Source organism: Gordonibacter sp. An230 (assembly GCF_002159915.1).
Classification (GTDB): Bacteria; Actinomycetota; Coriobacteriia; order Coriobacteriales; family Eggerthellaceae; genus Rubneribacter.
In genome coordinates, this window is record NZ_NFJP01000025.1 from 1 (window position 1) to 57671 (window position 57671).

47 protein-coding genes and 1 tRNA gene (1 of these 48 running past the window's edge) are annotated in these 57671 nt (G+C 63.3%); 17 read left to right on the plus strand and 31 right to left on the minus strand.

All coding sequences use genetic code 11. The features are described from left to right. The 3 genes from B5F40_RS12125 to B5F40_RS12135 all read right to left on the minus strand — a co-directional run. Positions 1-365 (minus strand): metal-dependent transcriptional regulator (locus tag B5F40_RS12125; RefSeq protein ID WP_140396499.1); only part of this gene is annotated, 365 nt, incomplete at its 3' end. A gap of 8 nt (positions 366-373) precedes the next feature. Further along, the gene (locus B5F40_RS12130) at positions 374-2116 is read right to left on the minus strand and encodes an ABC transporter ATP-binding protein (RefSeq protein ID WP_087194549.1); all 1743 of its coding nucleotides are present in this window, start codon (positions 2114-2116) and stop codon (positions 374-376) included. Beyond that, positions 2117-3916 (minus strand): ABC transporter ATP-binding protein, encoded by a 1800-nt coding sequence (locus B5F40_RS12135; RefSeq protein ID WP_087194550.1) that lies wholly within the window; start codon positions 3914-3916, stop codon positions 2117-2119. Positions 3917-4165: 249 nt separating this feature from the next. Here B5F40_RS12135 and B5F40_RS12140 point away from each other — a divergent pair, with 249 nt between their 5' ends. After that, positions 4166-4741 carry a TetR/AcrR family transcriptional regulator C-terminal domain-containing protein gene (locus tag B5F40_RS12140; RefSeq protein ID WP_238386146.1) on the plus strand — a complete coding sequence of 192 codons (576 nt, stop codon included), beginning with the start codon at positions 4166-4168 and terminating at the stop codon, positions 4739-4741. On the opposite strand, the gene B5F40_RS12145 is transcribed toward B5F40_RS12140, so the two are convergent. From B5F40_RS12145 to B5F40_RS12160, 4 genes are read right to left on the minus strand one after another with little or no spacing between them, the layout of a single operon-like run. Then, positions 4716-6233 (minus strand): ABC transporter ATP-binding protein, encoded by a 1518-nt coding sequence (locus B5F40_RS12145; RefSeq protein WP_087194552.1) that lies wholly within the window; start codon positions 6231-6233, stop codon positions 4716-4718. The genes B5F40_RS12140 and B5F40_RS12145 overlap by 26 nt on opposite strands. Further along, positions 6233-7027, minus strand: coding sequence for an ABC transporter permease (locus B5F40_RS12150; protein WP_087194553.1), 795 nt, complete (start codon positions 7025-7027; stop codon positions 6233-6235). The genes B5F40_RS12145 and B5F40_RS12150 overlap by 1 nt, the downstream gene beginning before the upstream one ends. Next, the gene (locus B5F40_RS12155) at positions 7020-7985 is read right to left on the minus strand and encodes an ABC transporter permease (protein WP_087194554.1); all 966 of its coding nucleotides are present in this window, start codon (positions 7983-7985) and stop codon (positions 7020-7022) included. Before B5F40_RS12155 ends, B5F40_RS12150 begins: the two co-directional genes overlap by 8 nt. Before the next feature lie 2 nt (positions 7986-7987). Then, positions 7988-9562, minus strand: coding sequence for an ABC transporter substrate-binding protein (locus B5F40_RS12160; RefSeq protein ID WP_087194555.1), 1575 nt, complete (start codon positions 9560-9562; stop codon positions 7988-7990). A gap of 158 nt (positions 9563-9720) precedes the next feature. Here B5F40_RS12160 and B5F40_RS16420 point away from each other — a divergent pair, with 158 nt between their 5' ends. The 4 genes from B5F40_RS16420 to B5F40_RS12175 all read left to right on the plus strand — a co-directional run bounded on the left by B5F40_RS16420 (position 9721) and on the right by B5F40_RS12175 (position 13096). Further along, positions 9721-9870, plus strand: coding sequence for a hypothetical protein (locus B5F40_RS16420; RefSeq protein ID WP_166521700.1), 150 nt, complete (start codon positions 9721-9723; stop codon positions 9868-9870). Between the two features lie 127 nt (positions 9871-9997). Next, positions 9998-10450: an RNA polymerase sigma factor gene (locus tag B5F40_RS12165; RefSeq protein ID WP_087194556.1), complete on the plus strand. Its 453-nt coding sequence runs from the start codon at positions 9998-10000 to the stop codon at positions 10448-10450. 237 nt (positions 10451-10687) lie between these two features. Beyond that, positions 10688-11200, plus strand: a complete 513-nt coding sequence (locus B5F40_RS12170; protein ID WP_087194557.1) for a type II toxin-antitoxin system PemK/MazF family toxin — start codon at positions 10688-10690, stop codon at positions 11198-11200. Between the two features lie 279 nt (positions 11201-11479). Next, complete coding sequence (locus B5F40_RS12175; RefSeq protein WP_087194558.1) at positions 11480-13096, plus strand: recombinase family protein; 1617 nt, start codon at positions 11480-11482, stop codon at positions 13094-13096. An 80-nt stretch (positions 13097-13176) separates the two neighbouring features. On the opposite strand, the gene B5F40_RS12180 is transcribed toward B5F40_RS12175, so the two are convergent. The 4 genes from B5F40_RS12180 to B5F40_RS12195 all read right to left on the minus strand — a co-directional run bounded on the left by B5F40_RS12180 (position 13177) and on the right by B5F40_RS12195 (position 15746). Continuing rightward, positions 13177-13252 (minus strand) — tRNA-Ala (locus B5F40_RS12180). Positions 13253-13463: 211 nt separating this feature from the next. Beyond that, positions 13464-13709, minus strand: coding sequence for a helix-turn-helix domain-containing protein (locus B5F40_RS12185; RefSeq protein ID WP_087194559.1), 246 nt, complete (start codon positions 13707-13709; stop codon positions 13464-13466). Positions 13710-13718: 9 nt separating this feature from the next. Then, the gene (locus tag B5F40_RS12190) at positions 13719-14264 is read right to left on the minus strand and encodes a DUF2975 domain-containing protein (RefSeq protein ID WP_087194560.1); all 546 of its coding nucleotides are present in this window, start codon (positions 14262-14264) and stop codon (positions 13719-13721) included. Positions 14265-14453: 189 nt separating this feature from the next. Then, the gene (locus B5F40_RS12195; protein WP_239443040.1) at positions 14454-15746 is read right to left on the minus strand and encodes a radical SAM/SPASM domain-containing protein; all 1293 of its coding nucleotides are present in this window, start codon (positions 15744-15746) and stop codon (positions 14454-14456) included. 232 nt (positions 15747-15978) lie between these two features. On the opposite strand from B5F40_RS12195, the gene B5F40_RS12200 reads away from it, so the two are divergent. The 5 genes from B5F40_RS12200 to B5F40_RS12220 all read left to right on the plus strand — a co-directional run bounded on the left by B5F40_RS12200 (position 15979) and on the right by B5F40_RS12220 (position 22031). Beyond that, a complete protein-coding gene (locus tag B5F40_RS12200; RefSeq protein WP_087194561.1) occupies positions 15979-16893 on the plus strand; it encodes a LysR substrate-binding domain-containing protein in 915 nt (304 codons plus the stop codon). Positions 16894-16954: 61 nt separating this feature from the next. Next, positions 16955-17137, plus strand: coding sequence for a hypothetical protein (locus B5F40_RS12205; RefSeq protein ID WP_087194562.1), 183 nt, complete (start codon positions 16955-16957; stop codon positions 17135-17137). Positions 17138-17350: 213 nt separating this feature from the next. Beyond that, the gene (locus B5F40_RS12210; RefSeq protein ID WP_087194563.1) at positions 17351-18361 is read left to right on the plus strand and encodes an FAD:protein FMN transferase; all 1011 of its coding nucleotides are present in this window, start codon (positions 17351-17353) and stop codon (positions 18359-18361) included. Positions 18362-18759: 398 nt separating this feature from the next. Then, entirely contained in the window at positions 18760-20391 is a 1632-nt protein-coding gene (locus B5F40_RS12215) for an FAD-binding protein (protein ID WP_087194564.1), read from the plus strand. A 236-nt stretch (positions 20392-20627) separates the two neighbouring features. After that, positions 20628-22031, plus strand: coding sequence for a response regulator transcription factor (locus tag B5F40_RS12220; RefSeq protein WP_087194565.1), 1404 nt, complete (start codon positions 20628-20630; stop codon positions 22029-22031). A gap of 541 nt (positions 22032-22572) precedes the next feature. Here B5F40_RS12220 and B5F40_RS12225 read toward each other — a convergent pair. The 7 genes from B5F40_RS12225 to B5F40_RS12260 all read right to left on the minus strand — a co-directional run bounded on the left by B5F40_RS12225 (position 22573) and on the right by B5F40_RS12260 (position 28925). Next, positions 22573-22917, minus strand: a complete 345-nt coding sequence (locus B5F40_RS12225; protein ID WP_087194566.1) for a Veg family protein — start codon at positions 22915-22917, stop codon at positions 22573-22575. A gap of 489 nt (positions 22918-23406) precedes the next feature. Then, positions 23407-24300: a 16S rRNA (adenine(1518)-N(6)/adenine(1519)-N(6))-dimethyltransferase RsmA gene (rsmA, locus tag B5F40_RS12230; RefSeq protein ID WP_087194567.1), complete on the minus strand. Its 894-nt coding sequence runs from the start codon at positions 24298-24300 to the stop codon at positions 23407-23409. Beyond that, a complete protein-coding gene (locus B5F40_RS12235) occupies positions 24300-24929 on the minus strand; it encodes a flavodoxin family protein (protein WP_087194591.1) in 630 nt (209 codons plus the stop codon). Before B5F40_RS12235 ends, rsmA begins: the two co-directional genes overlap by 1 nt. A gap of 5 nt (positions 24930-24934) precedes the next feature. Then, positions 24935-26032 carry a TatD family hydrolase gene (locus B5F40_RS12240; protein ID WP_087194568.1) on the minus strand — a complete coding sequence of 366 codons (1098 nt, stop codon included), beginning with the start codon at positions 26030-26032 and terminating at the stop codon, positions 24935-24937. A gap of 155 nt (positions 26033-26187) precedes the next feature. After that, positions 26188-27777, minus strand: coding sequence for a methionine--tRNA ligase (metG, locus tag B5F40_RS12245; protein ID WP_087194569.1), 1590 nt, complete (start codon positions 27775-27777; stop codon positions 26188-26190). Between the two features lie 573 nt (positions 27778-28350). Continuing rightward, the gene (locus tag B5F40_RS12255; protein WP_087194571.1) at positions 28351-28602 is read right to left on the minus strand and encodes a helix-turn-helix transcriptional regulator; all 252 of its coding nucleotides are present in this window, start codon (positions 28600-28602) and stop codon (positions 28351-28353) included. Between the two features lie 8 nt (positions 28603-28610). Next, positions 28611-28925, minus strand: coding sequence for a DUF6442 family protein (locus B5F40_RS12260; protein ID WP_087194572.1), 315 nt, complete (start codon positions 28923-28925; stop codon positions 28611-28613). Between the two features lie 201 nt (positions 28926-29126). Here B5F40_RS12260 and B5F40_RS12265 point away from each other — a divergent pair, with 201 nt between their 5' ends. Together B5F40_RS12265 and B5F40_RS12270 are read left to right on the plus strand one after the other, a co-directional pair. Next, a complete protein-coding gene (locus B5F40_RS12265; protein ID WP_239443041.1) occupies positions 29127-29993 on the plus strand; it encodes an alpha/beta hydrolase in 867 nt (288 codons plus the stop codon). Between the two features lie 187 nt (positions 29994-30180). Continuing rightward, the gene (locus tag B5F40_RS12270; RefSeq protein ID WP_239443042.1) at positions 30181-31479 is read left to right on the plus strand and encodes a lipase family protein; all 1299 of its coding nucleotides are present in this window, start codon (positions 30181-30183) and stop codon (positions 31477-31479) included. Positions 31480-31691: 212 nt separating this feature from the next. Here B5F40_RS12270 and B5F40_RS12275 read toward each other — a convergent pair whose 3' ends face one another. From B5F40_RS12275 to B5F40_RS16000, 5 genes are all read right to left on the minus strand, one after another. Next, positions 31692-32393, minus strand: coding sequence for a ferric reductase-like transmembrane domain-containing protein (locus B5F40_RS12275; RefSeq protein ID WP_087194573.1), 702 nt, complete (start codon positions 32391-32393; stop codon positions 31692-31694). Positions 32394-32523: 130 nt separating this feature from the next. Then, on the minus strand, positions 32524-33273 hold the full coding sequence (locus tag B5F40_RS12280; protein ID WP_087194574.1) for a TorD/DmsD family molecular chaperone: 750 nt from the start codon (positions 33271-33273) through the stop codon (positions 32524-32526). Positions 33274-33303: 30 nt separating this feature from the next. After that, positions 33304-33966 carry a 4Fe-4S dicluster domain-containing protein gene (locus tag B5F40_RS12285; RefSeq protein ID WP_087194575.1) on the minus strand — a complete coding sequence of 221 codons (663 nt, stop codon included), beginning with the start codon at positions 33964-33966 and terminating at the stop codon, positions 33304-33306. A gap of 13 nt (positions 33967-33979) precedes the next feature. Next, positions 33980-36469 carry a molybdopterin-containing oxidoreductase family protein gene (locus B5F40_RS12290; protein ID WP_162610972.1) on the minus strand — a complete coding sequence of 830 codons (2490 nt, stop codon included), beginning with the start codon at positions 36467-36469 and terminating at the stop codon, positions 33980-33982. Between the two features lie 20 nt (positions 36470-36489). After that, positions 36490-37344 carry a dimethyl sulfoxide reductase anchor subunit gene (locus B5F40_RS16000; RefSeq protein ID WP_140396501.1) on the minus strand — a complete coding sequence of 285 codons (855 nt, stop codon included), beginning with the start codon at positions 37342-37344 and terminating at the stop codon, positions 36490-36492. Positions 37345-37506: 162 nt separating this feature from the next. Here B5F40_RS16000 and nrfD point away from each other — a divergent pair, with 162 nt between their 5' ends. The 3 genes from nrfD to B5F40_RS12305 are packed head-to-tail and all read left to right on the plus strand — an operon-like array spanning position 37507 to position 40064. Beyond that, the gene (nrfD, locus tag B5F40_RS12295) at positions 37507-38625 is read left to right on the plus strand and encodes an NrfD/PsrC family molybdoenzyme membrane anchor subunit (protein WP_087194577.1); all 1119 of its coding nucleotides are present in this window, start codon (positions 37507-37509) and stop codon (positions 38623-38625) included. 19 nt (positions 38626-38644) lie between these two features. Further along, the gene (locus B5F40_RS12300; RefSeq protein ID WP_087194578.1) at positions 38645-39097 is read left to right on the plus strand and encodes a GntR family transcriptional regulator; all 453 of its coding nucleotides are present in this window, start codon (positions 38645-38647) and stop codon (positions 39095-39097) included. A gap of 25 nt (positions 39098-39122) precedes the next feature. Further along, the gene (locus B5F40_RS12305; protein ID WP_239443043.1) at positions 39123-40064 is read left to right on the plus strand and encodes a slipin family protein; all 942 of its coding nucleotides are present in this window, start codon (positions 39123-39125) and stop codon (positions 40062-40064) included. 177 nt (positions 40065-40241) lie between these two features. Here the strand turns inward: B5F40_RS12305 and B5F40_RS12310 are convergent, their stop codons facing one another. The 5 genes from B5F40_RS12310 to B5F40_RS16005 form a co-directional block, all read right to left on the minus strand. Beyond that, positions 40242-41648, minus strand: coding sequence for a DHA2 family efflux MFS transporter permease subunit (locus B5F40_RS12310; RefSeq protein ID WP_239443044.1), 1407 nt, complete (start codon positions 41646-41648; stop codon positions 40242-40244). 1562 nt (positions 41649-43210) lie between these two features. Then, positions 43211-43912 carry a M48 family metallopeptidase gene (locus B5F40_RS12315; RefSeq protein ID WP_087194594.1) on the minus strand — a complete coding sequence of 234 codons (702 nt, stop codon included), beginning with the start codon at positions 43910-43912 and terminating at the stop codon, positions 43211-43213. A 254-nt stretch (positions 43913-44166) separates the two neighbouring features. Then, the gene (gene rsmI / locus B5F40_RS12320; RefSeq protein ID WP_087194595.1) at positions 44167-45021 is read right to left on the minus strand and encodes a 16S rRNA (cytidine(1402)-2'-O)-methyltransferase; all 855 of its coding nucleotides are present in this window, start codon (positions 45019-45021) and stop codon (positions 44167-44169) included. A 225-nt stretch (positions 45022-45246) separates the two neighbouring features. Beyond that, positions 45247-45693, minus strand: coding sequence for a phosphate-starvation-inducible protein PsiE (psiE, locus tag B5F40_RS12325; protein ID WP_087194580.1), 447 nt, complete (start codon positions 45691-45693; stop codon positions 45247-45249). A 492-nt stretch (positions 45694-46185) separates the two neighbouring features. Beyond that, positions 46186-46311, minus strand: a complete 126-nt coding sequence (locus tag B5F40_RS16005) for an LPXTG cell wall anchor domain-containing protein (RefSeq protein WP_140396502.1) — start codon at positions 46309-46311, stop codon at positions 46186-46188. Between the two features lie 821 nt (positions 46312-47132). On the opposite strand from B5F40_RS16005, the gene B5F40_RS12335 reads away from it, so the two are divergent. After that, entirely contained in the window at positions 47133-48656 is a 1524-nt protein-coding gene (locus B5F40_RS12335) for an aldehyde dehydrogenase family protein (protein WP_087194582.1), read from the plus strand. 918 nt (positions 48657-49574) lie between these two features. Here B5F40_RS12335 and B5F40_RS12340 read toward each other — a convergent pair. Both B5F40_RS12340 and B5F40_RS12345 read right to left on the minus strand, forming a co-directional pair. Beyond that, the gene (locus B5F40_RS12340) at positions 49575-49871 is read right to left on the minus strand and encodes a hypothetical protein (RefSeq protein ID WP_087194583.1); all 297 of its coding nucleotides are present in this window, start codon (positions 49869-49871) and stop codon (positions 49575-49577) included. Positions 49872-49988: 117 nt separating this feature from the next. Continuing rightward, positions 49989-54215, minus strand: a complete 4227-nt coding sequence (locus B5F40_RS12345; protein ID WP_162610973.1) for a S8 family serine peptidase — start codon at positions 54213-54215, stop codon at positions 49989-49991. A gap of 1022 nt (positions 54216-55237) precedes the next feature. On the opposite strand from B5F40_RS12345, the gene B5F40_RS12350 reads away from it, so the two are divergent. After that, complete coding sequence (locus B5F40_RS12350) at positions 55238-55966, plus strand: DUF4143 domain-containing protein (RefSeq protein WP_087194585.1); 729 nt, start codon at positions 55238-55240, stop codon at positions 55964-55966. A gap of 624 nt (positions 55967-56590) precedes the next feature. Here the strand turns inward: B5F40_RS12350 and B5F40_RS12355 are convergent. Next, positions 56591-57671, minus strand: partial view of an FAD-dependent oxidoreductase gene (locus tag B5F40_RS12355; protein ID WP_087194586.1) — the 3' portion only. It continues 602 nt past the right edge of the window; only the last 1081 of its 1683 coding nucleotides appear in the window; its start codon lies beyond the right edge, outside the window; it ends in the stop codon at positions 56591-56593.

Below are 57671 nucleotides of genomic sequence, written 5' to 3' on the forward strand. Positions count from 1 at the left end.
CACCGCCCGCGGCCAAGGCGGTCGGCGAGCTTCCTGAACGACTCCTCCGACAGGCAGTGCTCCATGCGGCAGGCCTCCGCCGAGGCGGTCTCGGCGTCCACGCCGGACTCGGCGAGCAGCCGCTCGAAGAAGCGGTGCTTGGCGAGGGTGGCCTCGGCGAGGCGCCCGCCCTCATCGGTCAGCCGCACGTCGCGGCCGACCACCTCGGCGAGGCCCCTGCGCGCCAGGTTGCCGAGCGCCTTGGTCACGCTCGCCTTCGAGACGCCCAGCCGCTCGGCGATGTCCACGTTGCGGCACGACCCGCGCTCGGAACGGATACGCAGGATTGCCTCGAGGTAGTCCTCGGATGATTCGTTTCTGTTCATGCGGTTGCCTAAGAACCTATGGACCAGCGGGAGCTTGCGTTCTGAAGGTCGACCATGCGCCTGAAGAGCCCTCCAGCTTCCAGGAGGTCTTTCGGGCGGCCCTGCTCGAAAACCTTGCCGTCTTTGAGGACCACAACCTTGTCGGCGTTGAGGACCGTCCTCATCCTGTGCGCGATGACGAGCACCGTCTTTCCGGCCAAAAGTCTCGAAAGGGCCTCTTGCACCTGCGTTTCGTTCTCCACGTCGAGTGACGCGGTTGCCTCGTCGAGCAGCACGATGGGCGCGTCCTTGAGAAGCGCGCGGGCGATGCTGACGCGCTGGCGCTCTCCGCCAGACAGGAGGCTGCCGTTCTCGCCGATCGTCGTTTCATAGCCGTTCGGCATGAGCCTCACGAACTCGTCGCAGTTGGCCGCGCGGGCGGCGGCGAGCACCTCTTCGTCGCTTGCGTCCGACTTGCCGAGGCGGATGTTCTCCATCACCGTGTCGTCGAACAGGACCACGTCCTGGAACACCTGGGAATATTTGGAAAGAAGCACCTCTGGGTCGACGGTCGAGATGTCCACCCCACCGACCTCTATCGTGCCGCCGTCCGCATCCCACAGCCTCGCGGCGAGCTTCGCGCACGTTGATTTGCCGCCGCCCGACGGGCCGACGAGTGCTGTGACTTCACCCTCCGCAGCCACAAAGGAGACGTCGGAAAGAACAGGGGCCTCCTCGTCGCCGTAGGAGAACGACACGTTTTTGAAAGACACGTCGTAGCCCTTCGGGGAGAAGTCCTTCGAGCCCTGCTGGGCGGGCTCGTCCATGATCGCACGGATCCTTTCCAGCGACAGGCGGACACCGAGAAGCTCTGCAATCACCTCGAGCACGGCATTGATGGGGTCGTATATCCTCGTAACGACGAGAAGGAAGGCGAAGAACACCATGAAGTCGATCTGGCCTGAGGCGATGAGCACAGAGCCGATGAGGACGGTCGTCGCTATGCCCATCCTCATAACGGTCTGAGCCGATGCGACGAGGGCACCCGTGGTGAGCTCCGCGCCGATCTGTGATCGCTCGAAATCGTCGATTTTGCCGTGGAGCTTCTCAAGGAACGCAGCGGACCGGTTCGACGAGCGGATCTCCCGCGCGCACTCGATGAACTCCTGAACCCCGTCGCCAAGTGCAAGGCGGCATGCTGTTTCCTTCTTAGAGCCGGCCTGCTGCCTCTTCGCCGACCCGAGGACGATGGCCACCGCCACGGGCACTGCCCAAAGTGCGGCGAGCGCCAGCCTCCAGTCGAAAACGAGCAGGGCTGCTGCCACCAGCACGGTCGAGATTCCCGTCCCGAACAGCTGGGGCATGATGTGCTGGAACATGCGCTCCTGGTCGGAGCAGTCTTTCATGATCGAGGCAGTGAGGTCGGAGAGGTTCTTCCTCCCGAAAAACGAGAGCGGGAGCTCCCTGAGCCGTTCGGCGAGCGCGATTCGCTTGCGCGAGGACTCCTGGAACACGGTTCCGTAAGTCGCGCGGTATTCCGCCCATTGGGACAGATACATCGCCGCCAGGACCGCGACAATGGCGGCCAGGTATGGGCCCACGGACGGCAGCGGAGCCGCCGGGTTTTCGAGATGCGTCACGAACTCCCCTGTCACGAGGTAGAACACGCCCACCGGCGCCATGAGGACGAGGTTGGCGAGGGCGCAGAAGAAGACGCCCCTGCGGAAGTCGCGCGCGCCTTCCTCGCTCAAACCAAGCTTCTGTTGCAGCATTTAGACATCGCCCCTTTCGATCTTCCAGGACGTGGATTTCTGGTAGTCGTCCCACATGCGGGAGTAAACGCCGCCCGCATGCACCAGCTCTTCGTGGCGCCCGCGTTCGACGATACGGCCTCGGTCCACGACGCAGATTTCGTCCGCCCCGACAACGGTCGAAAGGCGGTGCGCGATCATGAGAACGGTTTTCCCGCAAGTGAGCTTGGAGAGCGCTTCCTGGATGAGAGACTCGTTCTCCGGGTCGGCGAAGGCGGTCGCCTCGTCGAGAACCACGATGGGGGCGTCCTTGAGGATGGCGCGCGCGAGGGCTATCCTCTGCCGCTCTCCGCCCGAAAGGTACACGCCGTCCGCGCCGACCACGGTCGCAAGGCCGTTGGGCATCTTCGCGACGATGTCCTCGCAGCGGGCGGCCCTGACCGCCTCCTCCACCTCTGCTCGGGTCGCATTCGGGCGGGAGGCCCTCACGTTGTCGAGGAGGCTTTCCTTGAACAGGTGCTCGTTCTGGAACACGAAGGCCACCAGGTCCATGACCGTCGATTGCTTCATGTCCCTCACGTCGATCCCGCCGATTGCCACGCTGCCTTCGTCGGCGTCCCAGAAGCGCGGCACCAGGCTGGCGATCGTCGTCTTGCCTCCCCCCGACGGCCCGACGAGTGCGACCGTCGACCCCTCGGGAACCGAAAGCGTCACGCGGTCGACCGCCCTCCTGTCGCTGTTGGGGTACGAGAACGACACGTCGCGCAGCTCGACGTCGAAGCGCTCGGGGCGCCCGTCGCCCGCCGAGCGCACTTCGGGCACGGAGAGGAGCTCCTCTATCCGCCTGATGGCGTCCGAGCCCATGGTGACCGCCTCGGACGCGTACATGACCTTGTTCATCATCGAGGTGGTCAGCGCCGAGAAGATCACGAAGAACAGGAAGTCCGTCAGGAACATCGGGAAATCGCCCGCAGAGGACGCCAGCAGAATTCCGGCGGGAACCAGCACGGCGAAGGTCGCGTTGATGGCGACGAGCTGGGCAAGACGAGGCTTCTCGCAGAGAAGGACGTATTTCGATGCGAACTCCGTGTAGCCGTCGATCGCCTGCTTGAACGCCCTGAACGAATTGACCGTCTGCTGGAACATCTTCACGACGGGAATGCCGCGCACGTACTCGGTGGCGGCCTTGTTCATCTTGGTCAGGGCATCCTGGTATTTCATCATGAACTGCATGTAGTCGGATTCCCCTCCGCGTCCGCCGCCCATGAGGAGCCACATGCAGATAAACGAGATCGCCACGGGGATCAGGCAGACGGCTCCCAAGGCCCAGTCGACCGCGAACATGACCGCCAGCAGTGCTATCGGCGAGACCAATGAGCCGACGAAATCGGGGAGAGTGTGGGCGAGGACGCCCTCGGTCTGGGCTGCGCAGCCGTCGATCACCCTGCTGATCTCGCCCGACGCGTGCGTGTCGTAGTATCCGAGGGGGACCTTTGCGAGATGGTCCAAGGACCTCCTCCTCATGTTCGCCGCCGCCCTGAACGCAGCAAGATGCGTGCACACCAGCGCGCAGAAGTAGACGACCACGCCCGCCGCCGCGAAGGCGAAGGCGAGCCAGCCCCACTTCGCCACCCCGGAAGCGGCGCCCCAGTCGGGCGCGACCGAGACGAGATCGCGTAGGACGAACCAAATGCACACGAGCGGCGCGATCGCAAGGACCGCGTTCAGAGCCGAGAGCAGGCACCCTGCGACGGCAAGGGCTTTTCTTCTTCCCGCGTAATCGAGCATTCGCGCGACGGGGCCGCGCTGTCTTCTTGACATCGATACCGCCTTTCCTCCGTTGTCCGAATTGTTTGTTAAACAGTGTATAACAAATCAATCGATAATATGTTGGTGCAAGTGAACTTTCTTGGAGAAGCTTCGGGCTGCTATAGTGGGGGCATGCAGTCACAGAGTTCACAAAGCAACAAAGCGCGCCGCAGAAAAGAGGGGCTTCCCGCAATCACGCCGGAAGCGATCTGCGACGCGGCCATCTCCCTTACGAAGGAGAAAGGGCTCGAAGGCTGGAGCATGCGCGACCTGGCAGCCGAGCTCGACGCGTACGTGCGCGTCATCTACTATCATGTCGGCGATCGCGACGCGGTGACCTCCCTCGTCATCGAGCGCGTCCTGTCCGAGGTCGCGATCCCCTCTGCTGCCTCTGGTTGGCGGGCATGGTTCGACGACCTGCTTCGTGGCCTGAGGGACGTGATGAGGAGATACCCGGGCGTCGCCAAGAGGTTCGCGCTGGTGGGTCCGGGCGGCCATGCGGCAAGGGCAATCGCCGAGACGGGCATCTCGCTTCTTCGGGAGGCCGGCTTCGGAGAGCTTTCGGTTCCCGCTTTCAGCCTGCTCCTCGAGCAGACGTGCCAGTTCGTGGCCCAGGAAGACGACCGCGACGCCCTTCCCAGTCTGAGAAAGAGCGCGGCGTCCGAGTATGCCGCTTGCGCCGGCGTCCCGGGAGGGATGGGCGACCTGAGCAAATCGGTCGCCCATGCAACAACTTCGGAAAGCTCGTTGCGGCGGTACTACGACGATTCGTTCGATTTCTTCCTCAGAACCGTCCTCGACGGCCTCGAGGTCAGGCTTTCAAACATGCGGGGCTGACCGCCCGGGTCGCAGCCTGCCCCTGCCCGACGGGGATCACGCTGTCGCACAGCGACGATGCCACGTCCGCCGAATGCGTGACGACGACGAGAGCGACCCCCTTCGACTCCCTGATTGTCGCGAGCAGGCGAAGGACCTCCTTCTGCGTCGCGACGTCCAAGGCCGAGGTCGATTCGTCGCATATGAGAACCGACGGCTCTTGGGCGAGGGCGCGCGCTATGGCGATCCGCTGCACCTGCCCGCCAGACAGCGAGGGGGTTTTCCTTTTCGCGAGGTCGGAGGAAAGGCCGACCGATTCGAGCAGTTCGGCGCACCGCTCCCTCCTCCGCTCCCTTTTCCACTCGGGATGGCGACGGGAGATTGCCCGCGAGAGCTGGAATCCGACGGTCAGCGCGGGATTCATGCTCGTCGAGGGGTCTTGCGGCACCACTTGAACGGAGAGGAGCTCTTCCACGGAGCGCCTCTCGAACCTGCGGTCGAGAGGCGCCAGAACGCCTCCGGCGCGCAAGGAGATCGACCCGGCTTTCGCCGGGGCGGTTCCGCTGATGGCTTTCACGAGGGTCGACTTTCCCGAACCGGACGGGCCCACGACCGCAACGCTGCCGCCTACGGGGAGGTCGAAATCGAGGTCCCTGACGGCGGTCTTTCCGTCCGGGGTCTCGACGGTGAGTCCCCTCAGCGACAGCGCGGCCTCGGCGTCCTTCTCGGTCTGCGGGGCCATCGCTCCGAGGGCAAGCGCCCCGACGAGCCTTTTGGCGCATTCCGATTTCGGGGAGGAAAGGACGTCGCCCATCGCTCCGCTTTCGACCACCGACCCAGCCTGCATGATATGCACGGACCTCGCGATCCTGCTAGCGAACGCGATGTCGTGGGTGATGACGAGAATGCTGGCTCCCGAAAAGGCGGCTCCGTCCCGCACGACCCGCACCACGTCGTCGATCGCCTCGGCGTCGAGTCCGGCAGTCGGCTCGTCGAGGATGACGAGCTCGGGATCCGACGCCATGGCCCTCGCTATCGCCACGCGGCGGCGTTGCCCTCCCGACAGGGCCGAAGGCCTCCTTTCAAGCACCCCTCCGACGCCTTCAAGGCCGACCTCGGCAAGAAGGGACATCTTGCGTTCGTCGTCTCCGTCGAACGCTTCTCCGAGCAGCTCCCTGACGGTCATATGCGGGGTCAGGGAGAGGGCCGGGTCCTGGGAGAGCCATGACACTTTGGAGCTTCTGTATTCGCGCAGCTCCCTTTCGGAGAGGGAGAACGGATCCCTCCCGCACACCGACACCGAGCCGCCCTTTTTCACCAGTCCGTTCCTGACGTGCCCCAAAAGCGCAAGCGCAAGGGTCGTCTTCCCCGATCCGGACTCTCCCACGATGGCGAACGCCTCTCCCTTTTCCAGAGACAGGGAAACCGCTTGCAGAACCGTCGACCCCGCGCGGGTGCAGACGGTCAGATCCCGCACCTGAGCGATGGGCTCGCCCTCCTGTTGCCCGAGCATCACGAACGCCCCTTTCCAATCCTGTCGATGAGCAGATTTCCTGACACGGTTATGCAAGCCAAAGCAATGCACGGCGCGATTGCCGCCCACGGGTTCAGCGAGAGTCCGTCGAGGCCGGACTGGATCATCGTCCCCCAGTCGGATGCGCTGCCGAGCGGATCGAACCCCATGAACGCGGCGCTCGACACGAGATAGACCGCGCTGATGAAGCGAAGGCCCGCATCGGTCGCGATGGGCAGCGCCACGCACGGCAGCACGTCGAACATAACGGTCTTCCAGAGCGGGTCGCCCGACAGCCGGGAGGACTCGACGAACCCCGACCTCAAAACAGGTCCCACCACCGAACGGGTGTAGCGCGCCGTGAAAGGGGCCGAGACGGCAATCGTGACGAGCACCATCGTGGCGACCCCGGACCCCAACCCGAAGACCAGGACCATCATGACGAGCACGGACGGCATCACCACGAACAGGTCGGCCACTGCGGAAAGGGCCGTCTTCGGAATACCCTTTCCGGCGAGCGCTATGCCCCATGCGACGCCGACGACGGTGGACGCGATGGTCGACAGGACCGAGACCCCGAGAAGCTGCGCCCCTCCGTGCAGGAGGCGCGCGAAGACGTCCCTGCCGAGGCTGTCGGTACCGAGAGGGTGGCCTGTCCCTGGCGGAGAGAAGCTCGCCCCGAACGTGGACGACCCGTCTGCCGGGATTAGACAGCCGACCAGTGCGAACAGAACCGAGCCCGCAAACAGCGCTGCCAGGAGGACGGTTCCCGCCCTCCCTCTTCCTCTAGGCATCGTTTTCACCCTCCTTCAGCAACGCGTCCGCCAGCCAGTACGCGACAAGCGAAACGGAAACCATGACGAGCGTGCACGCCATGAGGACGTTGGGCTCCCTGTTCTGGACGGCGCTCACCATAAGCGTCCCGATTCCGGGAAAGTTGAACACGCACTCCACGATCACGGCGCCCCCGATCAGGTACGGGACCACCGAGGCGAGCGCTTGGGCTATGGGCGCCGCGCACGACGGCAGAAGATGCCTGAGCACCACCCTTCGCTCGGGAACGCCTGCGAGGCGCGCCGCCTCGATATACGGCTCGGCGTTCTCCCTGGCGACAACCGCCCGCACGGGCCTGATCACGGAGCTCATGCCGACGAGCGCTATCGATGCCGTCGGCAGCACGAAGATTTCGGGAGCGGAGAACGCGCTGGCTCCGACGGGGGCGAGGGACACGGCCGGGAGAACCTTCAGGCACGTGGCGAATACAAGCACCAAGACAAGCGCCACTACAAACTCGGGCATTGACCGCACGATCAGGGCCCCAGTGCTCACCGCGCGATCAGACGCCCTTCCGGAGCGCAGTCCCGCCAACACGCCCAAGCCGGTTCCCGCGATCGCGACCGCCAGGAACGCGAGGCAGAACATCGCGGCCGTTCTCGAAAGCGGGCCGATGAGGGCATCCGCCACGGGGCGGCCCGTGGCGAACACCTCGCCGAGGTCCCCCGAAGCCGCTCCGGTAAGCCATGAGGCGAACCGTTCGATGAGGGGAAGATCGAGCCCCCACTCGTGCATGAGAGCCTGTATCTGCTCGGTCGTGCCCGTGAACCCCAGCTGCTGTGTCGCGGCGTTTCCCGGAAGCAGGTCGAGGGCGCAAAACACCAGGAAGCACGCGGCCAGAAGATACACCGCGAATTTCAGGATCACCATCGCCGCCCGCGCGGCACGGGCGGCGATTCTTCCTCTTGGCCTCGGCATCCCTACGCCATCGAGGCTTTTGCGAACAAGGGGACGGATTGGGTGATCCCAACCCCGGAGACGCCTTCGATATGCGCCGAGAGCTCGTAGGCGTAGCCCCACATGACCTCGGAGCCCCGCTCCCATAGAATCTGCTGTGCCTGGTCGTAGATCTCCGTGCGCTCAGCTTCGCCACCTGTCTGGGACGCCTGCGTGAGCAGGGCGTTGTACTCCTCGTCGGCCCACTGGCTGAAGTTGTAGGGGCTCGTGGCTCCCGTGTCCATGTAGGCGCGGGCGGCGTACGGGCGGTTGATGAGGTAGGTCGCGAAAACCTGCGTGTCGTAGATCGGCTGCATGTCGGTGAAGATGTTTGCGGGATCGACCTCCGTGACGTTGAGCGCGACGCCTGCTTTCTCCATCTGCTGGGCGAGCATGTCGACGGAGTCCTTGATGCCTGGAACGAGCTCGGATGTGAGGACGTCGAGGGAGGTGATGTCCTTGTCGCGGAACACCTGCGCCGCCGATTCGAAGTCGAGAGAGCGCTGCTCGATGGCGTCGTTGTACCCGGGAAGGCCCTTGCCGATGACATCGTTGCCGACTTCGCCCTCGCCCCGGAATATCGTCTCGACCATCGCCTCGCGGTCGACGATCGCCTTGAACGCGGTGCGAACCTCCTCGTCGTCGAAGGGGGCTTTGGTCGCGTTCAGACAGAACTTGTACACCGACGAATGAGCCACGCCGCCGGACATCACGGCGAGGCCCTCGGCCCCTTCGATGGTCGCCACGTCGGTCGAAGAGATCTGGTGGGCGAAGTCGATCTGCCCGCCGGTGAGCGCGGTGACGCGCGACGAGGACTCCATCATCGGGAAGAGCTCGATTCGGTCGATCTCGGGCGCACCGCCCCAGTAGCCTTCGAACGCCTCTATCACGGTGCCGGAGTCAGGATCGAACGAGACGAGCTTGTAAGGGCCAGACCCCAGGTCCTCCACGTCGAACTGATCGGCGGTGGTGCCGTTCGGGAAAATGGTCGAGATCGGGGCGAGGGCCTCCTCGACGAACGTCGCCTGGGGCTGCGTCAGCCTGATCGTCACCGTGCGGTCGCCGTCGGAGACGGAGCTATCCCAGTCGACGTACATGTACCCCATCATGCCGTTGGGAGAGGTCGACAGGTACTGGAGGCTGTAGAGGACGTCGTCCGCGGTGAGCGGGTCCCCGTTGTGGAACGTGACCCCCTCTTTGATGACGATGGTCCATTCGGTTCCGTCATCGTTGGTGGTTATCTCGTCGGCAAGCTGGTAGGTCATCTCCTCTCCCTCCATGAGCACAAGGGAATCAAAGATGTTGAGGTACACGGCAAAGGGAAGCATGGCGCCGTTCGCCATCGAGGGGTCGATGGTGTCCGTGGAGCCCCCGGCGATGCCGACGCGCAGAACCCTCTCACCGCCTCCTTGCTCTGTGCCGCCTTGCTCGGCTGTTTGCCCCGAGCATGCCGACAGCACGCCGCCCGCACCGAACGCCAGCGCAAGACCTCCCATCAGCTTGACGCAGTCGCGACGAGAAATCGCGACACCTGTTTGACTTCCGTTGGTTTCTGGCATTGTCGCCCCTTTCCTCTATCCAAAAAATTGTTATACATCGTATAACTAGCAATATGATAGCCGTATCTAACTTTTTTGGCAAGATTCAGTCTTACGGAGTCGGGACGTTCGGCTGCCTTGCATGTCACTATTCCCTCGCCGAGAGAGGGGGTGATTCTATGCAGGACGTAAGGAACGCCGTCGGCAAGCTCGTCTGCCGTGCCGACGGGAAGTCGCATCGCGTCGAAATCGTGCGCAAGGGGCAGCTTACTGTTGTCTCGTTCGGACGCAACGGGTCCGTACGCGTGACCAACGCGTCGAAGCAGTAAAAGAGACAGCCAATTAAAACCGAATACCCGCCGATCCGCCAGACGGACAGGAGCCAAGCGCCCTGCCCGTCTTTTTTCGCACTTCGGTCGGCCGCCGCTCCTGCGGGCCGAACCCGAAGGAGCGAACATGACACGGTTCTATGAGAGAGGAAATGTGGACGAGGCGCGGGGAGAGTACCGCATCGTGGTGGGGACGCCCGACGGCAAGCGGGTCGAGATTGACCTGCCGCGCCGCGTGTTCGAGGAGATTGAGGAGCTTCAGCGCGAGTTCTGGCGCACGGAGCGCCGCGAGGCCAGGCACTCCCTGAGTCTGGCCTCAATGGACGAAGCTGCCTTCTCCGAGAGCAATCCCGAGAAGGACCCGGAACGCGTCCTCGTCGAGCGCCTCGAGTCGGAGGCGCTGCTCCGGGCGTTCCAACAGATACCAGCCGTGCAGCGCAGGCGGTTCCTGCTGAGGCACCTGGTCGGAATGCCGACGGCGAGGATAGCCGAGATCGAAGGATGCTCTGACCGCGCGGTGCGCCGCAGCATCGGGCTCGCGCGGGAGAACCTGAGGGAGATTCTCTCGTCCGACATTTAGCCCTGTTTCCCCGGAGGGGGTTCCGAGCCGCGCGCCCGCCTGTCCGTCTTTATGAGGGCGGCACGCCCTTCGCGAACCTTGACATCTCCATACCCGCCCGCCCTGGAAAGGGCAAGAGCGCGCCACGCGATGAGGGTCCTCGCGGGCGGGCGGGAGCCGCGAAGGCGGCGTTTCACGGCTGCGGGTCGGACGAACCCGGCCCGCAGCCGCTTACATAACCGACCCAGGAGGTGCCCTATGAGCGAACATCCTCGCAGGGGCGATGTGTTCCTCGCGTTTCTCGACCCCGTGATCGGATGCGAGCAGGGAGGCACGCGCCCCGTCCTCATCGTCCAGAACGACGCCGGCAATAAACGCAGCAGAACCGTTATAGTCGCCGCGATAACCAGCAAGCCGAAGCGCGCGCTGCCGACGCATGTCCCCGTTCCCGCAGTCGCCGGGCTGAGGGAGGAGTCCGTCGTGCTCCTCGAACAATTGAAGACCATCGACAAGGCGCGCCTGAGGGCGTATATCGGCCATATGGGGCAAAGCCAGATGGAAAAGGTGGACTCTGCGCTTGCAGTGAGCCTCGGAATCAAAGGGGCCGGGGACGGCTTCATGCTGCTGACGCTTTGCCGAAAGTGCCATCAAGCGTTCTGCGATTCCGGCGACTACCTGGTGTACCGTTCCGACTTCCGGCAGGAAGAGCGCGAACCCTGCACCATCTGCAATACAAGAACGGGCTACGACTACAAGGTGGTAAAGAGGTGACGGAGGATCGCGGCTTGAAATCGTTTGATGCGGAGGCACACGGATGTACGGTACATGTGCATTTTCGAGAGAAGCGAAAGAGCGAAACGTGCATCCCTCAAGTCACGGCATTTCTTCTCGACGCGATTGCTCAGCCATCGCAGGCCCGACAGCCGAAATCGCACAATTGCGAGAAGGAAGCACGTGATTTACGATCAGCCGCCGGATAGGGATTCCTTATCCGGCGAAACTTGAAAACAGCAAAGTGGCGTAACGCTGTCCTGAAAGGATGGCTTTTGCATGAAACGCGTATACTGCCTGTATCGGGTGTCCACGAAAGGACAAGTCGAGAAAGATGACATCCCGATGCAAAAGCAGGCGTGCCACGAATTCGTGGCCGAACAGTCGGACTGGCATATCGAAAAGGAGTTTTCCGAAAAAGGAGTGTCAGGCTTCAAAATTGCGGCAAAAGACCGTGATGCCATTCAAGATCTTCAGAAAGCTGCCGTCGAAAAAAAGTTCGACGTGCTGCTTGTTTTCATGTTCGACCGCATCGGTAGAAAAGAGGACGAGACCCCCTTCGTCGTGGAGTGGTTTGTCCGTCAAGGGGTCGAAGTGTGGAGCGTAAAAGAAGGCCAGCAGAGGTTTGACACCCATGTCGATAAGCTGCTCAACTACATTCGGTTTTGGCAGGCATCGGGCGAGAGCATCAAGACCTCCATCAGAACAAGAACCCGGATGGAACAGCTTGTAAAGGAGGGACATTTCAAAGGGGGGACAGCGCCTTATGGCTATCGCCTCGTTCACAAGGGTCGCGTCAACAAACGCGGGCACGAGGTATTTGATCTCGAGATCGACGAGTACGAGTCCACGGTCGTCCGTAGGATTTTCCATCTTCACACCGCCTACGGAATGGGCCCTCAAACCCTCTCTCGACGCCTTACGGAGGACGGCGTTCTCAACCGTGCAGGAAGGAACTTCGTCGCGCCCTCGATACGCAACATCCTAACGAATCCAATTTATAAAGGCGTTCTTCGTTTTGGGGAAACACTTTCCGAGCCTTTCGAGCACCTGAAAATCATCGACGATGAAACGTTCCGCCTCTCGCAAGAGCTGATGGAGCAACGATCGCGAAACAGAGAAGAGCTGAGGCGTGTTCCGAGGCGCCTCGCGAAAAACTGCCTCTTGGTTGGAAACATCTTCTGTGGTCACTGCGGAGGACGGCTTGTCACCTCGACGGCGGGAACAAGATACCAAAGAGCCAACGGAGAGGAAGTCTATCGGCGCTGGTGGCGATACCTGTGCTACAACCGAGTTCGTCACAAGGGAGAATGCTGCGGACAGACTGGCTACTCCGCAGAACGAATCGACGAAGCCGTAAGGGAAAGCATACGAAAGCTGCTCGATGGGCTTAAAAAGATTCCCATGCAGACCGTCGTGGAGAGGCGCTACGGATTGGCGGTGGACGATCTGGAAAAGCGACTCAACGAAGCACGGCGCATCGAGGCAAAAAGCGAACGGGGAATCAAAGCCTTGAAGGCCGAGCTTGCCCCCGCTCTTATGGGGGAAAGCAAATTCGACCCCGATCTCCTTGGGGATGCCATACAAGCCGCCCAAGTCGAACTAGACGAAGCAAGGCGGTTGGTCAACAACCTCGAAAACGAGCTTGCAGATACGGAGACGATAATCCGCACGCTCGAAAGGCAGCATAGTCGTTTGGTAAGCCTCTCTGAGCTATTCGACGGCTGCGATCTCGATGCCCAAAGAATGGTTATCAGCCAACTGGTCGATGGCGTATATGTCTCATCTGGATACCAGATTGAACTAAGGCTCAACGTCACGTTGGAGCAATACGTAGAATGCATGGACGAAGCAAGAGCAGGAGGTGAGAAAACGACAATGGTACTGACCGCATGATTGCCGACAGGCACATTGATCATTCTTGATTCCGAAAATAAAAAACGGTCGTCAGTTATCGCCGACGACCGTATTGAGTTTGGTGGAGCATAGGGGGATCGAACCCCTGACCTCGGCATTGCGAACGCCGCGCTCTCCCAGCTGAGCTAATGCCCCATATTCAAATGTCAAACGCGCTCAGCAATTGTACATTTCCCTGCTTGGGATGGAAAGTGCTTATCGTATAACTACTATTAGCACTCCCAGCTGAGCTACATCCCCACGGGTTATGTGCGCTCTCGCGCGGGGAACTATTTTGCCGGTAATGGAAGCGTTTGTCAAATGGGGATTCGAAATGTTCATAGAACGTGCGGGTTGCTGGCAGATGCTAGACACCTCTGCCCCCTTCCGCAGGATCGAAGTCGTCATCATCGTCGATGTACTTCAAAATGTCGCCCGGCTCGCATTCGAGAACTTTGCAGATTGCATTGAGCGTTGAGAAGCGGATGGCCTTGATCTTGCCTGTCTTTATGCGCGACATGTTCACGTTGGTGATGCCAACTTTATCAGCGAGATCATTGAGCGACATGTTGCGGTCGGCCATGACGCGGTCCAGATGGAGAATGATGGACATCGCCGACGCCTAAAGGGTTTCGTCCGAAAATTCTTGCAGAAGGACGCCATATTTGAATACGAAAGAGAAAGCGTAAACTACAGCTGCAGCTATGAAAGGCGTGAAGTTAACAGTTACTATTGCACTGTTTGTAGAAATATAGCCTGAATTGATTATGTCAATTTGCATAACCGCCACGGCGTTGGTCGCAACCATGTCTAGAATCGCATAAAGTAGAAGCAAAGCTGCTATTATCCTCAAACGCTTTACTTGCGACATGGCGAAAGGAGTCTCTCCTTTCGCCGTATTGGAAAAAATACTTATGAATACGACAAAAAGTGACGCGATGATAAAGCCGTAAGCAAGATAAAGCAGAATGCTGAAGAAACTAATTCTGCCATCCTGGGCAATAACAAGACCGGGATTAAACATCGACAAAAGCATCGCACCTACAACAAGTATCCAATAAATACATATTAACCCGAAGACCACTTTTAAACCCACGCTTATGCAGTTGCAAATTTTCCTAGTTTTTTGAAGAGAGTTATTAGCTTCCTCAAGCTCAACATCAAGCATACGTCCACCTAAAATAGTCCGTTTATCAACTACGACAACTATATATCAGCATAAAAAGCCCCTCTCGTTTGAAAGGGGCTTTCGAAGAACCAAAAAAATGACTAGAGGCCAGGAGCGAAGCATATCCCACCTGCAATACCGATGTATGGGCAAACCCCTCGCGAATCGTCCTCACTGTAGAACAGCATATTACGCACCTCCTCTCTTGTTCTCTATTGCGGCTTTCATGGCCGCTCCTAAACGGTCGTAGAACTCTAGGGTCATCGCGCAGTAGGAGTCGGGCGACTCCAGACTGCCCGATGCGAACAGCGAGCGGGCTCGGCAGCCTCCCCCGCAGATTCGCTCGTAACGGCACGTGGCGCAGCCCTCGAAGTTGGCGGCATCCAGGGCGCGGCACCGTGCGGATACCTCGCTTTCCAGCGCCTCCGCAAGCGTGCCGGCGAAGACGTTGCCCATCGCCAGCTCGGGGCGGTGAAGCATATGGCACGGGTAGACGGTGCCGTCGGCGGCGATGCTCACGCCGCGATAGCCGGCGCCGCAGTTCCTCTTCACCGTGAGGTTCAGGCCCACGGGGGCATCCATGAGGGCGAGCGGCTTGCCGCCGTCCAGCGTGAGGATGCTCGCGCCCAGCTTCCGGAGAGCCTCCTCGTCGGGCAGCAGGGCGGCCAGCTCGTCGTCGGGCGCGCACGTGAGCAGGCTGAAGTTCAAAGTGGCGCCCAGGTCTTTCGACAGGCGGACGTAATCGGCCAAATCGTCGATGTTGCGCTTGTGCACCGTGGGAATGATGTGCGCCTGGATGCCGGCGGCCTGAACGGCCTTGACCGCGGCCACCAGCTCGTCGAAGCGCTGCTCTTCCCGGATATAGGCGGGGGCTGATGCCGAGCTGCCGTCGAACGAGATGGATACGCAGTCGACATTCGGCGCGAGCGCGGCCAGAGCCTCATCGGCAAGGCAGGTGCCGTTCGAGAGCACGGTGACGGACTTGATGCCGCAGGTGCGCTTGGCGTAGGCCACGATGTCGGGCAGGTCGTCGCGCAGGAACGGCTCACCGCCCGAGATGATGAGCGTGGCAAGGCCGGCGGCGGCCAGCTCGTCGAGGGCACGCTCGATGGCTTCCAGCGGGGCATCTGGCAGGCAGTTGCGCTGGTCGTCATACGAGTAGCAGCCCACACAGTTCAAGTTGCAACGCTGCGTGACGTGCAGGTAGGCGGACACCACGGCGTCGGCGGGCTTCTCGTCGCTGAAGAAACCGCCGCGAACCAGATGCTCGAGCAGAGCCGCATCGACGGCGGCTACATCTTCTTCGGGCACGTCTTCCTCAAACAAGCGCGCGCAAACAGCAGCCCCTTCCTGAGTGAGGCCAATCGCGTAACCTGTGTCAAGGGACCCCACCATGGGTATCCCTGCGAAATCGAACGACACCACCTTTTCGGCGAACCTCAACGCAGACTCCTCACCGCGTCCCTCCCGTACAGAGTACATACTATACACCTTCAAACGGACAACCTGAACGCAAGAGGTAAGAAACAAGGAAACAAGATTATCCCCTCCATTAGTGTAATCTTATGGTTACATTCGCAATTACCATTCTCCATCTGGGAAAACAATCTAATTTAAGTCGCCAAGAAAAAGACCTCAATTTAATGTTTTGCGATAAAATACGACAGGCAGGCAGAAGCCGACGAGCACCCTTTCGGCAGGAAAGCTGACCACAGTGAATATCAACCAGTTGGAGTATTTTGTAGCAACCGTGCGGCATGGCAGTTTCTCGTCAGCCGCAAAAGAGCTCTTCGTCGCTCCGCAAACCGTCTCGAAAGCAGTCAACGACCTCGAGCGAGAGCTTCGCGTCAGCCTATATGAGCGAACGAAACGAAGCATCGAGCCAACCCCGTTCGGGCAGATGCTCTCGGCGCGTGCCTCGGAGATACTCTCGCGCTTGGCCGAACTCGAATCCCTCGCAAAGAACCAGGCATCCTCGCAGACCGAGGAAGGGTCGGCCACTTTCGCCATCGCTTGCTCTCCATGCCGGGGAAACGCATTGCTCCCGAGCGATTTCAAACCTTTCGACGAAGCGCATCCGCACATCAGGCTCGAACGAACCTTCCATCCGAGCGGAGTGTGCCTTGCCGCCCTCGAAGAGGGCGTGGTGGATGCGGCCATCGTCACAGGGCGCGTGACGAAGCCCGGAATCGAGTGCGTGCATTTGCTGTCGTCTTCCCTCAGCCTCGTGGTCTCGCAAAACCATCCTCTCGCCGATCGAAGCAGCGTCGCCCTCGACGAACTGCATGGCACACCGATCGCGGAACCCGAGGATTTGCGTTACTGCCGCAGCGTCATCGCCATACGCCTGATGGCAAAGGGAGTCGATCCGGATTTCGTCATCTTGCCGCCTTACGTTGCAAGCCATCGAGCGTTCCTCGAAGACGAGATGGGCGCATTCTTCGCCATGAACGACCCCACCCTCGCCGCACTTTACCCTAAAGCCGTCGTGCTCCCCGTCGCCCCCGAGGACCCCGTGTCCATTCCGCTGTGCCTGGCATACGCGCAAAACAGCGACAACCGCGTACTGGCTACTGTCGAAAGCTACCTGATCAACCTGGCCGCGCGCATGCGCAAGCGGGGCCGATGACCGCCCAAGCCCCGCTACCCCGACATCTCGCGCGCCGCGGACCGAGTAGAAAGGAAACCGTATGGGCACCTTCCCCGATCACGAGCTGAACGCCCGCCTCGCCGAACTGTCGAAGATCGCGAGCAACCTGTTCGAACATGCGAGCATCACCGGAACCGTGCGGATCGAGCGCGAGGAAGTGCTGCGCGTCATCGCCGAGCAGTCCGAACACGCCCGCAAGCGAATCTCGCGACCGAGAAGGTAGCGGAGCGGACACCGGGATAGAAACCGCCAAAAATCGACTCAACGCATGCGTTCTGCGCCGTTCGCCGATGCAGGAGAGAGGACTGTGAGAAACGATCCTCGAGCCCGACGCGAGGAAGGCCCCTCCCACCGGCCACGGTAGGCGCGATGCCCCTCCTCCCTCGCGCGGCGAGCTCGCCGCGCGAGTGGCGGATGCTTGCCTTATACTAGGAGCATGAACGACCAGACGGCATACGACGACCCCATCCCTCTCGAGAGCTCGCACGAGACCCGCGGACCCGACGACGCGGGCATGTCGACGCATCTGTTCTACGCGTTCAATACCGTTGTCACGCTGCAAGCCTATGGCGATCCCGCGCAGTGCTCTGCCGCCTTCGATGCCGCCCGTGCCGCATGCCGCACCTTCGAACGGCGGCTCTCGCGCACACTCCCGCACTCCGACATCGCGCGCCTCAACTCGGCTGCAGGAGAAGCCGTGACCGTGCATCCCGACACTGCGAAGCTGTTGCGGGAGGCGTTGCGCTACTGCGCCGACAGCGAGGGCCGCTTCGACATCACCATGGGCGCAGCTGTGCGGCTGTGGAACTTCCACGAGGGGACCATCCCCGATCGCAAGGACCTCAACGAGGCGCTTGCGCACGTGAACTGGCGCATGGTGGAGGTATGGAACGAGGAAGGCCATGCGAACGCTTCGGCAAAACGGCCCGTTGGGCCTTGCTGGTTCGCACGCATCCGCGATCCGGAAGCCGCCGTCGACGTGGGCGGCATCGCGAAGGGATGGATCGCCGATCAGCTTTCCGCGCTCATGAGCGCGTACGGCCTGGCCTCTTTCGTCGTGAACCTGGGCGGCAACGTGATGGCGCACGGCTCGAAGCCCGACGGCTCGCCGTGGCGCATCGGGCTTCAGGATCCGCGACGCAAAGACGGCATCGTAGGCGCAGTGGCGATCCGCGACGCCTCGGCCGTGACGAGCGGCGTGTACGAACGCTGTTTCGAACGCGACGGACGCTTCTACCACCACATCCTCGATCCGCATGACGGGTTCCCCGTGCGAACAGACGTCGCCGGGGCCACCGCGGTGGCCCGCCGCTCTATCGACGCTGAGGGCTACTCGACCACGCTCGTGGCGCTCGGCATGGAACGCGGTATCGCGTTCGCCCGCTCCCATCCCGCCATCCTGCGCGCCTTTTTCGTGGACGCCGACGGAAAAGTGCACGAAGCGTAACCCCCCCCCCTTTTTTTTTCCATACGGCACCCCGTCCTAGCGGCGCAACGCGGCGCCGAATCCGTTCGCTTCGCAAGCCGGCCCGAAGCTCGGACGCAGAGACATCCTGCCGCCAGCATGCGCCACCCCGCAGAACCGATCCGATCATGCGGACGCGCTTGCCGCATGGCTCCCGCCCCATGCCGTGCGACATCGTTCGGACAGGCGGGCATCCCGGGTTATACCGCGGGTTACGAAAATAACCGCGTTTCCCGCATCGGGCCGATGCGCGCTCTCCCCCCGCTGTCGCATGATGCAGGCCGCGTTGCCGCCGAAGATGCGCCGGCCGTCGCCCAGACGGCGCTCCGAGGCACCTTCGACGCAGCCAGAGCGACCACCGTTTCGAGGAAGGGGACATCATGTCAAGAACGAATGTAACACGCCGCGATCTGATCAAGCTCGGAGGGCTTGCCGCCGCAGGCGCGCTCGGCGCTACGGCACTTGCCAGCTGCGCACCGTCCACACCCGAGGAGGCCGCCAAAGCGGCAGACAAGACGGGAAGCCTAGAGGGTGTGCCCGCATTCTTGCAGGCACCCGAGCCCATCACGGAGTTCGCCGAAACAAAGGAGTACGATGTCGTGGTCGTGGGCGCAGGGGAGTCGGGCCTGTCGGCCGTCCATGCGGCGCTCGAGGCGGGCGCGAAAGTGGCGTGCATGCAGAACATCAGCACCGTGCAGACGGCGGGCAATATGGCCGCGGCGCTCGATCTGGACAAAACGAGCGAAGCCGGCCTGAAAGCATGCCTGTCCTTCGTCAATTACAAAAGCGACTGGCGCTCGAACCCCGACCTCGTTGAAGTGTGGGCCCGCAACTCGCAGGAAGCGCTCGCGTGGTGGGAAGCCGCAGCAGCCGAGGGCGGCGTCGAATCGAAGCCCTACGACTACAGCATCACCTACAACGGCTACGAGTTCTTCCTGCATGCGAACACGTACTTCCATGTGGACGGCGCGCACCAAACAGCGGCCAAGGTCATCGGCGAGGCGCTGATCGCAGAAGGAGCCGACTTCATCTTCAACACACCGTGCGTGCAGCTGCACAAGGAAGGCGATCGCGTAGCCGGCGCCATCGGCCGAAACGCCGACACCGACGAATACATACTCGCGAAAGCCTCGAAGGGCGTCATCTTGGCCACGGGAGATTACGTGGGCAACCGAGAGATGCTCGATTTCTGGGCACCCGACACCAAAGGGCTGCATCAGGCCGTCGAGTTCCGCGACGGCAGCGGCCTGTGCGCCGGCATGTGGGCGGGCGCGCAGATGACCGCCCCCTGCCACACGAAAATGGTCCACGGAGAGGCGGCCTCCGTGCGCTTCGAGATGCCGTTCCTGTTTCTCGACCGCCACGGCGAACGCTTCATGGACGAGGGATGCTGCCGCATGGGCTACCTCAACGAATTCAGCAAAAAGTACCTGGCGGAAGCGGCATTCGAAGACTCCACCGCAACGAAGTTCTTCAGCATCGTGCCCGCAAACTGGCAGGACTACTACGAGCAATGGGACGCGCTCGCACCCTACGACATCGCCACGAACAACGCCTACCGCACGGTCGACCCCGAAAGCTGGATCAAGGCCGACACGCTCGAAGAGCTTGCGCAAGCGATGATCGACTACGCCGACGAGCAGCCATGGAGCCACGAGCTGACCGTAGATGCCATCGTCTCCTCAATCGAACGCTACAACGAGCTGGTGGCGAAAGGCGCCGACGACGACTTCGGCAAGCGGCCCGAGTACCTCGCGCCCATCGAGGCCCCGTGTTACGCAGTGCCACGCGGAGCGAACAACATCGACGCCATGCTCGACGGGCTGGAGGTCGACGGCAACTACCAGTGCCTCGACGCTAATCGCACGCCCATCGAGGGCCTTTTCGCCGTCGGCAACGCCTCCGGCCCCTTCTTCGGCGGCGCCAACTATCCCATGGATATCGAAGGCCTCTCCATCGGCCGCGCCATCACGACGGGATTTGCCACCGGACGCTACGTGGCCGGACTCTAAATACCGGGCAAGCCCCGCCCTCCCCGAGCGCCATCGCGTGAAGGGCGCGCCCTCCCCGCGCGCCCTTCACGCATCCCGCACCTTGCCGCCGTGACGCCCATGCGCAGCACGTCACGGCGAAGCGCCGCTTCGACCGACCGAAGCGTCCCTCCGACCCGCCTTCACGCGCGCCCTGCGCAAGTCGCAACGGGAACCGCGCAGAAGACGCTATACTGTCGGTCGAAGAAGGAGGGCCCGTGAAACGAATCGACCATCTCGAGCAGATGATCCCCTACATGTTCGCGCATGGCTGCGCTCGCGCGTGGCTCACCCTCCTGTTTGCCGAGCCCGCCGTCGCGACGCTTTCCCCCTTCGACCCGCACGTTCCATTCGATTACTCATTCGCGCTCGCAGGCGTGGGCGTCGCGCTCGCAGCCCGAAGGATCGTCCCATTGCAGGAAGGCCGATGGGCCAAGCCGCTCGCGTTCGCCCTGTGCGCAGGCGCGTCGGCCTGCATGCTGGCCGCTTCGCGCTCGCCCGAGCTAGCCACGCCCCTCGCCCTCGTGGGCGCGGTGGCAGGCGGAGCGGGCTTTCTGCTGATCGTCCTTCTGAACGCCGAGGCGCTCGTACCGCTCAGCCTCATGCGCATCCTTTTGTATCAGGCGGCCTCGATGCTCGTGGCCGTGCCTCTGTCCTATCTCTGCCAAGGACTCGATCAACCACGGCTCGCACTCGCCCTGTTCGCACTGCCCGCCATCGCGGTGCCGTGCGTGTCGTTCGCCTACCGAACGACACCGGAGGCCGAACGGCCGCGCAGCACTTGGCCGCGCTTCACGTTCCCCTGGAAGCCCATCGCGCTGTTCGCACTCTACTCGTTCGCCTACGGCCTGCGCGAACAGCAGCTGCTGTCGGTGAACGGCGCGGGTATGCACTCGTCCCTGTCCACGGCGCTCGCATCGGGAGCAATCGTCGCGGTGCTCCTCCTTGCACGACGCCTGCCGCTTGGCGCGCTGTACCGTTCCCCGTTGCTTTTGATGGTGTGCGGGTTTCTGCTCGTCCCCCTGGAGGGACTCGTCGGAAAGGTCGCCTCGAGCTACCTCATCTCGATGGGATACACGCTCATGGGCCTTTTGCTGGGGCTTCTGCTGTACGACCTGGCAAAGCGCATGGGGATCGCCATCGTTGTGCTCATGGGCGCTGAAAAGGCAACGTACCTGCTCGTCATCTGGGGAGGCGACTGCGCCTCGCTTTTGCCCGCATCGCCGCTCTCAACCCAGACGCAGGAAATCGTGCTCATGGTCGCAGTCGTCATGCTCGTGTTGGCGGGAACGCTCATCCTGCTTTCGGAGAGGGATCTCTCATCGCGGTGGGGCATTCGCCTCCTCGGAACGGACGACCTCGCCGAAGAGGGACGACGCGCCGAACTTGTGGCGGCGCGCTGCGACGAAATCGCTCGCCAGTGCCGTCTGTCGCCGCGCGAGGACGAGATACTCCGCCTTTTAGCCAGAGGCACCTCGAACCAAGCCATCGAACGCGAACTGTTCATCGCGAACGGCACGCTGAAGGCCCATATCCAGCATATCTACGCGAAAACGGGCGTGCACAGCCGCAAGGAATTGCTCGCGCTGTTCGAAGAACCGAAAGCGGCCGAAGAGCCGTAGGAGGCGACGGCGCATGATCGGAGCCGCCACGGAGCGGCTTGGCAACCGCGAGGCCCGCGACCAGGCTCGTCGAAGGCGGAAGGAAACGGCGGCATCCCGAAGGGTTCGCCATCCCGGCATCGCATTCGGCGAATGAAACCCATCTCGCCCGCAAAAGCCCGCTTCGGCTGCATGCCGCAGCCGCTGCCGTGGCAAAGAGCGGCGGCAAAAGGGCCCGGCAGAAAGCCCGCCCTCGCACGCTCGCGCGAATGCCATGCGCCCGCACGCCCCCAGAGCGTGTCGTCATGCGAAAAGCGCACTACAACCCCGGGACGCCCCGTCTTCGGCGCGCCCTGAGGCTGCCCCCCTTCGCTCGCAGAGCTCAGGGCGGGTTCAAAGGCAAAGCGGGCGAGCCTGGCAGACGGCTCGATGCAGAAAGGTCGCCGGCGCATCCCGCGTCGAGCGCGAAAAGCCCGGCGGAATGCGCGCGCAGAACGGGCAGCCGCCGTCAAGCCCTCCGCAAAAGAACGGGGTTCTTCTGGCGGACTTAGCCGCGCCGCAGCTAAGAGAGGACCTTCTCCTCCTCGTCGGAAGCGACCGAGCTTTCGTCTGCCAGCATGCCTTCGGCATCGGGGACGAAAGGCTCAAACAGCGGCTCGCCGTTCTGGGACAGCTCAACCATGCCAGTGAGCACATCGACGTACTGGTAGGACTGGCGCGCCGTGCGACCGCGCTTGCGGTCGACCTCCATAATGAACAGCTGGGGATGCACCTGCGTGAGCACGCCCTCGTTCTCGACGATCTTCGAACGTCCCATGTTGGCGCGCACTTTCAGGCGTTGACCGACGAAGTCGTGTAACGTATCATGGATGGAGTCGACGATTTTTGCCTGCTTCGCTAAATCCATGCTCACTCTTTCTCGCGTATGCTGCGTACACAAATAACAGCGTGGAATTATACCACCTCGGTCAATACTCTACAGAATCCGCACAGTCCGTTTCCGGAATCGTATCAATTCCCCATCGGCCACGATGCCGACCGCCCCATATGAGCCGGAGGCGACGACACCCCGCGCGGAAGGAGACGGATGGGCGCAAAAAGGATGCTCGCTCGAAAGCCGCGGGGAAACACGGCAGGCAGGAGGAAAGGGATCGCAAAGGCCGTGCCCGCGTGAAGAAGCGAAAAGGGAAGGAGAAGCGCCAGCACAGGAAGGCAGAAGCTGCGCCCACGTGCCCCTGCTGCTCGAAGGGCTGCCCCCTCTCGAAGCCGAAATGCGGCAAGGGAAAGGCGATCCGCGCGAAGATGACGCGAAAGGCTTAGGCACGTCGAGGGACGATTCATCCTCCTTCGACGCGCATCCTCCCCTGCTACCGATCATGGACCGGCCGACGGGCGCTCAGGCAAGGCTCCTATAGGCGGCCCCCAGGCGGACGAACTCGTCGAGGGAGAGCGTCTCGCCCCTTCGCGCAGGATCGACGTCCGCGCACTCGAACAGCCGCGGAAGCGCGGCGGCGATGCGCGCGCCTTCCCTCCCCCGCCCGGCGAAGTAGGTTCTGCAGGAGTTCGCGAGCGTCTTGCGCCGCGTGGCGAACGCAGCATCGGCCATGACGCAGGCGGCCTTGAGGGCGGCTTCACCGAGCGGGTCGCCCGCGCCGTCGCTCAGAGGGCGGCGATCCAGGCGCACGACAGCGCTCTCAACGCGCGGCGGAGGGAAGAAGTTGCCGGGGCCGACGGAGAAGCGCCCGACCGGCTCGGCGTAGAGGCGCAGCTTCACCGTGTACGCCCCGTAGTTTTTGGAACCCGGATCGGCGGCCATGCGGTCGGCCACCTCCTTCTGCACCATCACCGTCGCGCTCTCCATGCCGGGGAACCGTTCGAAGCAGTCGAGCACCACGGTGGCGGCCACGGCGTAAGGCAGGTTCGCCACGAGCTTGGTCGGCGAGAACGGCAGATCGGCGGCGGTCAGATCGAGCGCGTCCTTCTCCACGAGCGTGAAGCGGTCGGCCCATGGGGCCAGCGTCTCGGCAAGCACGGCGGGCAGATCCGCATCGCGCTCGACGGACGCGACGCGGCCCGCGCGCTTCAGCAGCGCGACGGTGAGCGTTCCGATGCCGGGGCCGACCTCCAGCACCTCGTCTTCGGGCGCAAGCTCGGCCAATGCGACGATCTTGCGCAAGATCGCATCGTTGACGAGGAAGTTCTGGCCGAGCGAGTACTTCGTGGAAAGGCCGTGCGCCTCGAGGACCGCGCGCGTGGCCGAAGGGCTGGCCAACGGAGAGAGCCGATCCATCACGCCTCCTTCGTCGACGAGCCAAGGCGGGGACGCACGCCGTCGGGACCTGCGCACGTGTACGCCGAGGCGGGGTGCACGCGCCCGCCGGACAGCGGGTCTGCTCCTGCAGGAAGCGCTCCATCAGCAGAAATGCGCCCCACCCAGTCGTGCACGTCTGCAAGCGCGAAGCCCGCCACCGAAAGCGCCGAGCGCACCTCGCCCACCAACGGGCCGAAGCCGTGCGGGTCGCCGCCCTCGCCCACCACATGCAAATGCGCTGGGCGCTTCGGCTTTGCGCGCCAGTTGGCGTGGAAGTAGGGCTGCAGACGGTCGAGGAACGATTTGAGCTGGGCCGGCGCACCGGCGAAGTACACAGGCGACACGAGCGCGAGCTCGTCGCACTCGTTCAGCAACCGCCGCACGCGCGCCATGTCGTCGGCGATGATGCAGTACAGCTCGTCGCGGCCGATGTTGGAGGCGCATGCGTCGCAACCCGTGCAGGGAGCGATGCGCACGTCGGACAACCGCACGACGTCCACGCGATCAGCGGGAAACGCGCGCTCGTACGAGAGGCGCACCGCCTCCGACAAACCTGCGCTGCGGCCACGGGCGCGAGGCGATCCGCAGATGACAAGACGGTTCGTCATGGGCATCACGCACCTTCCCCGAAAGCGGAGTCCGACGACGCAGCATCGGTTGCAGACGCGCGGGCCGACGCCTCACCAGAAAAGAGCCCGGACGCCCTCGCGGAAGCCGCCCGAGCGCGCTGCCACGGCGTGGACGGCCGATCGAGCAAGGCGCGCGCGTTTTCCATGAGCTGCAAAAGCAGTGTCCTGCGCTCGCCCCCCGGCGCGCATCCGCGCGCATCCGCCAAGCGGGCCGCCGTGAACACGACATGCTCGGGACCGCAGGTCATGCCGCGCATCGGCTCGGGCGTCATGTAAGGCGCGTCCGTCTCGGTGAGCAGGCGGTCGAGCGGCATGCGGGAGGCGGCATCGCGCACCTCGTCGGCGTTCTTGAACGTGAGCGGCCCGCCGAACGCCGCATGGCATCCTTCCGCGAGCCACGGCTCGAGGGTGGCCCAATCGAGGTTGAAGCAATGCAGAAGCGCGCCCGCTGCGGGAAAGCCCTCTTCGCGCATGAGGGCGAGCGCATCGTCATGCGCCTCGCGCACGTGCAGGACAAGCGGCAGCCCCGCCTCTTTCGCCAGGCGGATCTGCCGACGGAACGCATCGCGTTGCGCATCGCGCGGCGAGAAGTCGTAATGGTAGTCGAGCCCCACCTCGCCGAGCGCGCACACGCGCGGATCGGCCAGCCGCTCGCGCAGACGGGCCTCGAGCGCATCGTCGTAGTGCTTCGCATTGTGCGGATGGCAGCCTATCGCGATGCGGACGTGCGGCACCGCATGCCCCGCGGCCCCGAAGGCAACGCTTCCCGCGCCCTCCGGCGCGCCTTCGAGCGTCGCAGCGAGCGCCGCCGCCTCTTCGCGCCACGCGTCCAGCCGCTCGAACGTGGTCGCACCGTCTTCGAACGCGTCGACGATGGTGCAGACGAAACCCACCCCGTGAACAGCGCAGCGCGCGAGCGCGAGCGCCGGATCGGGCAGCAATTGCAAATGGGCGTGCGTGTCGGCCACCGGCGCCTCGAGCGCGGGCGGTTCGACCGCGCGGTACTTCCCGTGCTTGCGCTTTTGGCGGAACAGCGCATCGCGGAAAACGGGCTCGCGGCACTCCTGCCGTTCATCGGACATGATCGCGTCCTTTCTGGCTCGAAGGGATGGGAGTCGGAGAGGGATGTCGAAGGCAAACGGTCGCCGTCGGCATCCCGCGAAGGCCGACCGCCCCGAATGCCCGCGCGCGACGCCTCTTCCGCGCGCAGCCGCAAGGCGGCACGCGGAAGGAGGAGCTACTCCATGCTCAGGTCGATGGCGTCCGTGTCCAGGCGCGGGAACAGGGGGTCGCCGATCTCCACGGCGTTGCCGGCGGGCAGCTGGCCCCAAGCCGTGGCGGCCTCGATGTCGGTCACAGCCGTGATGTCGCCGAGCGACAGGCGGCGGAACACCTCGGCCGACGTGAACGGCATGAGCGGCGCCATGTACAGTGCGATGATGCGGATGGCCTCGAGCGCGTTGTAGATGACCTCGGCCAGATCAGCGGCGGTTTCCTCGCTCTTCGCGAGGTTCCACGGCGCGCTCTCCTCCACGTAGAGGTTCACGCGACCGGCCAGCTTCTGCACCGCAGCGGCGGCACGCGTGAAATCGGCGGCGCCCAGCGCAGCGTCGTATTCGGCGTACAGCTCGTCGGAGATCGCGCGCAGCGGGTTCTCCTTTGCCAGCACCTCGGCGGGCACCTCCGGCACCTGACCTGCGAAGTACTTCTTCGTCATGTTGAACACACGGCTGCAGAGGTTGCCCCAGGTGTTCGCCAAGTCGGCGTTGTACACCTGCACCATGCGCTCCAGGGAGATGGAGCCGTCGGCGCCGAACTGCACGTCGCTCATGAAGTAGTAGCGGTACGCGTCCACGCCGAACACCTTGCACAGGTCGGCCGGTTTGAGGGCGTTGCCCTTCGACTTCGACATCTTCTCGCCCTTGGTGAGCAGAAAGCCGTGGCCGAACACCGTGTGCGTGATGGGCATCCCGGCCGCCATGAGCATAGCCGGCCAGATGACGCAGTGGAAGCGCGTGATGTCCTTACCCACGAAGTGGTACTGCATGGGCCAGCGGGCATCGAACTCGCCGGCGCGCTCGCCCTCGTCGCCGTAGCCGATGCCGGTGAGGTACGCCAGCAGCGCGTCGGCCCACACGTAGGCCACATGTCCCTCGTCGAACGGCAGCGGCACGCCCCAGTTGAACGTGCTGCGCGAGATGGAGAGGTCCTTCAGGCCGCTCTTCACGAACGACACGATCTCGTTCTTGCGCGTCTCGGGGCGGATGAAGTCGGGGTTCTCCTCGTAGAACTCGAGCAGCTTGTCGCCGAACTCGGACAGCTTGAAGAACCAGTTCTCCTCGCCGCCCGCCTTCTGCACGGGGCGCTTGCAGTCGGGGCACACGAGCTGTCCCTCGTCGTTCTTCTCGAGGTCGCTCTCGGCGTAGTACGTCTCCTCGTGCACGCAGTACCAACCCTCGTAGCTGCCCTTGTAGCACCAGCCCTTGTCGTAGAGCTCCTGCCAGAACTTCTGCACGCTCTTCGCGTGGCGCGGCTCGGTGGTGCGCACGAAGTCGGTGTAGGTGATGCCCAGCATGTCCCACGCGTCGCGGAACGCGGGCTCCATGGAGTCGCACCAGTCCTGCGGGGTCATGCCCTTGGCGGCGGCCGTGTCGGCCACCTTCTGGCCGTGCTCGTCCATGCCCGTGACGAACGCGACGTCGTAGCCGTTCATGCGCTGGTAGCGCGCCACGGTGTCGGCCGCGATGGTGGTGTACGCCGTGCCCAGGTGCGGGGCCGCGTTGACGTAGTAGATGGGCGTGGTGAACGAGTAGGTTCCCTTTGACATGCGAGTTTTCCTTTTCTCGAGGCCGCAGAGCGAATGATGCCCGGTCGGCCGGCGTGCGAAGCTTGCAACCTATCTATTTTAGCACGACCACGCACGCAGAGCACCCAGGCCACAAGCCGCGCGCAAAGCGAGCGCGAGGAGCGGGGAGGGGCGTTCGCGGAGCGCCCCCAGTCGGGCGGAGCGAGAACGCGCGGGCGAGAACAAGCAGCCGTGCCGCTCCCAGCTCGACAACAAGAAGGCCCCGAAGTGTCACAGATCGCATTTTATGCATAGGTCAAAGCCGCGAAATCACGAGCGCTCATTTCGCGACCTGCTTTTTGCTGGAAGAAGCGCAGCGGAAGGCGAATCCCGGGCCGAAAATCCATACACAAGACGCAATCCGTGCCACTTCGAAGCGTCCTCGGCACCGGCACGCCTTCGCGCTCCCGCAAAGCACCGCGTCCGCGGCATTGTCGTAGCCGGCGTCCACGACGCCGCACACCTTCGCGCGCACGCAAAGCACCGCGTTCGAGCGCTTCGACCCGATTGCGTTCGACGGCCCGGCGCACCCGCCGGGGGGTCAAGGCGATTCGGCTAGTCGAAGTAGAACAGGTCCTCAAACTTCTTGTCGAGTGCGATGCACAGGACGAGCGCCAGCTTCGCGGTGGGGTTGAACAGGCCTGTTTCGATGGCCGAGATGGTCTGGCGCGACACGCCCACGAGGCGCGCAAGGTCGATTTGCGACAGGCCCGCTTCAGCGCGGGCAGCCTTCAGGCGGTTCTTGAGCTCGAGCTCGCCGTCGTTGCCGTGGATGTCGTCGATCCCGAGGGAAGGAAGCTTCATCATGGCCGGCCCTACATCGTTCCCAAGAGGTACTTGATCGCGAACGTCACGGCTCCGAACGCGGCCAAGAGGCCGCAGACGAAACTTAACTTCATTCTGAACTGGTAAAACTGCCAGAAGCCCATAGCGGCAACGCCGGAGAGCATGATGGCGCCGCCCTGACTGGTGTCCAAACCGCGGAGCACGTCCCAAAGAAACAGAAGCAGCCACATGGCCAGCATGGCGCCGACCATGACCGCGCTTTGACGTTGGTTCAGGATGCGAAACCGCTCGTCGGCACCGCGGTTGTCCTCGCGGCTCTTCGCCAGGATCTCCTCTTTGTCCATGCCGTACCTCCCGAGCCACCAGTCTGATCATCCGAATGTTTCACGTGAAACATTCGTTCGTGTTACTGACAAGTTTTCTTGTCAATGCGACAAGTATACTTGGCGCATCTGAGAAACGCAAGGGGTGCGGTACGTCGACGGCATGGCATGGGGGCGAACCCGAAAAGGCACGCGCGGCGATAACCTGCTATCATCAAGGACATGGAACATCAAGGGAACGACCTCAAAGAGCCGAAGGCCGATACCGAGGCGAAAACCGGCAGCGACGTTTCGGCGGCCACGCCGCCGGGCACCGCCGCGGCCAGAGCCGCCGCGCCCCGTCGGCGCTGGCCGCGGCGGGTGGCTATCGTGCTCGTGGCGCTCGTCGTGGCGGCGGCGCTGGCGGTGGCGGCGTTCCTCGTGTACGCGAGCGACTACTACCGCGATGCGGACGCCGCCCACGAGAACCTCGTGTCCACCCCGCAGCTTCCCGTGACCCAAGGCGCGCACTACCTGGCGTTCGGCGACCACGCGGCCGAGACGGGCCTAGTGTTCTACCCGGGCGCGAAGGTCGAGTACACCGCATACGCCCCGCTCATGCGCGATTTGGCCGCGCGCGGCTACCTGGCCGTGGTCGTGGAGATGCCCTTCAACTTCGCGTTCTTCGGCATCAATGCGGCCGACGAGGTGCGCGAGACGTTCCCCCAGGTGAGAGAGTGGTGGATCGGCGGGCATTCGCTCGGCGGCTCCATGGCGGCACAGTACGCGGCCGACCACGCCGATGATGGCGCGCTCGCGGGCCTCGTGCTGCTGGGCGCGTACACCGCAAGCGACCTTTCCGCCAGCGATCTGGGCGCCCTTGTTGTGTACGGCTCGGAGGACCAGGTGCTCAACCGCGGGAAGCTCGCCGACAGCGCCGCCCTCATGCCCGAGGGCGCGCGGACGATCGAGATCGTCGGCGGCAACCACGCGGGCTTCGGCGCCTACGGCCCCCAGGAGGGCGACGGCACAGCCACGATATCGGCCGAAGAGCAACGCGAGCAAACGATCGATGCCGTAGACTCCTACATCGCATCGCGCGCAACCTGACGCTCCCAACAGCGCACGGTAAAAAGCTGCGATGGTTTGCGAGCGAGGGAAGGCGAAACGACCCGGTTGCAATCGTCTCATCATTGCACGGTTGGTGTCGATTCGGTAACGACCGTCGATCATCGCGCCAACGTCTTTATACTGAGCGCATGCACACAGGATCGGACGTCCGTCAAAGGAGCACGGAGTGACGAAGCCAGTTCGCTCGATCGCAAAGGTCGCCGCCTCGCTTGTGGTCGTCATGATCGTGGGCCTGTTCGCCATCCAAATGCGCTACGTGGCCGCCTCAATGAACCTCGTGAGCATCCCACAGGCGTCGGCCGCCACCTCGCAGCCTGCGACCTATGCATGCGCAACCAGCACGAGCAGATCCGTGGACGTTGAATACTGCAGCGAAGCCGCGGCTATGCGAGATCCCGACAACCCAGCAGGGCTCACCTCCACGCGCCTCGCACTCGACGATGCCTGGTTCTCCGAAGACGCCGGCTCCTACAACCATGGCATCGCCACAGCGTGCGCGGTGCTCAGCGCGGTGTGCAACTCCGAATCGCGCTTCTACAGCAGCGACGGAGCCGAAGCCCCTTACGCCGAACGCGCGCTGACCGCCTTAGGGTTTCAGCATGTGCGCACCGAATCCTACGCACTGCGCAGCACTGTGATTGATCAAGTCGCGGCCCTTATGAACGGGACAAACGACATGTCAGCCTACACGTTCGCCGCGAAGAGCCTACCAAACGGAGACACGCTCGCATTCGTAGGCGTGCGGGGCTCATACGGCACGGAATGGCTCAGCAACTTCAGCATCTTCGAAGCGAGCGGCCTCCCCGATCACGAAGGATACCGCGCCGCCGAACGCGAGGTGGCGGATGCGCTGGCCGTCTATCTGCGCGAAATAGGAGCCGACCCCTCGCGCACCCGCGTGCTGACGACAGGCCACAGCCGCGGCGGCGCCATCGCGAACCTGCTGGCCGCCGAGCTCGCCGACCGTGCAAACGGGCCGAACGCCCTCGCTCGCGAGGACGGCGTGTACGCCTACACGTTCGCCGCACCGGGCGCGACCCGTTCGAAGGCCTGCGACGCCTCGGCCTACAGGGGTATCTTCAACATCGTGAATCCTTCCGACATCGTACCGCAACTCCCGCTCTCGTCATGGGGATACGCCCGCTACGGCACCACAATCGAACTGCCGAGCGTCGGCGACCCCTGCTTCGAGACAGAGCTTCCCGCTATGCAGCAAGCTTACGAACGCAACACCGGCCAAACTAACCAGTGCAACCTCGATGCGCTTGGCTCGCTTGCCGCGTTCGACTCGAAGATCGCCAATCTCTTGCCGACACCCGACAGCCTCTTGAGCCCGACGGGCGCGTTCTCGGCGCTGCAACAACTCGTCGCCGTCGATGCCAACTCGGCGTTTCTGTCGCATTGCCCCGACACCTACATCGCCTGGATGCAGGCCATCGACGAGGACGCGCTCTCTTTCGCGTGAGCGGATGCCCCTCTGCTAAACCGGGATTGACACGAACCCCGCGTTCGCCGAGCCTCGAGCCGAGCTTATCCTGATGGGGTTCGATATCGGGAGGGCGCAAACCGCGTCGATCCCGGTTCGGCACGGGCGTCGCGCCGAACCGGCGGGGGCCTCACTCGGCGGGCCGACTTGGCCTCTATCGACCTTGGTTAACAGAGACGTCGGTGCGAGCGTCAGAGACGCTTTCGACCGACCTCGTGCGGCAATCGTTTTCCATCGATCACCGCACGCGCCACACGCGCGACGGCGTACGCGCCGAACACCGCCGTGTACGCCGCCACACCCTGCACGGCCACCACGCCACCGTCGATCGCGCTGGGAAGCAGCATCGCCGCACTGTGCGCATAGGTGAGCGCGAAGAACGCATAGGCCCACTTCTGCACCCTCCTCCACCGCCGCTTCGACATGCGTGCCTTTACGCACGCAAGCGACGTCACGCCCAACACCGCCAGCAGCACGACAAGCGCCACGCCCACAGCCAACCCTGCAGCAACGAACGGATCGAGCGCCCGCGCCCCCAGCACACGCGTCGCATACGACATCCCGTATGCGACGATATGGCCGCATATCAGGATGCACGCGATGATGGACAGTTCCGCGCGAATGGGAGCGAGATGGCGCCGCACCCTCGATTCGCGGGAGAACACGCCGACGAACATCACCACAGCGAACAGGGCGACCGCCAGCATGCCCTTCTGCAAAAGAAGGAACACCGCACCCTTCACGACGGCGGGCAACAGCCCCTGCGTACCCGCCAAGTACAGCGCCACCAGGACGGCGGCCAGCGCGTACCACGCCGCCGGCGCTTTCGCGATGACCGGTTTCAAAGCAAGCACAGACGCCGCCGTGCATGCGAACACCGCAAGAAACATCATGCGCCCCTACCCTCCCATAATCTCATGTCTTACCGCATTCTTCCCGCCGCTTCTCACCTAGCAACCACGCCCTTTTCCTCCGAATGCGAATGCGGAACAGAGGGCGCGCGAAGGAGACGCCAGGCCTTCCCTAGCCCTTCCCCGCCTCGAACATGCACGCATCGGCCTCCAACTCGCCCAGATAACGCACCCCCAACGAGGCGAAAGCCTGGTACGCGCCCAGACGGTCACGCTCTCTCACCTCGTCCATGAACCGCGGAAGCCATGCAAGCGCATGCTCCCTGGAGAACAGCGCGATGCGCTGCGCCCAGAGGGCGGGACCGGCATCGTCGGGCGCACCGCCCTCGGCATTTGTCGAACCCTCTTCTCGTCGCAGCGCCTCGCCATGCCGCGCGTGCAGAAACGCCAAGAATTCGAATTCCAGAAACACGCTGTCCACCGGCTCGGTGCGAGCGGAGGCGGAGGCCACGCCCGCCTCCGCCATCTGCCGCTCCACATCGAGCGCGCAGCGCGTCCGAAATAAGCTAGGCGCGCCGGAAGCTACGGAGGCCCGATGCAGAAAGCAGCTCTCGTAGGGCCACACGGGAACGTCGACGCCCGGCGTGAGGAACAAGTAGCTGTACTCGCGCCGCAGCGCCTCGCGGTCGGCGCCCTCGAACAACTCCCGGCACCGCCCGATCAACCGCTCGTCCTCAACGGCTGCCGCACCGCGCGCGTCGCCCAAGCTGGCCTCCCAGTCGGCTAGAAACGACCCGTCAACCAACGCGTCGGCCAACCTCCCGTCTTCGGGAAAGCGAAACGCCGCCGCCAGAAGTGCCGCCATATCCGACATGCCCACCGCCCGGCGAAGGGCCTCGCCAACGGGATCCCACACCTTCATCACCTCCCAACGCACCCGGTATGCAAGCCGTTATTGCAGGTAGAACACGTTCGGATTCGTACCCGCATCCTCGCGCAGCTTCACGTATTCGCGCCCTTCGATGGCCCTGCTCACCTCCGATTCAGGATCGTCCAAATCGCCCCAGTAGCGCGCTCGGCCCGGACATAGCTGCATACAGGCGGGCACTTCGCCGCGCTCGATGAGATTGTGGCAGAACGTGCATTTCTCAACCGTGCCCGCCACATGTTTCGGAGCATCCGCCTCGCCCACCACCACGTCGAGGTAGTACTCCGGCTCGCTCTCGATCATCGTGCGAACGCCCTCGTAAGGACATGCCATGATGCACGAGCGGCACCCTATGCATCGCGAATCGTCCACCGTCACAATGCCATCTTCGCGTTTGTATGTGGCGCCCGTGGGACACACGCTCACGCATGAAGGATTCTCGCAGTGTTGGCATTGCACAGGAAGAAACCACAGCACAGGGTTTTCACGCGTGCCGCCTGCGCAGTCGTTGGAAATCGAACCTTTGGCCACCGCCATCCCAAAGTCGTCGAATCCTTCATCTTGTTTCGTGTATACCACGTTGTAGTTCAAATCTTTCGGCAGATTGTTCGCCACCTTGCACGCCGCAGCGCACGCTTGGCAGCCAAAGCAGCGGTTGAGGTCGATCGCCATACCGTAACGCGTCATGCAACATCACCCCCTATATCTTCTCGATCATAACCGCAACGTCGTTGAAAGCCTGATTCGCGATCATAGGGCTGTAGTCCTTCGAAGAAAGGCTGGCAAAGTGTCCCTCAATGAAGTCGTCCTTTTGCCAGCTGCGTCCCGAAGAGACCATTTTGCGCGGCAGACCAGCGCTGATGGCCACCTTCATAACCACGTAGCCAAAGTCGTTAGACAGCTTCACGGCATCGCCCTCGGAAACTCCCAATTCAGCGGCATCGTCAGGATTGATGCGAACGACAGGCTCGCGCTCAAACTCTCGCACATAACCGCACTCCCACCACTGAGTGTGCGTATGGGTACGCATATGCTCGGAAAGCACGCTGTAAGGATACTTCTGGCGATACTCGCGATCCTCCCCTATGAAGACGGGGGTTTCCCAATACAGTCCGCGCTCCAACATGATGTCGAAATCAGTCGTAGCTACGTTGTTGGGAGCCACGGACTCTTGATACAGTTGGATTCGACCGGTTTCGGTCGGAAGCATTTGGCCACCAATTTTGTCACCTTCGGGATAAATACGCACTGCTCCGTTTTCTTCGATGCTCTCTCGCGAAACGCCTAGCGCCTTCCAATAGTCGGAATCCAAGACGATGTCGGTGTACTCGTCACCCGTACACCAGAACTCACCCAAGCCTAACCTGTCGAGAATGGCGCCGAATATCTCGAAATCAGGCTTCGCCTCGCCAAGCGGCTCAATGCATTTATCCTGCCGCAGCAGATAAGGATGGCTTGAGAACAGAAAGCCTATATCCTTCTGTTCGAACCAATGCGCGGCAGGTAGCACAATGTCCGCGTATTTGCACGTCTCGGTCATGCACATATCGGCCACTACAACAAATTCAAGCGCATTGATCCAACTTTCCGTGTAATCGCGGTTGCACATGGTGACCATCGGATTCGTGCAATGTATATAAGCGCTTTTCACCACATAATCTTCGCCTTTGAACGTGCCCGTGGAGAACACATCGTAGAACACCGTGGTGTCTAGATGCCCCGCCACGCCCGGCGCCACGTTGCCGACAGAATCGGTTGGAAAACATGCCTTGGCAATGTTTGAATACAGCATTTGAGGGAGATACTCTTCACTTTGGCCGATAGCCGCCCCGGGCTTGCCGTAATTGTCGGTGAGAAGAGCAACCAGATACACCGGCCATCCAGTGTAATGGGCGTTGCGGTAATGGTTGAGACCCTGCATAATCTCAGTCGTCACCGGTCCGTCTTCATGATAAATACGCGCCAGTTCGCGAATATCTTCTGCCGACACACCGCATACCTCGGCAGCAGATTCCGGAGCCCATTGGGAGATGTAACTTATGGCGTTCTCGTACACAGTCTGAACCTTGAAGCCGTCAACATTTCCTACGCCCTCAAGCACCGGAGCAGAAGCCTCATTGAAGGGCACGGCCTTGCCCGCCGCCTCATCCCAAACCGCCGGTAGGTCGACTACCTTAGGTTTGCCCGTCACGGGATCAACACCCCCCTCCACCGGCTCAACGCCCAAGTCGCTCATACGCAAGAACATGCCATCTTCCTTTATAAGAAGGCCGCAGTTCGTCTTGCCGCGCAACGTACCGTCATCAATCCAACCGTTCTCAAACAGCACGTTCAAAACGCCAAGTGCCAACGCGCCGTCTGTTCCAGGCTTCACGGGAACCCACCAATCGGCCTTTGCGGCGTTGGCGTTGAAAACCGGGTCGATAACGACCAAACGCGTGCCGCTTTCCTTGGCTTCCATCATGAAATGGAGCGTATGCGGCAGCGAGATGGCCGGATTATTCCCCCATAGAACCTGGGTTTTCGCATTTTTTCGATCAGTGAGTTCATTGGCTAGATCGGCACCTCCATGAGCGCGAGTGGCACCGTAACCGGTCCCCACATCGACGTCGAGGCTACCATCGGTACAACCGAGGATGTTCTCGAACCTCACAAACGCGCCAACCGCATTGCAACTGCCGCTCAAAAGAGAGTAATTGCCCGACCCATAGAAAAACATAATAGACTGATTGCCGTATTGCTCGCGATAGCCCTTCCATTTCTCCGCGATGGTATCTAGGGCTTCATCCCAAGTGATGCGCTCAAACTCCCCCGATCCGCGCTCTCCTACGCGCTTCATTGGATACAGCACGCGATCAGCACTGTAGATGCGCCCCACATGCGTAAGACCACGAGGACAGATACGATTGTATTCTGCGTTCGGAAGGTCGCGCGCCGACGTGCGAACGACTTGGCCATCGCGCACATGCACGTTCAGGAAACATCCTCCCCCGCAGTTGCCGCGACACACGCCAGCGAACAGTTCCTCCGCTCCGGCTTTTGGAGGTTCGGACGAACTCTCCACCAGCGCATCCGTCTGTGCCGAGCATCCCGTCAACGCCCCTGCCGCCGTCAGCGCCGCAGCCCCTTTGATGAACGAGCGGCGCGTGAAACCCGAGCTGCGAGAGCCGGTCGATTGAGCAGTAGTCATACTCTCCCCCTTCCTTCGCCTTACAGCACGCATGCTGCGTAGAAGCAGTAACGGGCGCAGGCTACGGCGGCCAGCAGGCACGCGAACGTCGCCCACGCGCCAGCACGCAAAACCAGCTTGCCCTGCTTCGTCAGATACACCAACACGATGGCAACCGCAGCAAGCGCGGCGGCGATCACGAACAGCGCCATGTCGGCACCCACTCCGGCGAAATGCACGGCCTCCAGCGCAAACGCCACAAGGGCGAGCGCGGCCAGCGCCACGAGCGCCACGAAGAAGCCGCCTTTCCCCATCAAGCCGTTCTCGAACACGGCCACAAGCGCCGCGCCCATCGCCAGGTTGCCGAAGAAGTACAGCGGAAACGTCTGCCACGACGCCCATGCGGGAATGCCCGCGGACACGAAGTAGGCGTTCGCCATCACGAACATGAGCCCCAGCGCAGCCACGGCCCCCACGATGCGCAGCGCGCACGGCGCGGGGCCCTTCGCCTTCGCCAAAACGAGGTCGACAAGCAGCACGACGCCCAACGCCGCCGACCAGTACGCCTCCTGCGCGATCATGGCTCCGGGTTGCGTGAGCGCGATGAGCATGCGCTCGGGATGCCCCAGATGGAGCGGCAAAAACACAAGCCCCACCGCCAGCAGCGCCAAGCACGTCAGCGGAAGCAGCCACGGACGCACGGCAGACGCGCCGCCTTCGCCCGTCCTCGCGGCCTCGGCAGCCCCATCGGACCCGCCAAAGCCGCCCGCTTCGCCGGCAGACGCGCCGTGCATGCCCCCGCACCCGCTCACGGAAAACGCCGCGTTTGCAACGTAGGCTCCGGCAGACAGGCCGGCGAGCGTCGTGAAAACGAACAACGGAAACTCCGAAATCACGTTCTCCCCCTTTCTCTGCGTATCTCGTCCCTGAATGGGAAGCGGTGCGGGCGGTTGCCTAGGATACGCCGAGCGAGTCCCCTTCTCATTCGTTAGTGTCATACTAGTATGATTCACTAGTTCAGTCAAGGGGTATTCCACCTTGCCCGGTTTTGTAGGATAATGAAGCTGAGGAAAACGACGGGTGAAACGAACGAGCCGAACGAAGCGGGAGAGACGGACGAGCCGGGTGAGCCGAACGAACCAGGCGAAGCGAACGAGCCGGACAAGCCAGGCGAGCCGGACGAGCCGGGAGATGCAGGAGAAGCGGACGGAAGAGAGCGCGTGTACGGACCTTTGGTCATAGCCTATTTGTTCCTAGGAGGCATCGCAGCCGGCGGCTTTTTCGCAATGGCTGCATGGAGCCTTGCGTTCGAGCGCTCAACATCCGCGATCGGACGGGCGCCCTCGGATGCGGACGGCTACCGCAGACGAACGGGCAACGCCATCGCCGCCCCTGCCCGCAACGCCAGCAGCATCTCCCTTCGCTGCACGCAAGCGTTCGCCTCGCTGCAGGCGCGCATGTACACGCTCTGCCTCTTGCTGCTCGCCTTGGCCGTCGCGCTGCTGCTATGGGACCTCGGCCGCCCCGAGCGCGCGCTGCTCGTGCTTTTGCACCCGCACGCCACCGTCATCACGTTCGGCGCATTTTGCCTCGTCGTCGAGACGGCGCTTGGTTTCCTGCTCGTGCTGGGCAGCCTTTTTCGCCTCACCTTCGCACAGGGTCGCCTGAAACGCGCAGCCGAGATTCTCTGCTGCGCCTTCTCCCTCGCCACGATGGCCTATACAGGCGTGTTCCTCGTGGGGAACCTCGCAGTGCCGTTTTGGAACACCTGGACCATCGCGGCTGTGTTCACCTGCTCATCGCTATCGGGTGGCATTTCGCTGTTGCTGCTCGCAGACTACTTCATCAAGGACCAAACACTGCTTTTGCGCGCTGTGCGCCCACTGCAGAAATGCCACCTCGCCTGCCTTGCCACCGAAGCCGCATCGATCACCCTTTTCATGAGCGTCGCCTTCGGAAATCCCAACGCGCAAGGCTCGCTCGACGTCCTGTTCTCCCCCGGCATGCTGGCCACCGCGACGGTGGGCGTGCTCGGCTGCGGGCTTGTCGCGCCCGCCCTTCTGGAAACCTATTCGCTCGCGCGCAAGGAATGCCGGGCCGTCCCCGTGTCCGACGTCCTGTGCCTTTTCGGCGGGCTGTGCTTGCGCTACTGCGTGATCGCATGCGGGGGAATCTGACGACAACAGGAAAGGTGACATGCAAAGACTCGACAACGACAGCAACGACGCCATCGTATTCCGCGTGGACGAGACGTCCGACCTGCCCATCTGGGCGCAGCTGCGCAACCGTATCGCGTACCTCATCCGCACAGGGCGCTTCAAAGCGGGCGATCAGCTGCCCAGCGTGCGCAGCTTGGCAGCCGAGGCGAAAATCAACTACAACACCGTCGCGAAGGCGTATCGCGACCTGGAGCTCTCCGGATTCATCGTGTCGGTGCGCGGCCGCGGTATGTTCGTACAGAAAAGCGTGGCGGCAAGCAGCACCGAGGAGGACGCCATCGACGCGCTCGTGGAGAGCTGCATCGAACAGTACCGGGCCAAGGGCATGGCCTACCGCGAGGTGCGCGAGCGGATGACCGAGATCGTGGACAGCCTCGAACGCAGAGCCCGCGAGGCCGAGGAGGAGAAGAGGGACTATGCGACCGTTTAGCGGAAAGAACGGAGGACGCGACGTCATGGCAAGTGGAGAGGTGATGGGCAACGCAGGGGCGAATGGCTCTTCTGCGCGCAGCCCGGAGATCGAGGTGCTCAACTCGCCGCGCACTAGGCACGTGGACGACAACGCCCCCAACGTGTTCTCGGCATTCGTGTTCGTGCTGACATTTTTCGTCGTCACGACGCTGGGATTCCTCATCGTCGGCGATATGAACATCTGGGTGCTGTGCATCGGGTTCGCCGTCGCGGTCCTTGCTATCTTCACCGTGCGCATTGCCGCGCAATGGGAGCGCATCATCATCCTGCGCTTCGGATCGTTCCACCGCGTGGCAGGGCCGGGCCTGTATTTCACGATACCGTTCGTCGAGCACATCGCCCTGCGCGCCGACCAACGCGTCATGCTCACCGGCTTCAGCGCCGAGGAGACGCTCACGAGCGACCTCGTGCCCGTGAACGTGGACGCCGCCGTATTCTGGATGGTGTGGGATGCCGAGAAGGCGTGCATGGAGGTGGAGAACTACTACGACGCCGTGAGCATGGCGGCCCAAACCGCCCTGCGAGACGCCATCGGCCGCAAGAGCATCTCGGATGTGACCGTGCACCGCGATAAGCTGGATCAAGAGTTGCGCGACAAAATCGAGGAGAAGGCCAGCACCTGGGGCGTATCGGTGATATCGGTGGAGATTCGCGACATCGTGATCCCCAAGGAGCTGCAACGCGACATGGCCGCCGCCGCGAAAGCCGAGCGCGAGAAAGACGCGCGCATCGTTCTGGCCGAAGTGGAGAAGGACGTGGCCGCCATGCTGCTGGAGGCCACCGAGGTGTACCGCAAGGACGAGATGGCCTTCGAGCTGCGCTCGATGCACCTTCTGAGCGAAGGCGTGAAGGAGTCGAGCGGCACGCTCGTGATACCCAGCGCCTATTCCGAGGGCTTCAAGCGCGAAAAGCCGGCCAAGGAGTAGCGGAAAGGCGGCGGAGCCTCGGATGGCAGATGAGCCGCGGCCAGGACGGGCGCGGGCGAGAACCACGCGCAGGCATGGTGGTGCGTTCGCGGGGGAGCGAATGCGCGGACGCCAGACGCGAAAAGAGGGCACGAAGAGCGGCCATGACGACGAGCCACATGGCGAAAAGCGCCGCCCTCACCCCTTCGCCGTACGCGGAAGCAGCGCCATGCCGACGACGAAGCCGACCACGATAAGAGCAGCTTGAACCGCGAAGCTCACGCCAAAGCCGAACGCGTCGATGCCAAGAGGGTTGCCGGAGGCGCTCGCCATGACAGCGATGAGGGCCGATGAGGCAATGGAGCCGAATATCTGGCGAAACGATGTGATGATGGCTGTGCCCTGAGCGATATCGGCGGTGGGAAGCGCAGCGCAGGCATGGGCGGTCAGCGGCATCATGAGACACGCCACCCCCACCGTGCGCACGCCGTAGAGAACCGTCACCACCCACTCGGGCGTATTCGCGTCGAGCAGGCAGAACGCAAGCGTCCCCGCCACCAACACCGCGCAACCGACCACGATGAGCGGACGCGGCCCGCGGCGATCGAGCATCCTTCCCGTGACGGGATTGAGCATTCCGAGCAGCACGGCGCCCGGCAAGATGGTCAGCCCCGACACGGCGGCGCTGTCGCCTTGGACATCCTGCACGAATAGCGGCACCATGATGGAGCCGGCCATGAACGCCACCTGGGCCGCCAGCACCAGCACCGTTGAGACCGTGAACGTACGGCTGCGAAAGCACGCCAACTTAAGCAATGGATTCTCGATGCGGAGCTGGCGGCGTGCGAACACTGCAAGCGCCGTTGCGCCGGCAACGAATGCCGCCGCAGCCGCGAGCGCGAAGCCCTCTCCCGCCTCGGCCAGCGTCACGCCCGCCATGACGGCGCAAAATCCCAACGTGTACAGCAAGCCGGAGGGAACATCGAAGCGCTCGGGTTCGTCTGGACGCTTCACCACATCGGTAAGCAGGGGCAACGCAAGCGCGATCACCACCATGGTGATGATGCCCAGCACCACGAACACCGAACGCCACCCCCAGAAATCGATGAGAAAGCCGGATACGGTGGGCCCGATGGCCGGCGCGAAGCCAATGATGAGCCCCACGAGGCCCATCGCGCGCCCGTACTCGCTTTTGGGGTACACCGACAAGGCCACCACTTGGATGAGCGGCAACGCGATGCCCGCGCCACCAGCCTGCAACAAACGCGACGCAAGCAAAAGCGGATAGTTCGGTGCGAAAAGCGCCGCCGCGCATCCCGTCACAAAGCACAGCATCGATGCGATGAACAGGGTTTTCGAGTTCACACGGTGAACGAGAAACGCCGTCATCGCCGATATGAGACCGAGCGTGAAGATATAGGACGTAGTGAGCAGCTGGCCGAGCGAGGCGTTCACGCCGTACTCGTGCATGATGGTGGGCAACGCCGAGATCATCATGCTCTGCGAGATGCATGCGGCGGTGGTGCCGGACATCATGACGGCGAGCACGACGAAGCGCTGCCGCCTCGGCAGACCGTCGGGCCTTTGGTCGGTGTCTTCGATCATACGTTGCATGGCTCCCATAGTAACACCATGATGGACCCGTGCGCTGTTTTGCGGCAAACGGGCACGTTGGAACTGGCGAACGTGCAACCGAAGCCAACCATGCCGCTCAAATCCACCTGCCTACGCTCCTTTTTGTCCGAACGGGCACAGCGCTCGGGCTTTTCAACTTCGCAACGCACCAGCCGCATGATCGCCCTCTCCGAACCGCGACGTTCCGCGCATCCCTGCTCCCACGCACCACCGCGCCCTCCTCTTCCAGCCCTCGGCATTCGCACGCCGCCTCCTGGCCTCGAGGCGACCCGCGCAAAACCGCCAACGGCCCATTCTCTTCTTCCGCTCAACGCAATCTACGCCGAAGGCTCGGTTTACCCACGTCGAAGCCTTGATGCGGGACGACGCCCTCCGCCGTTAATCCAAAACCTGCAAGAACGGGCACTCTTCGAATTCCAGATCGAACCCCTTGCCACCAAGCGAGACAAAGGTCCGTTCCGCTGGATTCAAAAGCCCCAAAACCCGGCGGACTGGCGCGGCGGACTGGCACGACCCCTACCAATCTTGGTTTGGCAGCGGAAACCGCTCGAACTGGCACGGATCGCGCCTTGTGCATAGATTTTCACCCAGAAAGGCGTCATCATGACAGTTTGAAAAAGTTGCCATCTGGGAAAACCCTGAGAAAAGCGAGCGAAAGCGCGCCGGAACCTATGCACAAGGCGCGATCCGTGCCAGTTCGAGAGGGGTGCGACGTAAAACAACCTTTGACGCACGTCCTCGCCTCTCGTCTATCGTTTACCAATCAGCACGGTTCATGAAGGACGGCGCTCTAAATGCAGCAAAAAGAGAGACACCTGGAGAATATCTCCGAGAATCAAGCCCCGGACGGTCGAATAAGGGAATTCAGAAACGAAGAGCCGATCATCAAACCCAGATTGTCGCAACGACGGGAAAGGGCTCATGCGCACCCCCCCCCCCGTCAAGCGCGCGGGCGGCGGCGAAACGCGCTGCAAGACGATCCGAAAGGGCTTCTCGCGTATCCTGATGCCAAGCGCGCTTCGAGGCACGACCAATCCGCGTCCGTCCCATTACAGTTTGAGCCGACCTCCGGGTCGGCTCTTTTGCATCCATCCGCGCCTTGGGAATATGGTCGGAGCCGACCCCGAGGGGTCGCTGGCCGACCGCCCCGGACGGCCCTTCCGCCCTGCCTCTCGCGAAGCCCCCCGGGGGTGTTGCTGCCGGAGACGGGTCGCCGCGGATGACGACCGATAGAGACACGCCGGGAGGGACGCCCCCTGTCGGCGGCACCGCCCGGGGCGACCATCGTTCGCACGCCCTGATCGCTCCCGCCCCGTCTCGCCCGCCGAACCGCTTGCGATGGAGCGCTTTCACCGCGTTCCCTCATACGCACGAAGCGGCTGCGGCACGCAACCTGCCGAATCGGCACCCCGCCCCCCCAATCGCGCCGCTTGAAAGACGCGAGGTACGGAGCCTCGGCGGAAGCGAAGGAAAGAAAACGACTTGAGCGCGAGGAGGTGTCGCCCCCAAGGCGAGAAACGACGGGGCGACGGTCAGCGCAGCTTCGCGCGACGCTCGCGCCAATCGGGCATGAAGGCATCCATGAGGCTCTGGAAGCGGGGACCGTGGCCGCGCTCGAGCAAATGGCACAGCTCGTGCACCACAACGTATTCCAAGCACTCCGGCGGATAGAGCGCAAGGCGCACGTTGATGCAGATGCGCCCCGTTGCCGGTTGGCAGCTGCCCCACCGGCTCGTCATGTTGCGGTAGACGATCTTGCGGGCTTGCACGCCCATGATAGGCTCCCACGCCTCAACGAGCGCGGGAACGCACGCTTCGACGAGCAAGCGCCACTCGGCCACCTCGTCGGGCGCGGCGGTCGCAGCCCTGTCGCGAGGGGAGGCCGCCAGCGTGCGTCGGGCGTGATCGATCCATGCGCGGCGGTCGCGCACAAACGCCGCGACGGCCTCGCGGCTCGCATGCGGCGGCGCAGAGATGGCCACACGGCCGCTTGCGTCCTTCACCCGCAAGTTGATGTTCTTCACGCGCTTGCGCGTAAGCGTGACAGAGATGCCGTCAACCTCGAACTCCTCGGGCGGGGCCACCGCCGCGCCGCGTCCGCGCCCGACACGAGCGCTCACCGACACGAGCCCGTCGCGATCGCCTTTTCTCGCAGCGGAGCGCGCCCGCCCGCAAGCGAGCGCAACCGCCACGCCCCTGCGCCCGCCCGCGCGAACCTCCTCCGCGTCTCTCATGTCCTCCACCGCTCCTCCGCATGATCGGCCATCGAGCGTGGAACCGCACGCTCCCGCCCGATCGCAGCCACGAACGGAGGTGCAACCGTCCCTCCACGCGAGGCTCTCGCATTCGCATGCGAACGCGACCGTTGCGCAGTCATTCGATCGAGCGGTCCTCCCCTCTTGCACGGCGATAGGACGGCCGCACCGCGCGGAACCGCCCGCCAGCATGCCAGCAACTCCATCATCGTGCGACACGGGAAGAAGAGCCCTCACGACCTTCTCCCCATCGCCAGATCGTACGCCTCGTTGCGAGCGATGCCGAACTCGTCCATCAGCCGACGCGCCGCCTCTTTCGTGCGCAGCCCCGCCGCGCGCAGCTCGTCAGCCCGCGCGGCGGCCCCATCGACGGCCGCGGAGCGCGCGGCCGCGCCCTCCGCCTCGCTCGGCCCGTCGATCACCAGCACGATCTCGCCCTTCACGCCGCCCGCAGCCTCGCGCTCGGCCAGCTCGTCCCGCAACGCAGGCGCGGGCGCGCGCAGCACCTCTTCATGCAACTTCGTCAGTTCGCGGCATACGGCCGCTTCTCGCAGCGGGAACGCCTCGGCGATGCACGCGAGCGCTCCCGCCACGCGATTCGGGCTCTCGTAGAACACGAGCGCGGCGTCGAGCGCCCGCAAGGCGTCCAGAAGCGCGCGGCGCTCGGCATCCTTGCGCGGGAAGAAGCCGCCGAAATAAAAGCGCGGGTTGCAGCAACCGCTTGCCACGTAGGCCGTCGCAGCAGCCGTCGGCCCCGGCAGCACCTCCACGGGCACGCCCGCGTCGCGGCACGCGCGCACAAGGCGCAACCCCGGATCGGATACGCCCGGCATGCCCGCATCGGAGCAGTAGGCGATCACCTCACCAGCCCTCACGCGAGCGACGATGGCCTTCACGCGCTCGCCTATAAGCCCCTCGTCGAGTCGTTCCAACCGCTTCTCTATCCCGCACGCCGCCAGAAGCTTACCCGTCACGCGCGTGTCCTCGGCGCATACGACGTCCGCCGCACGCAGAGACTCAGCAGAGCGCGCGGTCATGTCGCCGAGATTCCCAATCGGCGTGGGGCATACGACGAGCTTGCCAACCATGATGCTCCCTTCGAGGCTTTTTCGCACCGCCTCATTTTCGGCCAAAGAAAGCACCTTGGCAAATGCCCTTTGGGATTTTGCCGACCATGACAAAAGAAAGCCGACGCGCCCGAGAACGATCATGCTTTACCGCAAGCTTTCTCGCGCCAAGCTCCGGCCAAAACAACTCGCCCGGCACGCGAGGGGCGGCCCCGCTCGATGAGCGGTCTTCCGTCGCCCTTTCGGCTACTCGCGTTTGAGCAGCTTGGTGTTGGCCAGATACAAGGCCAGCAGAAGCACGAGGATCGAGACTGAGAAGATGAGCGTGTGGACGGGATCGTCGTGATAGAGAATTATGAGCCTGATGATGGCCGTGATGCCGATGTAGATGAAGTAGCGCAAAGGGAAATGGAGTCCCGACTGGTAGTACTTCGCGATAAGCGCCAAAAACTCGAAATACAGGAACCACGTCACGATGGAGCCGAGAATCTCGTTGCCGCTCGTCTGATGCGTCTCGACGATAAGGAGTATGAGCGACCATGTGTTCATCAGCAGGAGCGTGGAGAGAATGCCGCCGAGGACGAACAGCACGCCCGAAAGAAACATCTGCATGAACTTGGATATGGTCTTAGGATCGGCGACGAACCTGAGCGGATCGCCGGTTTTTTCGGTTTCGTTCGAGACATCGGTCATGACGGTTTTCTCTTCCTTCGCAAAATAAAGGGCGGGAGCGGCACGGGCCTTCAAAACCCGGATCCGGAACCCGCCCGGCATGGACAGACGGGAGGCGTGGGCGGAGCCAAGGCATCAGCCCTTCCTCTTTAAATGATACTATATCACAATCAAATAGGAATCGGAGACCAAGGCCTCCGGCATCTTCGCAAGAAGCCCTCGCCACGAACGGTTCGCCATTGCCGCCGCAAGAGGAAAGACAAGAGAACCGGTCGGTTCGCAGCGAGTTGCCGCCACGAACCGACCGGCACGAGCATCATGGAACAAATTCCCGGAGTCGGCGCGAGAATCGCGACCGGATGGATCGATGCGCGCCGAGCCGGCAGATCGCAGAGGGCAGGCACGAAATCCGCGACCCGCGCCCGAGCGGCACGCCATGCCTGCCGAACCGAAACGAACGGGCGGCTGGCAAAACGGCACGGAAACCGCCAAAGAGAGGTCTTCTGAGACCCCCTATTTACGACGCATCAGCACGAACGCCGCCACCAGCACGATGAGCGCCACAACAACAACGCCGCCCACGATGAACGGCAGAGGATTGTCCCCCGTGCCCGCCAACGCACCTTGCGCAAGCCCCATACCGGTCGCCTCCTTCGGTTTCGTCGTTTCTCGTTGCGACCATTGTCCGTCATGTACGCCGAATTGGCAAACGCGCAGCCTTTCGACGCTTGCCACCGCATCGGCCTTCGACCCTTCGGCATCGGGCAGACGTCGATGCGCAGAACGTCGGCAAAGGACGAGCCGCACGCCGCAGTCGCCCTGAAGCGCAACGCCCTCATCCACAAACGAGAACGGAACGCCAAAACGCATTCCCGGTTCGTTCCCGAAAATAAAGCGAGGATCGAAGGGCCGCTTTTCCCGAACCTTCTCGCGCCGCCCGAAAGCGCGCCCTCGAAGCCGGTTCGCGTTTCGAGAACGACGATACGAGCCGAAACCCGAGGTCGCAGACAAATCACCGCGTACCGTGGAAGGACCCACTACCGAAGCCCTCGGATTGGCGCGGCCCCAAGCGACCCCTCCTCGCAGATCTGAAGCTCGAGAACCGGCGCTGCCGAGGACGCAAAGAGGCGCGGCGGGGCGCTTTGCCCCGATGGACTCCCGGGCACGAAAAGCTCGAGAGCTTTGCGTCGCAGGCCCGCGCGCAACGGGTTCCCCGAGAGCTCGACCAGCGCGCTGCAACATGCACGGGAACACGCCCAGGCCGCTTGCCCCTCTTTAAAGAAAGCACTTTATCGGAAGCCCTCCGAAACCGAGCACCGGGAAGAAGCGGCCCCTTTCCATGCAGCCACAAAGCGGCTCCCGAAACGCAACCGTTCGTTGACGGAGCACTCGCTTTCGAAGCGCCTCCGACGCGCAACTCTATACTGGGCGCCCAAGCCGACTGAACAGGAGGAACGCCCATGAGCACCACCCCCGCACCCACGCGCACCCCTGATGCGCATGAAGCCACCACCCCGCCTCCGACACCATACACGGGCCTCGACAAGCTCTTCATCGCCGGTGCTTGGCGCGACGGCGGCAGCGGCGAGCGCGCCCGCGACGTGAACCCCTACGACGGCAGCACCCTCGCCGTCCACACGCTAGCCGACAAGAACGACGTGCAACAAGCTTTCGAGATCGCCGAGCAAGCACAGGCCGCCTGGGAACAGACGCCGCCTTCCGAGCGGGCCGCAGTTATGAACGCAGCCGTGCGCATCTTCGACGCACGACGCGAGGAGCTGATAGCGTGGGTGCAGCGCGAGACGGGAGGCATTCGAGCAAAAGCCGAGTTCGAGGTGACCGCCGCCCGCGATGCGGCCGAAGAAGCCGCGTCGTTTCCCTACCGCATGGATGGCGACATTCTGCCCTCGGACATCCCCGGCAAGGAGAACCGCGTGTACCGCCGCGCGCTCGGCACGATAGCGGTGATCAGCCCTTGGAACTTTCCGATGAACCTATCGAACCGTTCGGTTGCTCCGGCCCTCGCCGTGGGCAACGCCGTAGTGCTCAAACCCGCGTCCGACACGCCCATCGCGGGCGGACTTTTGCTCGCGAAGATATACGAGGAGGCCGGCCTGCCCGCCGGCGTGCTCTCGGTGGTGGTAGGGCGCGGCGGCGAAATAGGCGACGCGATGGTGGAAAGCTCCGTACCGCGCCTCGTCAGCTTCACCGGGTCTACCGCCGTGGGAAAAAGCATCGCCGCAAAGGCCCTCGGTGGATCGCGCATGAAGCGCCTCGCCTTGGAGCTGGGCGGAAACGCGCCGCTCGTCGTCCTCGACGATGCCGATGCGGAACGTGCTGCAAACATCGCCATCGCCGGACGCTTCCTCCACCAAGGGCAGATATGCATGAGCACGAACCGCATCATCGTGGATGCGAAACTGGCCGATGAGTTCACCGAGCGCTTCGTCGCGCACGCCGCGAAGCTCGCATGCGGCAACCAGATGGATCCGGCCACCGACATCGGCCCCATCATCAACGAAGCGCAGCTCTCCGACCTTCTTCAGAAGATCGCACGTGCCCGCGACCAAGGCGCAACGCTCGCGCTCGGCGGCGAGCCGGACGGCCTCGTGATGCCTCCCGTCGTGTTCACGGACGTCGATCCCGCTTTCGACATTGCCGAACAGGAGAGCTTCGGCCCCTTGGCGCCCATTATCGTCGCGCATGGCGAGGACGAGGCTCTGCGATTTGCAAACCGCACGAACTACGGGCTGTCGTCGGCTGTAGTGGGCGGCGACGTGGAGCGCGCGGTTGCGTTCGCCCGCAAGATCGACGCGGGCATGACGCATGTGAACGACATGACCGTGGCGGATGAGCGGCACGTGCCGTTCGGCGGCGAGAAGAACTCCGGGCTCGGGCGCTTCAACGGACGCTGGATCCTCGAGGAGATGACGCGCACTCATTGGACAAGCGTCCAGCACGCGCCTCGCGCCTATCCGTTCTGATCGGACATGGTGCAGGGCAGCGTCGTTCGCAGCGCGCACATGATCGGGCCGTCTGGGCAGAACGGCCCGATCTTCGAAAGCATGGCCGGTCGACGGATGAGAGGCGGCGCCCCAGCCCTTCGATGGAGCATCGACGAACGCAGGTTCCCTGTTCGCCTCTCCACCCGTGCGCGAAGTTCGGCCTGCCTCGCCATGCGACGCGGAGCTCTGCTGCAATTTGACGAAGCCGCTCCGACGGCACGGAGCGACAAAAGGACGGATGGCGCTTATCGATCATTGCCCCAATCAGACGAGATGCGCTTTTTTGCGCGTATGAGAGCCTACGACGGCAATGCACGTCGACGCCTTTTCACGCTTTACCGCGCACAGCGAAAACCGAGCCCGGACGACAGGGAAAGACGACCTAGCGGAACCGCATCATGCGAAATGCCCGAGCACGCAACGCAAGGCGTCGAACGACAAGGCGATCGCGACGAGACGACGCCGAACGCTGCCGCGAGGCGCAGGGGCACCGCACCCGCGAGCGCGAGCCTAGGCGCAAGGCGTGGTCGCGAACGCGGCGCTGCCATAAGGTGCGAATGCCGACCGCCGCGCACCTCCCCGGCCACTGCAAAGCCCTTCGGCCCTTTGCCCGAGCGCCACACGCGCAGCGCCGCTCGCATCACGCAATGCGGATCGTTTCCGCAACCGACGGCCCTGGCTTGGGCGCCGGCCCGAATTCCCCAATCCCGCCCCAAGCGGCCTGCGCATCGTCCGGTTCAAAACCCTGCGAGCCCTCATCCTTCGCATCGGCCGTTTCTTCCGTATGGTCCGCGCTTTGCACGTCCAGCGCGAGCTCGGCAGCCGCTCGTTCGCGTCACATCGCCCGCCCGCACCGCTTTCTCATGACGACTTGCCCCTTCATCGCCGACAACCCCTTCACCGATACAAAACCGTCACCAACTGGCTCATAATGGTGTCGCCTGAGCCGCACGGGCTCACCTTCACATCGACGATCTCGCGTCCGTTCGTCTGCAGGAAGCCAAGCACTCCCTCCATCGTCATCGACAAGTTCTTGTACGAACTCAACCCCAACGCGCCTTGGAAGCACCCCACATGAACCGACCCGTCCTTCTCGGCAGCCGACTCCACGGTGATACCCATCTCGTCGAGAGCCTTCGCAACGCGCTCCTGAAGCTTCTCCTCGTCGGATTTTCCCGAACCGAACAAACCCATCGGCCTTCCTCTCTTTCCGCAACCCGCCCAGCAGTCGGGCGCATCCATCATGCGACCGGGGCTGTGCAGCCCCGGTCGCCTATGATCTCATATAAGTCGCCTGAAGCGCAGCACGCGTCACTTCTCGCTCGAGGATCGACGGCGAAGCGTCGTCACGACAAGCGTCGCCCCCGCCGCCGAAACGAGCGAGCCGAGCGCAAGCGGAGCCCACGCAAGCGCATCGCCCGTGCTGGCCAGTTTCTGCAACGCCGAGCCGTCGCCCTTCGCATCGGAGCCGGCACCGGGCTTCTCCTCGGAGCCGCCGCCCGCCTTCAAGCCGTCGGCCTTCGCGGCATCGAAGGCCTCTCGCGCGGCGGCAAGGTCCGCGGCGGCGCGCTCGATGTCGCTCGCAAGCGGACGCTCCACGCCCACGGCCGCCTCGGCAGCGGCGATGGCCGCCTCGAATGCGTCGTAGGCGGCACGGGTCACCCACGGCGTGCCCTTCGCCACATCGGCTCCATCCGCGCTCACGACGGTCTGCGTCAGATCGTTGCGCGCGTCTTTGATGGCGTCCTCAAGCTGCTTCACGGCCTCGGCGCTCGCGTACTCGGGGTCGGGCACCGCCGGTACGTCGCCCGGCTGCTCGACCGTCTCCATCGCCGTGGCGCTGAACACGCGGTACGGCTCGTTCTGCGCAGATGCCAACACGTACAGCTGCCCGCGATACGCCGTGGCCGCCGGAGCGAGCAGTTTCTGCCACGAAGCGCGCTTCTCGTACGCCGTTGGCGCAAAGGCCCCCTCGACGTCCAGCAGGTACGTGTCGGACGCGCCGTCGTCGCTTTCGGGGCCCACGAGCGCGAAGCCGTCCGCGAGCGCACCCGACGCCCAGGCCATCTGCCCTGTCTCGGTCACGAGCGCCGTCGTGTCCACCGGTCCTCCCGCAAGCCAACCGGTGGGAAGCTCCTCGCCCGTGTCCCAATCGTAGCCGCCCTCCGAGGGCGTCACCATCTCGACGCCCGCAACGCCGCCCAGTTGGTAGGACAGCGATACGCCTCCCGACACCGCGAACGCCCCGTTGCCGTACGCGACCTGGGGACGGATGCGGCCGGTCGACAGTTCGCCGCACTTCTCGGGCGCGGCATCCGGCGCAGCCTCGAGATCGATGCGGTACACGGCGGAGCTGTCGACAGCCGCGCCGTTGGCGAGAACCGCGCCGCCGAACAGATACAGCTCCTCGCCATCGCTTGCCAACGTGCCGAAAAGCGGCTTGTCCGGCCCGTTGAGCGCATAGCCGTAGCCCATCGCCTCCCAAGCCCCGTCGGCGGTGTAGCGAACGAAACGGACGGCGCCCGAAGCATAGCCCAGCTGCAGCACCAGCGCGCCATCAAGCGTCGCGCCCGACACATCGACGAGATTCTGGGGGCTGGCAGCGCCGACAGCATCGGTCGGCAAAGGCACCTGCTCCCACTCCTGCGCATCGGGACGGTAGCGCAGCAGATGATCGAACGGATCGGGTTCCGCGCCAAGCGTGCTCGTACGCGGCAAGCAGTAGATATCGCCGTCGAAACCCACGAGCTGCCACGAGCCCCATTGCGTCAGCTCCTCGGGAACGGGCAGGTTCGTCTGGTCGTAATAGGTCGCGTCCGCACGCGCGCCCAAATCGGCTCGGTGGCTGGTCAGTTTTCCGTTCGCCTCCACGCGCACGACCGTCTGGCCGCCCGAAAAGCCCTCGGGCTTCCGCACCGTCAGGCGCGCCTTGTCGCCGCCGAGGTCTTCGCGACCGACCACGGCGGCTTCCGCGTCGCCCAAACGCACCGTCGCGCCCTCGGGCATGAAGTAGCCCTCCACCTCCACAGCGTCGTTCGCGTCGCGCACCGCCATGATGGCCGGGCCGGGATTCTGCGCGCCATCCACCGTGGCGTATCCGCCCGTGGAGCACAGGCTGCCGTAGCGCGCATCCGGCTCGGCCGCGCCCTTCGCGAGCGCCGCCAGCTTCTCGGCCGACTTCGCCTCGTCGTCCGCCACGTCGGCCAGCCCCTGCCCAGCGATCACCGTCGCCGCGCCGGCCACGGCGGGGCACGCCATCGAGGTGCCCTGCATGTAGGCGTAAGGCACCAGATCGCTGCCCAAGCCAATGCTGTCGATCACCAAGGTGCCCGCCGCCGGGCCGCCCACCGCCTGGACCCCGCCCGTCATGGAGAACTCAAGCAGCGCGTAGAATATCTTTATCCGGAAATGGCTCCAATCCGTGTCCTCGGGAAGCTCGACGCTCAAGCCGTTCCACGAATCGCCGCCCAAGCCGAACGACGACCCCGCCTGCGCGGTCAACGGCGCCCATGCGGAGCCGCCGCCCTCGTCGATGACGGGCACAGCCGCCACAGCCTGCGCAATGCCCGAAACGCCTCCCTCGAAATCGGCGGTGTAGCGAATGCTCGCATGCGTCGGCTTCTCGGCCACCCCCGACAGATCAACCTCGCTGCTGACAACGGACATCAGCGGATTCTCCGAAGCGGGAGGGACATAGGGCAGCTCGTAGGCCGCCTCGCCGTCGAAGCGCTTGCCGCCCGTCACCACCTCGCCGACAGGCTCCCCCGCCTGCCCCTCTCCTTCAGAGAGAAACGACAGCACCGGCTCACCCGAAGCCGAAGCCACGCCTTCGTCCATGCGCGTCTTCGCATCGAAGCTCTCGTACAGCACCGCATCCGCATCCTCTTCTCCAAGGTAGATCGGTCCGTCGGTCACACGCGCGGCGTTCGCCTCGCCCGTCGCGTACGTGGACAGCGCGGTGGATCCGGGAGCCATCACGTCGGTGGCCGTCTCGCCGTACTGGGTGAACGCAGTCGCCTCTCCCGTGGGATCGAGCGCGTTCACCACGATGGCGTAGGGGTTGTCGGCCAGCGTGGTGGCCGTGCTGGCCGCCGCATCGTTGTCGAAAGCGGAGTTGCCCGACGCGAACACGCTCACGACGCCCTGCCGCCCCACTTGCGTGACCGCGACATCGATGGAGCGCCACATGCCCTGCCCGAAGCCCCACGAGTTGTTGGTCACCCGCACGTCCACGCCCGCGTCGCGCGCGCGGCTCACGTAGTCGAAGCACTCCAACATGCCGGCAAGCGTGTCGTTGTGACGCACCGCCATGATGCGCGCGTTCGGCGCGAGGCCCGAGACACCCTCGCCGTCCCACGCCGCGCCGATGGTGCCCGCCACGTGCGTGCCGTGGTAGCTGGATATGCCGGTGGTGGACGTGACACCCGCCGTCGCGTCGGCAGCTGCCGCGAAGCCGTGTTCGTCCTCCTTGCCAGTGGGCGCGATGCCGGAGGTCAGGCCCTCGTTCCACATGACCGGCGCGAGGTCGGGGTTCGAGGCGTCCACGCCCGAATCGATGACGGCGACGACCACCTCGTCGAGGCCGCCCGCTGCGGATGCGTCAGGCCACGCCGCATATCCCATGTCAACGGCCTCGTCGGCGGAAATGCCGCCCATGCGGCCATCGTTGCGAAAGCCCCACACGAAATCGTCGAGGTCGGCAGCGGGGCCGTCGTCGTCTTCGCCGAACACGACGTCGGTTGCGTCGTCGCCGTCGCCGTCCGCGCCGTCGGCGTCGCCTTCCGCATCTTCGCCGTCCGCGCCCTCGCTCGTGCCGTCGACCGCACCTTCGACGTCGCCGGCGCTTCCTTCGCCGCTGGCGCTGCCGGCGCCATGCGCGTCGTCGTCCCCGGCAGCCGCACCGCCCCCTTCTCCGCCATTCGCAGATTCGAGGCCGCCCGCGCCATCCACCCCGGCAGTCGGCGCGCCGCTTTCCTCCTGCAAGCCTTCGATCGCCTCTTCGGCGAGCTGGGCTATCGCCGCGTCCTGCGCCGCCTGCGCCCCGCTGTCGGCGTCCCCCGTCTCCACCACGGCGTTCGGCTCGGCGAACACCACGCGCGGATCGGCCTCGAGCTCGGCGATGAGCTGCTCTGTGGTCTTGGCTTCGTCGCGCACGAGCACCAGACGGCCAGCCGTCGCCCCACCCCCGTCGGACGCGGCAAGCGAACGCGCCGTTGCCGATGCCTGGGGTTCCTTCGCATCCGCGGCCCCGTCAAACGCCTCGGCCGCCGCATCCGCATCGACGTCCATCAGGGGTTGGGCACCGTCCAGCACGCCTCCGTCCGCCGAAAGCGGCAGCGCGCCGCCGTCCATCACATACGCGACGGCCTCATGCTCGACGTACGTGCCCGGCTCAAGCGCCGGTAGCGCTGCGGTAGCCTCGCCCGCAGCACCCGAGCCGTCGCCCGCAGTCGGCTCGTCGGCCCACGCCGCACCCGCAGGCACCGGCACGAGCGAGCACGCCAGCAGCGCTCCGAGCGCGATCCTCATTCCCTTCATCGTCTCTCCTTCGCTTCGCATGCGAACAATAGGCTCGTTCGATAGCTGGTTCTCTTCATAGTTCCCTACATAATAGAGGGTCATGAGCAACAAAACAGCAACAAACGCACCACTTACCCTACGATCTGCGTCTTTGGCCACCCAAGCCGCACTTCGCCCCAACTCGATCAGCCGATACGCACCTCCTTGCCCCCTCGCCGCAAGGCCGGCGTCGAGGGCGAGACAACTCGTGCGCGAAGCTTTCGCCCATTGTCGCCATCACCGCTATCGCCCAATTCCCAAACATGCCATGCCTTCCCCAAAAACATCGGAAAAGTGCAAACCGATGAAAATTTCCGGCAAACAATCGCCAGCGTTAGCAATTCGGAAAACGTCGGGTCGATCATTCGGAAAACGCCGATTCCTCTCTCATGCGAGCGAAGAAGGTGAAAAGCCCCCATGACAGACCTTGCACGCCTCAGAGAATCCCATCTTCCACGCATAGTCGACGATCAAGCAAAACGCCACCTTCCCTGTTCGGAGCGGTTGAAATATCCGGCACCAAATGGTGCGGGAAAACATGGACGGCGCGCGTGCATGGCAAAAGCGTCAGCTTCGCGGACGACGATTGCTCCGCAGCCCTTGCCGATCCCGGCCTTATGACGTTGGAAGAACAGCCGCACGTTATAGACGAATGGCAGCTGGCTCCTCGCGTATGGGATAACGTGTGCCGCAAGGTCGATGGACAGCGCTCTCTTCGCGGCGGTTGGATGCTGACGGGCTCTCCGACACCGCCATCCCCAGGGATGGCGAGAGGCCTCGGCACAGCGGCGCAGGCAATATAGGGAGGATACGCATGCACCCCTCTCCCCCGCAGAATCGGAAGATTCCGTCGGCACCGCTTCCCTCAAGGGGCTTTTCGAGGGAATCTTCGCCCGCGGCATGATGACGCCCGATAGCAAGGACGCCCTCCCTTTGGTGGATATCGCATGCAAAGGAGGGTGGCCGAGGCCATCGACATGGATGCCGCAGACGCGTAGACGGTGGCGCGCGAATACCTGCGGCTCCTCTACGCACAAAGCGTTCCCCGACGCAGGAAGAAGCCCGATATCGCCAGCAGGCTGGTGGCCTCGGTGGCGCTGACCCTCGGACAAGCGGCCACGCGCAAGACACTTCTCGCAGACATGCTCGAAGAAAGCGAGCCCTTCGGAAAAACCTCCTTGTCGCACGAAACGCTGGCTTCCTACCTCGCCCTTCTGAAGCCTCTGCATTTGCTGGTGAAGGTACCGGGCCGGATCCCCGAGGCAAGGTTGCCCAAACGCCTTTACGTAAAGCCGAAGGGCTACCTCGCCGACCCGTCCCTTGCCGCAGCCCAACCGGGAATGGGGTCTACGGCGCTCGTGCATAACTGGCAGACCTCCGGAACGATTTTCGAGAGCCCATGTATTCGCGACCTCCTCGTGCACGCTCAAGCCGTACCCGACATCGGGTTCGAGCCGGTCAGATGCTATCGCGACGATTCCGGCTTGAAAGCCGACGCGATCATCGAACTGGCAGATGGAAGGTGGACCGCCTTCGAGATCAAGGTCGGCGAAGAAGGGGTGCCTGCCAAAGTGTCAAGCCTCAAGCGGTTGCACGCAAAGCCCTGCGGCAATCCCAAGGCGCACGTGGGGGGATCCGAGTTCATAGCCGTCATCACCGGATTTTCCCTCTATGCCCGCAAAGCGGATGAGGGCATTTACGTCATCTCCATCCGCGCCCTCGCGCCTTGAGGGTCGGTCGCACGCGAAACCCGACGCGAACCCCTGAACCTGCCCATCAACCAAGATTGGCGGAAAGAACCACACGAAATGGCACAGATCGCATCTTGTGCACAGATTTCGCGCTCGCATTGGCGCTGCGGCCTTCCCTCTTTCGGCTTGCTTCCGGAAAAGCCCTGATCGGGCTTTTCCGGACCTCGCCATTGCCTCGATGGGGAACTACCAACCTATGCACGAAGCGCGATCTGCGCCACGTTCGCCCGCTCGCTCGCAAAACCGTCATCGATGCAGACCGGATCGCCACGCAAAGCTCGACAGCGCCTAAGAAGGCCCACGCAACGAGGACCTCGCAACGCCCGGTCGCAAGGGTTCTGCCCAAGATCTAGCGAATGCGGACTCGCGTCGGCCTTGGTTTAGCGGAGGAAGCTCGCCGCTCAGCCTTAGCGCACCCGCTACGAAGCACGCTTCCACACGCAGACGCATTCCGCAACGTGCCGCCTCGCTCGCTCGAGAGCGACATATCCGAGCTCCCAAAACGATAGCCGACGAATTCATCCGCATGACGAATGGGCGCTGCTCGACATCGCCGAGCAGCGCCCGCTTCGAAAGCTCGCTCGATCATGACCAAAGTCAAGGCTATTCGTTGATGAGCGTATCGTTCGCCAGCGCGTTGCCGACCAAGTGCCCGAACGTCAGGGCACGACCGTGGCTGATGCCCGGACATGTGACCGGATACGACATGCCGAAAAAGTCTCCCTGCACATTGCCGACGGCGAACAGGCCCGCAATGGGCTCATCCCGATCGGTGCACACCTGGGAGTTCCGATCCACATGCAAGCCGAATGGAACGGTCAGCGTGACGGCCGGAACAGGTTGCGCGTAGAACGGCGGCGTGTCGACGAGCGCGAGAAAACGTTCCGGCACACCGAAGTCGACGTCGGTGCCGCTCGCGCACAGCTCGTTGTACCGCTCCACCGTCGCCTTAAAGGCGTCTGCCGGAATGCCCAGTTGCGCCGCCAGCTCGTCGAGCGTATCCGCTTGCCACATCTCTCCGCTCTCAACGCCCTCGGCTATGCGCTCGGCCGCCCCAGCCAGCATCTTGTCGGCGGTATCGGGCTCTTGGGCCCGCACTTTCTGTTCGTAGGCCCCATCGAAGATGCTGTAGCCCACGTTTCCCGGCTGATTCATGCGCGCATTGGTGATGTAAGGCTCGTACGGAACCTCGCAGCAATACCGTTTCCCTTGGTTGTTCACTGCCAACCATGACATCGACAGCGCTGAAAGGGGGAGCGTCGACGCTATGGGATGCACCATGGGTGCCGCGGGCGATTTCGAGACGGCCGCGCCGGCCCACACGCCCATGAGAATGCCTTCGCCCTTGTTGCCACCTTCCGGAAAATATTGGCACACATCCGCGCGCAGCGCGATGGGCGCCCAGCATGCGAGCATTTCCTCATTGCCGGAAATATCCCCCGTTGCCAGAATCACGCCTTTCGAAGCATTGAACTGAACATGGTTTCCGTCCTCCGTCGTAACCACGACCCCTGTGATGCCGCTCTGCGCATCCCCGACCAACTGCTCCGCATGGGTGTTGAAGAACGCTTCGGCACCTTTGGATGTCGCCTCGTCAAGCAGTGTTTCAACGATGTGCGATTCGACAAACGTGAAGCTCTCGGCGTCAATGACGACGCCTTCTTCTTCGCTCCCGAACGTCACG

Coding starts and splice junctions, on each gene's coding strand:
- B5F40_RS12215 (WP_087194564.1), top strand. CDS start 18,760: ATGTCAAGAACGAATGTAACACGCCGCGATCTGATCAAGCTCGGAGGG.
- B5F40_RS12335 (WP_087194582.1), top strand. CDS start 47,133: ATGAGCACCACCCCCGCACCCACGCGCACCCCTGATGCGCATGAAGCC.
- B5F40_RS12280 (WP_087194574.1), bottom strand. CDS start 33,273: ATGAAGGTGTGGGATCCCGTTGGCGAGGCCCTTCGCCGGGCGGTGGGC.
- B5F40_RS12140 (WP_238386146.1), top strand. CDS start 4,166: ATGCGCGACCTGGCAGCCGAGCTCGACGCGTACGTGCGCGTCATCTAC.
- B5F40_RS12275 (WP_087194573.1), bottom strand. CDS start 32,393: ATGATGTTTCTTGCGGTGTTCGCATGCACGGCGGCGTCTGTGCTTGCT.
- B5F40_RS12290 (WP_162610972.1), bottom strand. CDS start 36,469: ATGACTACTGCTCAATCGACCGGCTCTCGCAGCTCGGGTTTCACGCGC.
- rsmI (WP_087194595.1), bottom strand. CDS start 45,021: ATGGTTGGCAAGCTCGTCGTATGCCCCACGCCGATTGGGAATCTCGGC.
- nrfD (WP_087194577.1), top strand. CDS start 37,507: ATGAAGCTGAGGAAAACGACGGGTGAAACGAACGAGCCGAACGAAGCG.
- B5F40_RS12210 (WP_087194563.1), top strand. CDS start 17,351: ATGAACGACCAGACGGCATACGACGACCCCATCCCTCTCGAGAGCTCG.
- metG (WP_087194569.1), bottom strand. CDS start 27,777: ATGTCAAAGGGAACCTACTCGTTCACCACGCCCATCTACTACGTCAAC.
- B5F40_RS16005 (WP_140396502.1), bottom strand. CDS start 46,311: ATGGGGCTTGCGCAAGGTGCGTTGGCGGGCACGGGGGACAATCCTCTG.
- B5F40_RS12340 (WP_087194583.1), bottom strand. CDS start 49,871: ATGGGTTTGTTCGGTTCGGGAAAATCCGACGAGGAGAAGCTTCAGGAG.
- B5F40_RS12310 (WP_239443044.1), bottom strand. CDS start 41,648: ATGATCGAAGACACCGACCAAAGGCCCGACGGTCTGCCGAGGCGGCAG.
- B5F40_RS12145 (WP_087194552.1), bottom strand. CDS start 6,233: ATGCTCGGGCAACAGGAGGGCGAGCCCATCGCTCAGGTGCGGGATCTG.
- B5F40_RS12240 (WP_087194568.1), bottom strand. CDS start 26,032: ATGTCCGATGAACGGCAGGAGTGCCGCGAGCCCGTTTTCCGCGATGCG.
- B5F40_RS12165 (WP_087194556.1), top strand. CDS start 9,998: ATGACACGGTTCTATGAGAGAGGAAATGTGGACGAGGCGCGGGGAGAG.
- B5F40_RS12205 (WP_087194562.1), top strand. CDS start 16,955: ATGGGCACCTTCCCCGATCACGAGCTGAACGCCCGCCTCGCCGAACTG.
- B5F40_RS12185 (WP_087194559.1), bottom strand. CDS start 13,709: ATGTCCATCATTCTCCATCTGGACCGCGTCATGGCCGACCGCAACATG.
- rsmA (WP_087194567.1), bottom strand. CDS start 24,300: ATGGATCGGCTCTCTCCGTTGGCCAGCCCTTCGGCCACGCGCGCGGTC.
- B5F40_RS16420 (WP_166521700.1), top strand. CDS start 9,721: ATGCAGGACGTAAGGAACGCCGTCGGCAAGCTCGTCTGCCGTGCCGAC.
- B5F40_RS12305 (WP_239443043.1), top strand. CDS start 39,123: ATGGCAAGTGGAGAGGTGATGGGCAACGCAGGGGCGAATGGCTCTTCT.
- B5F40_RS12130 (WP_087194549.1), bottom strand. CDS start 2,116: ATGCTGCAACAGAAGCTTGGTTTGAGCGAGGAAGGCGCGCGCGACTTC.
- B5F40_RS12150 (WP_087194553.1), bottom strand. CDS start 7,027: ATGCCTAGAGGAAGAGGGAGGGCGGGAACCGTCCTCCTGGCAGCGCTG.
- B5F40_RS12170 (WP_087194557.1), top strand. CDS start 10,688: ATGAGCGAACATCCTCGCAGGGGCGATGTGTTCCTCGCGTTTCTCGAC.
- B5F40_RS12155 (WP_087194554.1), bottom strand. CDS start 7,985: ATGCCGAGGCCAAGAGGAAGAATCGCCGCCCGTGCCGCGCGGGCGGCG.
- B5F40_RS12285 (WP_087194575.1), bottom strand. CDS start 33,966: ATGACGCGTTACGGTATGGCGATCGACCTCAACCGCTGCTTTGGCTGC.
- B5F40_RS12260 (WP_087194572.1), bottom strand. CDS start 28,925: ATGGACAAAGAGGAGATCCTGGCGAAGAGCCGCGAGGACAACCGCGGT.
- B5F40_RS12135 (WP_087194550.1), bottom strand. CDS start 3,916: ATGTCAAGAAGACAGCGCGGCCCCGTCGCGCGAATGCTCGATTACGCG.
- B5F40_RS12175 (WP_087194558.1), top strand. CDS start 11,480: ATGAAACGCGTATACTGCCTGTATCGGGTGTCCACGAAAGGACAAGTC.
- B5F40_RS12300 (WP_087194578.1), top strand. CDS start 38,645: ATGCAAAGACTCGACAACGACAGCAACGACGCCATCGTATTCCGCGTG.
- B5F40_RS12315 (WP_087194594.1), bottom strand. CDS start 43,912: ATGAGAGACGCGGAGGAGGTTCGCGCGGGCGGGCGCAGGGGCGTGGCG.
- B5F40_RS12195 (WP_239443040.1), bottom strand. CDS start 15,746: ATGTACTCTGTACGGGAGGGACGCGGTGAGGAGTCTGCGTTGAGGTTC.
- B5F40_RS12190 (WP_087194560.1), bottom strand. CDS start 14,264: ATGCTTGATGTTGAGCTTGAGGAAGCTAATAACTCTCTTCAAAAAACT.
- B5F40_RS12160 (WP_087194555.1), bottom strand. CDS start 9,562: ATGCCAGAAACCAACGGAAGTCAAACAGGTGTCGCGATTTCTCGTCGC.
- B5F40_RS12265 (WP_239443041.1), top strand. CDS start 29,127: ATGGAACATCAAGGGAACGACCTCAAAGAGCCGAAGGCCGATACCGAG.
- B5F40_RS12255 (WP_087194571.1), bottom strand. CDS start 28,602: ATGATGAAGCTTCCTTCCCTCGGGATCGACGACATCCACGGCAACGAC.
- B5F40_RS12235 (WP_087194591.1), bottom strand. CDS start 24,929: ATGACGAACCGTCTTGTCATCTGCGGATCGCCTCGCGCCCGTGGCCGC.
- B5F40_RS12345 (WP_162610973.1), bottom strand. CDS start 54,215: ATGAAGGGAATGAGGATCGCGCTCGGAGCGCTGCTGGCGTGCTCGCTC.
- psiE (WP_087194580.1), bottom strand. CDS start 45,693: ATGACCGATGTCTCGAACGAAACCGAAAAAACCGGCGATCCGCTCAGG.
- B5F40_RS12225 (WP_087194566.1), bottom strand. CDS start 22,917: ATGGATTTAGCGAAGCAGGCAAAAATCGTCGACTCCATCCATGATACG.